The 55,875-nt window shown below is 38.7% G+C and carries 61 protein-coding genes and 1 tRNA gene (1 of these 62 only partly in view); 29 read left to right on the top strand and 33 right to left on the bottom strand.

Going from position 1 to position 55,875, the window contains the following annotated elements; translation table 11 throughout:
- The 5 genes from D2V08_RS13335 to D2V08_RS13315 all read right to left on the bottom strand — a co-directional run.
- A protein-coding gene (locus D2V08_RS13335; RefSeq protein WP_119608656.1) for an ester cyclase crosses the window boundary here: on the bottom strand, positions 1 to 176 show its start. Its footprint begins 241 nt before the window's first position; only the first 176 of its 417 coding nucleotides appear in the window; it begins with the start codon at positions 174 to 176; its stop codon lies beyond the left edge, outside the window.
- Positions 173 to 862 carry a DUF6624 domain-containing protein gene (locus D2V08_RS13330; protein ID WP_245980589.1) on the bottom strand — a complete coding sequence of 230 codons (690 nt, stop codon included), beginning with the start codon at positions 860 to 862 and terminating at the stop codon, positions 173 to 175. The genes D2V08_RS13335 and D2V08_RS13330 overlap by 4 nt, the downstream gene beginning before the upstream one ends.
- A gap of 19 nt (positions 863 to 881) precedes the next feature.
- Positions 882 to 1,952, bottom strand: coding sequence for a serine hydrolase domain-containing protein (locus D2V08_RS13325; RefSeq protein ID WP_119608655.1), 1,071 nt, complete (start codon positions 1,950 to 1,952; stop codon positions 882 to 884).
- A gap of 1 nt (position 1,953) precedes the next feature.
- A complete protein-coding gene (locus D2V08_RS13320) occupies positions 1,954 to 2,388 on the bottom strand; it encodes a MarR family winged helix-turn-helix transcriptional regulator (RefSeq protein WP_182835552.1) in 435 nt (144 codons plus the stop codon).
- Positions 2,389 to 2,575: 187 nt separating this feature from the next.
- Positions 2,576 to 2,649 (bottom strand) — tRNA-Arg (locus tag D2V08_RS13315).
- A 63-nt stretch (positions 2,650 to 2,712) separates the two neighbouring features.
- On the opposite strand from D2V08_RS13315, the gene D2V08_RS13310 reads away from it, so the two are divergent.
- A complete protein-coding gene (locus D2V08_RS13310; protein ID WP_119608653.1) occupies positions 2,713 to 3,225 on the top strand; it encodes an adenine phosphoribosyltransferase in 513 nt (170 codons plus the stop codon).
- Here the strand turns inward: D2V08_RS13310 and D2V08_RS13305 are convergent.
- The 3 genes from D2V08_RS13305 to D2V08_RS13295 form a co-directional block, all read right to left on the bottom strand.
- A complete protein-coding gene (locus tag D2V08_RS13305) occupies positions 3,222 to 3,365 on the bottom strand; it encodes an SsrA-binding protein (RefSeq protein WP_119608652.1) in 144 nt (47 codons plus the stop codon). The two genes, D2V08_RS13310 and D2V08_RS13305, sit on opposite strands and share 4 nt — an antisense overlap.
- A 523-nt stretch (positions 3,366 to 3,888) precedes the next feature.
- On the bottom strand, positions 3,889 to 5,661 hold the full coding sequence (locus D2V08_RS13300) for a M56 family metallopeptidase (protein WP_119608651.1): 1,773 nt from the start codon (positions 5,659 to 5,661) through the stop codon (positions 3,889 to 3,891).
- Positions 5,658 to 6,017, bottom strand: coding sequence for a BlaI/MecI/CopY family transcriptional regulator (locus D2V08_RS13295; RefSeq protein ID WP_119608650.1), 360 nt, complete (start codon positions 6,015 to 6,017; stop codon positions 5,658 to 5,660). Before D2V08_RS13295 ends, D2V08_RS13300 begins: the two co-directional genes overlap by 4 nt.
- A gap of 151 nt (positions 6,018 to 6,168) precedes the next feature.
- On the opposite strand from D2V08_RS13295, the gene D2V08_RS13290 reads away from it, so the two are divergent.
- Positions 6,169 to 7,107: a calcium/sodium antiporter gene (locus tag D2V08_RS13290; RefSeq protein ID WP_119608813.1), complete on the top strand. Its 939-nt coding sequence runs from the start codon at positions 6,169 to 6,171 to the stop codon at positions 7,105 to 7,107.
- A gap of 61 nt (positions 7,108 to 7,168) precedes the next feature.
- On the opposite strand, the gene D2V08_RS13285 is transcribed toward D2V08_RS13290, so the two are convergent.
- Positions 7,169 to 8,179: a glutamine synthetase beta-grasp domain-containing protein gene (locus D2V08_RS13285; RefSeq protein ID WP_119608649.1), complete on the bottom strand. Its 1,011-nt coding sequence runs from the start codon at positions 8,177 to 8,179 to the stop codon at positions 7,169 to 7,171.
- A gap of 211 nt (positions 8,180 to 8,390) precedes the next feature.
- On the opposite strand from D2V08_RS13285, the gene D2V08_RS13280 reads away from it, so the two are divergent.
- The 9 genes from D2V08_RS13280 (at position 8,391) to pyrF (ending at position 17,321) form a co-directional block, all read left to right on the top strand.
- Positions 8,391 to 10,577 (top strand): glutamine synthetase III family protein, encoded by a 2,187-nt coding sequence (locus tag D2V08_RS13280; protein WP_119608648.1) that lies wholly within the window; start codon positions 8,391 to 8,393, stop codon positions 10,575 to 10,577.
- Between the two features lie 78 nt (positions 10,578 to 10,655).
- Positions 10,656 to 11,834, top strand: coding sequence for an AIR synthase related protein (locus D2V08_RS13275; RefSeq protein ID WP_119608647.1), 1,179 nt, complete (start codon positions 10,656 to 10,658; stop codon positions 11,832 to 11,834).
- Between the two features lie 47 nt (positions 11,835 to 11,881).
- Positions 11,882 to 12,322: a QcrA and Rieske domain-containing protein gene (locus D2V08_RS13270; RefSeq protein WP_119608646.1), complete on the top strand. Its 441-nt coding sequence runs from the start codon at positions 11,882 to 11,884 to the stop codon at positions 12,320 to 12,322.
- Positions 12,323 to 12,340: 18 nt separating this feature from the next.
- On the top strand, positions 12,341 to 12,778 hold the full coding sequence (locus D2V08_RS13265) for a thioredoxin family protein (RefSeq protein ID WP_119608645.1): 438 nt from the start codon (positions 12,341 to 12,343) through the stop codon (positions 12,776 to 12,778).
- Positions 12,775 to 13,770, top strand: a complete 996-nt coding sequence (locus D2V08_RS13260; RefSeq protein WP_119608644.1) for an FAD:protein FMN transferase — start codon at positions 12,775 to 12,777, stop codon at positions 13,768 to 13,770. The genes D2V08_RS13265 and D2V08_RS13260 overlap by 4 nt, the downstream gene beginning before the upstream one ends.
- Before the next feature lie 12 nt (positions 13,771 to 13,782).
- The gene (locus D2V08_RS13255) at positions 13,783 to 13,992 is read left to right on the top strand and encodes a DUF4266 domain-containing protein (protein WP_119608643.1); all 210 of its coding nucleotides are present in this window, start codon (positions 13,783 to 13,785) and stop codon (positions 13,990 to 13,992) included.
- Positions 13,993 to 14,016: 24 nt separating this feature from the next.
- On the top strand, positions 14,017 to 15,312 hold the full coding sequence (locus tag D2V08_RS13250) for a DUF3570 domain-containing protein (RefSeq protein ID WP_119608642.1): 1,296 nt from the start codon (positions 14,017 to 14,019) through the stop codon (positions 15,310 to 15,312).
- A gap of 68 nt (positions 15,313 to 15,380) precedes the next feature.
- Positions 15,381 to 16,457: a peptide chain release factor 1 gene (gene prfA / locus D2V08_RS13245; RefSeq protein ID WP_119608641.1), complete on the top strand. Its 1,077-nt coding sequence runs from the start codon at positions 15,381 to 15,383 to the stop codon at positions 16,455 to 16,457.
- Positions 16,458 to 16,499: 42 nt separating this feature from the next.
- Positions 16,500 to 17,321, top strand: coding sequence for an orotidine-5'-phosphate decarboxylase (gene pyrF, locus D2V08_RS13240; protein ID WP_119608640.1), 822 nt, complete (start codon positions 16,500 to 16,502; stop codon positions 17,319 to 17,321).
- Positions 17,322 to 17,324: 3 nt separating this feature from the next.
- Here pyrF and D2V08_RS13235 read toward each other — a convergent pair whose 3' ends face one another.
- Entirely contained in the window at positions 17,325 to 17,519 is a 195-nt protein-coding gene (locus tag D2V08_RS13235) for a hypothetical protein (RefSeq protein ID WP_119608639.1), read from the bottom strand.
- A gap of 201 nt (positions 17,520 to 17,720) precedes the next feature.
- Between D2V08_RS13235 and D2V08_RS13230 the strand changes: the two genes are divergently transcribed.
- Entirely contained in the window at positions 17,721 to 18,245 is a 525-nt protein-coding gene (locus D2V08_RS13230) for a hypothetical protein (RefSeq protein ID WP_119608638.1), read from the top strand.
- Between the two features lie 184 nt (positions 18,246 to 18,429).
- Here the strand turns inward: D2V08_RS13230 and D2V08_RS13225 are convergent, their stop codons facing one another.
- The 3 genes from D2V08_RS13225 to purU form a co-directional block, all read right to left on the bottom strand.
- A complete protein-coding gene (locus D2V08_RS13225; RefSeq protein ID WP_119608637.1) occupies positions 18,430 to 19,134 on the bottom strand; it encodes a DUF4197 domain-containing protein in 705 nt (234 codons plus the stop codon).
- Positions 19,135 to 19,273: 139 nt separating this feature from the next.
- Positions 19,274 to 21,562, bottom strand: a complete 2,289-nt coding sequence (locus D2V08_RS13220; protein ID WP_119608636.1) for a glycoside hydrolase family 65 protein — start codon at positions 21,560 to 21,562, stop codon at positions 19,274 to 19,276.
- 62 nt (positions 21,563 to 21,624) lie between these two features.
- Entirely contained in the window at positions 21,625 to 22,473 is an 849-nt protein-coding gene (purU, locus tag D2V08_RS13215) for a formyltetrahydrofolate deformylase (RefSeq protein WP_119608635.1), read from the bottom strand.
- A 142-nt stretch (positions 22,474 to 22,615) separates the two neighbouring features.
- Here purU and D2V08_RS13210 point away from each other — a divergent pair, with 142 nt between their 5' ends.
- On the top strand, positions 22,616 to 26,074 hold the full coding sequence (locus D2V08_RS13210; protein ID WP_119608812.1) for a methylmalonyl-CoA mutase family protein: 3,459 nt from the start codon (positions 22,616 to 22,618) through the stop codon (positions 26,072 to 26,074).
- Between the two features lie 7 nt (positions 26,075 to 26,081).
- Here D2V08_RS13210 and D2V08_RS13205 read toward each other — a convergent pair whose 3' ends face one another.
- Positions 26,082 to 26,483, bottom strand: coding sequence for a hypothetical protein (locus D2V08_RS13205; RefSeq protein WP_119608634.1), 402 nt, complete (start codon positions 26,481 to 26,483; stop codon positions 26,082 to 26,084).
- A gap of 121 nt (positions 26,484 to 26,604) precedes the next feature.
- On the opposite strand from D2V08_RS13205, the gene D2V08_RS13200 reads away from it, so the two are divergent.
- The 3 genes from D2V08_RS13200 to D2V08_RS13190 all read left to right on the top strand — a co-directional run bounded on the left by D2V08_RS13200 (position 26,605) and on the right by D2V08_RS13190 (position 29,245).
- Positions 26,605 to 27,057, top strand: coding sequence for an Lrp/AsnC family transcriptional regulator (locus D2V08_RS13200; protein WP_119608633.1), 453 nt, complete (start codon positions 26,605 to 26,607; stop codon positions 27,055 to 27,057).
- 128 nt (positions 27,058 to 27,185) lie between these two features.
- A complete protein-coding gene (locus tag D2V08_RS13195; RefSeq protein ID WP_245980588.1) occupies positions 27,186 to 28,541 on the top strand; it encodes an alpha/beta hydrolase in 1,356 nt (451 codons plus the stop codon).
- 65 nt (positions 28,542 to 28,606) lie between these two features.
- Positions 28,607 to 29,245, top strand: coding sequence for a DUF1684 domain-containing protein (locus D2V08_RS13190; RefSeq protein WP_119608631.1), 639 nt, complete (start codon positions 28,607 to 28,609; stop codon positions 29,243 to 29,245).
- Between the two features lie 55 nt (positions 29,246 to 29,300).
- Here D2V08_RS13190 and D2V08_RS13185 read toward each other — a convergent pair whose 3' ends face one another.
- From D2V08_RS13185 to D2V08_RS17610, 5 genes are all read right to left on the bottom strand, one after another.
- A complete protein-coding gene (locus D2V08_RS13185; RefSeq protein ID WP_119608630.1) occupies positions 29,301 to 30,338 on the bottom strand; it encodes an outer membrane beta-barrel protein in 1,038 nt (345 codons plus the stop codon).
- Between the two features lie 148 nt (positions 30,339 to 30,486).
- On the bottom strand, positions 30,487 to 31,767 hold the full coding sequence (locus D2V08_RS13180) for an ammonium transporter (RefSeq protein ID WP_119608629.1): 1,281 nt from the start codon (positions 31,765 to 31,767) through the stop codon (positions 30,487 to 30,489).
- A 33-nt stretch (positions 31,768 to 31,800) separates the two neighbouring features.
- Positions 31,801 to 32,139, bottom strand: coding sequence for a P-II family nitrogen regulator (locus tag D2V08_RS13175; protein WP_119608628.1), 339 nt, complete (start codon positions 32,137 to 32,139; stop codon positions 31,801 to 31,803).
- A 272-nt stretch (positions 32,140 to 32,411) separates the two neighbouring features.
- Complete coding sequence (gene crcB, locus D2V08_RS13170) at positions 32,412 to 32,783, bottom strand: fluoride efflux transporter CrcB (RefSeq protein ID WP_119608627.1); 372 nt, start codon at positions 32,781 to 32,783, stop codon at positions 32,412 to 32,414.
- 313 nt (positions 32,784 to 33,096) lie between these two features.
- On the bottom strand, positions 33,097 to 33,285 hold the full coding sequence (locus tag D2V08_RS17610) for a hypothetical protein (RefSeq protein ID WP_119608625.1): 189 nt from the start codon (positions 33,283 to 33,285) through the stop codon (positions 33,097 to 33,099).
- Between the two features lie 39 nt (positions 33,286 to 33,324).
- On the opposite strand from D2V08_RS17610, the gene D2V08_RS13155 reads away from it, so the two are divergent.
- A complete protein-coding gene (locus D2V08_RS13155; RefSeq protein WP_119608624.1) occupies positions 33,325 to 33,711 on the top strand; it encodes a pyrophosphohydrolase domain-containing protein in 387 nt (128 codons plus the stop codon).
- A 34-nt stretch (positions 33,712 to 33,745) separates the two neighbouring features.
- On the opposite strand, the gene D2V08_RS13150 is transcribed toward D2V08_RS13155, so the two are convergent.
- Positions 33,746 to 34,813, bottom strand: coding sequence for a branched-chain amino acid aminotransferase (locus tag D2V08_RS13150; protein ID WP_182835551.1), 1,068 nt, complete (start codon positions 34,811 to 34,813; stop codon positions 33,746 to 33,748).
- Between the two features lie 106 nt (positions 34,814 to 34,919).
- On the opposite strand from D2V08_RS13150, the gene D2V08_RS13145 reads away from it, so the two are divergent.
- From D2V08_RS13145 to D2V08_RS13100, 10 genes are all read left to right on the top strand, one after another.
- Positions 34,920 to 35,396: a DUF4920 domain-containing protein gene (locus tag D2V08_RS13145; RefSeq protein ID WP_119608623.1), complete on the top strand. Its 477-nt coding sequence runs from the start codon at positions 34,920 to 34,922 to the stop codon at positions 35,394 to 35,396.
- Positions 35,393 to 36,055, top strand: a complete 663-nt coding sequence (mnmC2, locus tag D2V08_RS13140) for a tRNA (5-methylaminomethyl-2-thiouridine)(34)-methyltransferase MnmC2 (RefSeq protein ID WP_119608622.1) — start codon at positions 35,393 to 35,395, stop codon at positions 36,053 to 36,055. The genes D2V08_RS13145 and mnmC2 overlap by 4 nt, the downstream gene beginning before the upstream one ends.
- A 135-nt stretch (positions 36,056 to 36,190) precedes the next feature.
- Positions 36,191 to 37,135 (top strand): TIGR01777 family oxidoreductase, encoded by a 945-nt coding sequence (locus D2V08_RS13135; RefSeq protein ID WP_119608621.1) that lies wholly within the window; start codon positions 36,191 to 36,193, stop codon positions 37,133 to 37,135.
- A gap of 137 nt (positions 37,136 to 37,272) precedes the next feature.
- A complete protein-coding gene (locus D2V08_RS13130) occupies positions 37,273 to 37,848 on the top strand; it encodes a nucleotide exchange factor GrpE (protein WP_119608620.1) in 576 nt (191 codons plus the stop codon).
- Positions 37,849 to 37,854: 6 nt separating this feature from the next.
- Positions 37,855 to 38,976 (top strand): molecular chaperone DnaJ, encoded by a 1,122-nt coding sequence (gene dnaJ, locus D2V08_RS13125; RefSeq protein WP_119608619.1) that lies wholly within the window; start codon positions 37,855 to 37,857, stop codon positions 38,974 to 38,976.
- Between the two features lie 181 nt (positions 38,977 to 39,157).
- Complete coding sequence (locus D2V08_RS13120) at positions 39,158 to 40,096, top strand: ABC transporter ATP-binding protein (RefSeq protein ID WP_119608618.1); 939 nt, start codon at positions 39,158 to 39,160, stop codon at positions 40,094 to 40,096.
- The gene (locus D2V08_RS13115) at positions 40,086 to 41,426 is read left to right on the top strand and encodes an ABC transporter permease (protein ID WP_119608617.1); all 1,341 of its coding nucleotides are present in this window, start codon (positions 40,086 to 40,088) and stop codon (positions 41,424 to 41,426) included. Before D2V08_RS13120 ends, D2V08_RS13115 begins: the two co-directional genes overlap by 11 nt.
- A 6-nt stretch (positions 41,427 to 41,432) precedes the next feature.
- A complete protein-coding gene (locus D2V08_RS13110; RefSeq protein WP_119608616.1) occupies positions 41,433 to 42,320 on the top strand; it encodes a mechanosensitive ion channel family protein in 888 nt (295 codons plus the stop codon).
- Positions 42,321 to 42,428: 108 nt separating this feature from the next.
- On the top strand, positions 42,429 to 43,223 hold the full coding sequence (locus tag D2V08_RS13105; protein ID WP_245980587.1) for a DUF6268 family outer membrane beta-barrel protein: 795 nt from the start codon (positions 42,429 to 42,431) through the stop codon (positions 43,221 to 43,223).
- Between the two features lie 10 nt (positions 43,224 to 43,233).
- Positions 43,234 to 44,397, top strand: a complete 1,164-nt coding sequence (locus D2V08_RS13100) for a sigma-54-dependent transcriptional regulator (RefSeq protein ID WP_119608614.1) — start codon at positions 43,234 to 43,236, stop codon at positions 44,395 to 44,397.
- 1 nt (position 44,398) lies between these two features.
- Here the strand turns inward: D2V08_RS13100 and D2V08_RS13095 are convergent, their stop codons facing one another.
- Positions 44,399 to 45,109, bottom strand: coding sequence for a hypothetical protein (locus tag D2V08_RS13095; RefSeq protein WP_147374120.1), 711 nt, complete (start codon positions 45,107 to 45,109; stop codon positions 44,399 to 44,401).
- Positions 45,110 to 45,290: 181 nt separating this feature from the next.
- On the opposite strand from D2V08_RS13095, the gene D2V08_RS13090 reads away from it, so the two are divergent.
- Positions 45,291 to 46,175 carry a PPK2 family polyphosphate kinase gene (locus tag D2V08_RS13090; RefSeq protein WP_119608612.1) on the top strand — a complete coding sequence of 295 codons (885 nt, stop codon included), beginning with the start codon at positions 45,291 to 45,293 and terminating at the stop codon, positions 46,173 to 46,175.
- Positions 46,172 to 47,569, top strand: coding sequence for a M20/M25/M40 family metallo-hydrolase (locus D2V08_RS13085; protein WP_119608611.1), 1,398 nt, complete (start codon positions 46,172 to 46,174; stop codon positions 47,567 to 47,569). Before D2V08_RS13090 ends, D2V08_RS13085 begins: the two co-directional genes overlap by 4 nt.
- 21 nt (positions 47,570 to 47,590) lie before the next feature.
- On the opposite strand, the gene D2V08_RS13080 is transcribed toward D2V08_RS13085, so the two are convergent.
- The 12 genes from D2V08_RS13080 to D2V08_RS13035 all read right to left on the bottom strand — a co-directional run bounded on the left by D2V08_RS13080 (position 47,591) and on the right by D2V08_RS13035 (position 55,804).
- Entirely contained in the window at positions 47,591 to 48,154 is a 564-nt protein-coding gene (locus tag D2V08_RS13080) for a PepSY domain-containing protein (protein ID WP_119608610.1), read from the bottom strand.
- 145 nt (positions 48,155 to 48,299) lie between these two features.
- Positions 48,300 to 48,587, bottom strand: a complete 288-nt coding sequence (locus D2V08_RS13075; protein WP_119608609.1) for a hypothetical protein — start codon at positions 48,585 to 48,587, stop codon at positions 48,300 to 48,302.
- A 96-nt stretch (positions 48,588 to 48,683) separates the two neighbouring features.
- Complete coding sequence (locus D2V08_RS17895; RefSeq protein ID WP_369126650.1) at positions 48,684 to 48,935, bottom strand: DUF6624 domain-containing protein; 252 nt, start codon at positions 48,933 to 48,935, stop codon at positions 48,684 to 48,686.
- Positions 48,923 to 49,069 carry a hypothetical protein gene (locus tag D2V08_RS17375; protein ID WP_182835550.1) on the bottom strand — a complete coding sequence of 49 codons (147 nt, stop codon included), beginning with the start codon at positions 49,067 to 49,069 and terminating at the stop codon, positions 48,923 to 48,925. The genes D2V08_RS17895 and D2V08_RS17375 overlap by 13 nt, the downstream gene beginning before the upstream one ends.
- Before the next feature lie 9 nt (positions 49,070 to 49,078).
- The gene (locus D2V08_RS13070; RefSeq protein WP_119608608.1) at positions 49,079 to 49,702 is read right to left on the bottom strand and encodes a CatB-related O-acetyltransferase; all 624 of its coding nucleotides are present in this window, start codon (positions 49,700 to 49,702) and stop codon (positions 49,079 to 49,081) included.
- A 53-nt stretch (positions 49,703 to 49,755) separates the two neighbouring features.
- Positions 49,756 to 50,469: a VIT1/CCC1 transporter family protein gene (locus D2V08_RS13065; RefSeq protein WP_119608607.1), complete on the bottom strand. Its 714-nt coding sequence runs from the start codon at positions 50,467 to 50,469 to the stop codon at positions 49,756 to 49,758.
- 307 nt (positions 50,470 to 50,776) lie between these two features.
- Entirely contained in the window at positions 50,777 to 51,790 is a 1,014-nt protein-coding gene (locus D2V08_RS13060) for a hypothetical protein (protein ID WP_119608606.1), read from the bottom strand.
- 162 nt (positions 51,791 to 51,952) lie between these two features.
- The gene (locus D2V08_RS13055; protein WP_119608605.1) at positions 51,953 to 52,432 is read right to left on the bottom strand and encodes a hypothetical protein; all 480 of its coding nucleotides are present in this window, start codon (positions 52,430 to 52,432) and stop codon (positions 51,953 to 51,955) included.
- 22 nt (positions 52,433 to 52,454) lie between these two features.
- A complete protein-coding gene (locus tag D2V08_RS13050; RefSeq protein WP_119608604.1) occupies positions 52,455 to 53,267 on the bottom strand; it encodes a metallophosphoesterase in 813 nt (270 codons plus the stop codon).
- Positions 53,268 to 53,470: 203 nt separating this feature from the next.
- On the bottom strand, positions 53,471 to 53,971 hold the full coding sequence (locus D2V08_RS13045; protein WP_119608603.1) for a GNAT family N-acetyltransferase: 501 nt from the start codon (positions 53,969 to 53,971) through the stop codon (positions 53,471 to 53,473).
- A 40-nt stretch (positions 53,972 to 54,011) separates the two neighbouring features.
- Complete coding sequence (locus D2V08_RS13040) at positions 54,012 to 54,431, bottom strand: DUF3995 domain-containing protein (RefSeq protein WP_119608602.1); 420 nt, start codon at positions 54,429 to 54,431, stop codon at positions 54,012 to 54,014.
- Positions 54,432 to 54,790: 359 nt separating this feature from the next.
- Entirely contained in the window at positions 54,791 to 55,804 is a 1,014-nt protein-coding gene (locus D2V08_RS13035; protein WP_119608601.1) for a hypothetical protein, read from the bottom strand.
- Positions 55,805 to 55,875: the final 71 nt, after the last annotated feature.

Here is a 55,875-nt window from a genome sequence, read left to right as displayed (position 1 = left end):
GATCCTGATTGCATTCGATGTATAAACTCGGAATGAGACAGTGTTTTTCCCTCCCAAGGGTCAGTAGGGTCTAGGTGGATAGTATATTCTTCATGGAGATATTGTTCAACTTTATCTAGATTCTTTTTGTTCCAGATTTCCTCCATAAATTCTCTCAGAAAAAGGTCTTTGTTCATTGGTTTTTGGTGTTTTCGCTTTCAAATGCAACGGTCCTTTTTATTTGATTTTCTAGGTTCCATTCCAAAGGAAACCTTCTGTTTTTTAAATACTGGGCCATTGGTTCCAGTCCAATTTCAGCACGTCTTTTATCCACATTTTCAGGATCAACAATGGGCCAAACATCAAAGGTGTTTGTTTCGGGGTAGTACTTGATTTGCCCTCCATAAATTTGTAGTTCTCCACGATCCGTTGCAATTCGGTCCTCTGTTCGGGCCAATAACCATGGACTCAGTCGTTTGTTTTTAGTGGCTTGTCGCATTAACGGAAGGTATTTTAAGCGTGTTTCGGGACTACTGTGCTGCAAAACATTGCAAATTGTTATGTTGCCTTGCTCTCCAATCTCTTCCATGCTTGGCCAACCATCTTTTAATATTTCAGCTATTTTTTGTTCGTTAACACTATGGTTTTTTTTATAGATGGCTTGATATTTCTTGTACTCATCCGATTCGTCGCCATATTCTTGGAATGCCGAATCCCGCTTCCTGATCGGTACTTGTTCGGTTTGCCAAACCGTATCCAACATAGCAACAATGTCAATTGTATTTGGTTTTGCAGGTTGAACTTGATTTTTTTGCTCGTTTTTTCTAGCACAAGCCGTTACAATAATTGAGCAAAAGAAAACGGCTATTTTAAATCTCATCATTATAGATTTAGTGAGTTTGTTATTTAGCGTCATATATTTCAATAGCTTTTTTGATGACCTTCATTTGGGTTTGAATGGAGTTTCTTCTTCGGTAAACACTGTTGGTCTTAAAGGCTAAAATCACATCTATATTTGGATAAACAGTAATATTCTGCCCTAAGGCTCCTTGGGCGGAATAGGCATTCTTCAGTTTTGGATCGTTGGTGTTTTCTATGAGCCACCACATATAGCCATACCCCAAATCCAACCCATCTTCTTTAAGTAGGGGCACACTTTTTTGGGCTTCCGAATACGAAGTCCGTTGTTTTATTACTTCGTGTACCCAATATTCGGGAATTACTTGTACATCTTTCCATTTGCCATTACGCAGCATTAATAATCCGATACGGGCCATATCCCTAGTAGAAAACCACATGTGGTATGCGGGAAACTTGGAGATATTAGAATCACCACTTTTTTGTTGGAGTGTTCTGTCCCAATCTTGCATTTGTAAAGGTTTGGCCAATTGAGTTTCGATTTCGTCGTAGATATTATTTTGGGTCTCTTGCTCAAAAATGTGTCCGGCCACATTAAAATCCCAATTGTTGTACAACCAATGACTTCCCGGTGCAACCGAACCTCTTTCAGGAGCAAACCTTCGAAAATCACCGCCATTTGACCCTCTTAAGTATACCCCGGAACGAGCAGAGATCAAATCTTTAATGGTGGCCTTTTTTTCTTCGGGAAGGAGTTCCGTTACATCGGTAATACTTAACTCTTCCAACGTTTGGTCTAGATCGATGGTGCCATTTTCTACATATTTACCGTACAACATGGCAAGAATGCTTTTTCGGCAGGATGCTATGTAGCTGTTTTCATTAATGTTTCCATATTCCAATACAATCTGCCCTTTATGTACAAGAACCAAACCGGTAATGTTGGTGCTGTCTACAATATATCTTGTGAAATTGGACCTTTCAGCATCAGGCCAACCCATGGTTTCAGGATTTTCAGCTCTAGTCCAAGTTTCATCGGGAAAAGTTTGCGCTTTACTCTCGCAACTAGATAATAGGTAAGCCAAAGAGCAGATGATCCAAAGCGTTTTTCGCATTTCAATTTTTGTTTAAGTTGGATACTATTTTATTGAGTGTTTGCTTCAGTTGTGTAAGTTCTTCTTCGGATATTCCATCAAATGCTTTTTTTCTATTTTCGACGATTATCGGAGCTAATTTTTCCAGGACTTCCTTTCCTTTGGGTGTTAGTTCAATTTTGAATCTCCTACGATCATCTGGATTAATGGACCGCTGAAGGAATCCTTTTTGTACCATCAGGTCAATCATTCGTGTTAAGGATGCATTGTCCTTAAAAACCAATTCAGCAATTTCATTCTGATTTAACTCAGGATGGTCGTTTAGATACTGCAGAATCAACTTTTGATCTATGGTAATATCATCCACAACTTTTAAAAAATTCTTCCTGGAGAACTTTCTGTATGTTTTGATAGTACGTTCAATATGGTAGAAAACCGTTTTTGCCGGAATTTTCATATCAGTTATTTGATACAAATGTAATTGATATATCAAATAAAATAATATTGCCATACAAAATTGATTTTAAGCTTTCTTGGAGATTATAAAATTGCACTGTTGTCAATTAAAATCAATAGGCTTCTAAAAACAAAAACCCTTGCATGAATCATGCAAGGGTTTTGATTATTTTGGCATTGCTGCCCAGTGACCGCGGCAGGATTCAAACCTGCAACCTTCTGAGCCGTAATCAGATGCGCTATTCAGTTGCGCCACGCGGCCTTATTTAAGGGCTGCAAATATATTTCTTTTTAACTTTACCACAAAACCCTAGCATATAAAAAAATGGATTTTGCACCCTACATTCGTGATATTGAGGACTTCCCCAAGCCAGGCGTTGTTTTTAAAGACATTACCCCTTTATTAAAAGACCCAAAAGCCTTCCAAAAAGCAGGCGAAGCATTGTTGGGTTTAACTGCTAATATGAAAATTGATAAAGTTATTGGGGTAGATAGTAGGGGCTTTATTTTTGCCTCCATGTTGGCCGAAAAATTGGGCGCCGGTTTTATTACCGTTCGTAAATCTGGAAAGCTGCCCTTCCATACAATTTCTGAATCCTATGATTTGGAGTATGGCACAGGAACTCTTGAAATCCATTCGGATGCCATCGAAAAAGGAGACAAGGTTCTAATACACGATGATGTTTTGGCTACTGGAGGTACGGCTCAAGCAGTTTGTAAATTAGTAGAAAAACTGGGAGGCGAAGTGGTTCAATGTAACTTTTTGATTGAACTCACCTTTTTAAATGGTGCCGATAAAATTAATGGTTACGATAAGGGGGTACTTCTTCAGTACTAATCCAATGCTTTTTTAGTGACAAAATATCTCCAACCAATTATTACCAGTTGTAATTTGGATGCCTGAGAGAGGTCCAACCCTTTTTTGGTGTAAGAGGGGAGTAGGGCTTTGTTGATTTTTGCCAAAATCTTATAAAACATATCAATGTGTTGGTTATGGCAAATATAATTAAAGCAGTTTACACACTATTTTGGTTTGTATTACTGCCATAATCCTATCTACTTTTTAAATAAAAATTAGGGTTAGGAGTTGAACAAGAAGTGCGATGAAAAATTTTACGATTGCTATCATTATTTGACTGGTTTAAAGCTTAAAAAAACAATTATGCTACTGTTATATTTTCGAATATATAATGATAAAAGTCATGGTTCCAAGCGATTAGATAAAAATCTATGTAATTGCATACGAGATTGTATTCTTATAAACGGATGACGTCTACAACTGTAACTAGTTGCCTTGTAAAAAGTGACAATATGTAATGTTATATTGCATTAAATGTGATTAAATGTTAGAATTGTAGGGGCTTTTTGGGGTGTTTTTTGAAAACCTAGGGAAGTTTCGTTTAAAAAAGGGTCGATTTTGGAGTTTTCGTTTGGTAGCATAAAAAAAGAACCGCCTTTTTAGGCGGTTCTATGAACTATACAAAAAATGACTTTTCAGAAATTATTTATTGTTTTTGGTAGTTATTTCAACAACCCCATTTTTAGCTTTTTTTCCGTAGTTCTCCATGGCTTTATCACCTTTAAATACATTAATGCTTTCGATATTATTTGGAGAGATTTTTTTAACGTCCTTGGATTTTACTTTTTTACCGTCAACGATGTATAGCGGTTCACCCTTACCATCGTTATCTATAAAAAAGAAACCTGCATCATCGTCACTGCTGATGACCTCAATATCTTCATCATCATCCGAATCTTTGATGATCATCACATTCGTGCTTTTCTTTACTTCCACATCCTTATCGCCATCGGAGTCTATAATTGTCATAACATGTACCCCATCTTTTTTGCTCCCCCGTTTTTCAATCTTTACATGTTTGTTGTTATCCTCTCGCTTTATTATAAAAACACTTTCCTCTCCATCGTCGCTATCAAGTTGTATGTCCATGGTGTGAAGCTCATCTTCATCTACTACTTCCCCATTTATGGTTATTATCTTGGTTCCATCAACTTCTTTAACAATGATTTCTTTTTCATCGGACGTACTCCAGGTAACACCATCTTCATTCGTTTTATGCAAACGAAATTTCTTGTACTTGGCACTGCCAAAGGAAACCAAGTTGGCCTCATCATCATATAAAACCATTATAGGATCAATAGGGCCGTCAGAATTGGAGTTGTAATTGCCGCTAAAGGTTTCTCCCTTGGAGTTTTTGCCTCTTAGGTCGAGGGAGATTGAAATAATCTCTTTGTCATCATTTCTTACGGTGGTATAACTGAAATCAATATCGTCCTTGGCCAAATCTTTTTTGATTTTATCAAGCTCAGAATCTGATGTGTTTTTATCAATGGTCAGTTCAACTGTTTTGTCGTCCATTACACTTTCAACACTGTCGGAATCTTGGTATAGGTAGGTTTCTTCAATATTAAAACTTACAAGGAACAATCCCAACAAAGGAGCAACCATTAAGGTTTTTAGAACATTGATTTTTTTTGATTGATTTTGATTTAACATGACTATTCGTTTTTTGATTAATGAATTATAAAATGAATTGGCTAAACTATATTCTTGTTTGTCTACTGCTTGTTTGAGCATAAGATATTGGTAAGATTTCTTGTTTTCCGCTCCTGCTATGGCATAACGGTCGGCCAGATATTCCAAGTTTTGCTTTATGGCACTTTTGTACAACCACAATACCGGATTGAACCAGAAAAGAATTTTTAAAATTTCCAATAGTAAGATATCCAGGGTATGGTATTGGCGTGCGTGTACTTTTTCATGCTCCAAGACCGTCTGTAGCTCGTTGGGCTCAAAAAGTCTAGGATTGTAAAATATGTAGTTGAAAAAAGAAAAGGGAGATATCCGTTTTTCGGTGACCATATGCAAAAAGGGAGTTTCTCTTCGTATATGGGCAGTCTGGGATAACTTTTTCAATGCAATCAGTCTGATGATAAATTTGACCAACAAAAACACACACACTCCTATATATAAGGTGAAAAGTATATTCTCCAGCCTATAAATACTATTGTTGATGGTATTTGTGGTTGTTTGAATGGTATTTTCCCCTGTTTGAATAAGAACAGGCTTGGACACCATAATGGTTCTTTGGATTTTAATCAATGGAAATGTAAAAGCAAGTACCAATCCGGACAAAAGGAATAATCTGTTCTCGGTAAAAAGAGTGTCTTTTTTTAAAAAGATTTGATACACCGCCAAAAATCCTCCAGCGATAAGCGCAGATTGTAAAAAGTACATCAATATCGGTTCCATCATTTTTTCTTTTCGATTAAGTCAATGATTTCCTTTAGGTCCTTAACGGATATTTTTTCTTCCTCTGCAAAATGTGACACCAAGCTTTTGAACGAATCATTATAGTAATCGGCAATAGCGGAGTTCACATATTTCTTCCGGTACTCCTCTTTGCTCACTACAGGGAAATAACGGTGGGTGTTCCCAAACGCCTCATAATCCACAAATCCTTTTTCCTGTAAGTTTCTCACAATAGTGGATAAGGTGTTATAATGTGGTTTTTCACCCCGTATTTCCTCAAGTATTTCTTTTACAAAAGCCTTTTTCAGCTCCCAGAGGATTTTCATGATTTCCTCTTCCTTATTGGTTAATTTTTGCATGATGTTCTCATTATCTGCCCAAACATAATACTAATCTTATAGTTAAACAACTATTTTTATAGTTTGTTAACTATTTTTATAGTTTTTCTTTTTAAAAGAACCTTCTTTAGTGAGTAGATCTTCCATTATCTTTGCACGAAAATTTACTTTTTTGGGAAATCTACTTTTTATTGTTTTAGGATTGATTCTTCTTATCGCAGGAGGGAATTGGTTGTTGAAGTCAGCGGTGGCTTTATCCTTACGATTATTCATCCCAAAAATTGTTATTGGTATGACCGTGGTGTCTTTTGCCACCTCGGCCCCAGAGCTTATTGTAAGCATAAAAGCGGCATTGGATGGTTTTCCAGATCTTTCTTTAGGCAATGTGGTAGGGTCCAATATTGCCAACTTGGGACTGGTTTTGGCCATTACCGTAATTCTGGGCAGTATAGATGTTAGAAAGAGTTTTTACACTACCGACTGGCCAGTGATGATTGTGGCTTCCCTAATGTTCTGTGGCTTCATTTATTTTGATGGGGAACTTCAGCGATACGAAGGAATTATCCTTGTTTCATTTCTTTTCGTCTTTCTAGTGTATCTGCTAAGGTTTCAAAAAACCGCAGTTGTTGATGAAATGCCGGAAGATGACGTTCCGTTACCATTATATAAGATTGTACTCTTCTTGGGAATCGGGGGAATCGCACTTTGGGGTGGCTCGGAATTGCTTATTGACGGCGCGGTGGGTATGGCCTCCACATTTGGAGTTAGTGATCGTGTAATAGGGATTACGATTGTATCCGTAGGAACAAGTATACCTGAATTGGCAGCATCCGTTATAGCCGTGCTTAAAAAGGAGAAAGCGATTTCGTTGGGAAACTTGATTGGTTCCAATATTTTCAATTTGTTGGCTGTGTTGGGGATAACTTCTATAATCACACCAATAACCGTAATGGATGAAGGGTTGTTGTCCAAAGATATCTTCTGGATGCTCGGTATATCCTTTCTTATATTTCCTTTGGTGTTCTTTCCAAAGGGGTTACGATTGGGGTGGAGAGATGGATTGGTTCTTTTGGCATTTTATGCCACTTTTATATACATGACCATAAAATAAAAACCGCCCCAAATAGCGGGACGGTTTTCATCTATAATCAACAACTAATTTATATACGTGTTTATACGTCTGCGGATTTTACCGTTTTAACAATCACGGCCGCAACTTTGTATGGATCGGCGTTAGAAGCAGGTCTTCTGTCTTCCAACCATCCTTTCCAACCTTTCTCAACAGTCATAATTGGAATTCTTATGGAGGCACCCCTATCGGAAACACCATAGCTGAAATCTGTAATAGAAGCAGTTTCGTGCTTACCGGTCAACCTTTCATCGTTGTACTCACCGTAAACTGCGATGTGCTCTTTGGTTACAGGACGGAAAGCTTCACAAACTTTTTCGTAAACTTCTTTGGACCCGCAAGTTCTCAATAAAGTATTGGAGAAGTTTGCGTGCATACCGGAACCGTTCCAGTCACCTTTAACAGGTTTTGGGTGGTACTCAATGTAGTATCCGTAGCTCTCGGTCAATCTTTGCAGTAAGTAACGGGCAACCCAGATTTCATCACCTGCTTTTTTGGCACCTTTGGCAAACAATTGGAATTCCCATTGTCCGGCGGCAACTTCTTGGTTGATACCTTCGAAATTAAGTCCTGCATCCAAACATAGGTCGGCATGTTCTTCAACAAGGTCTCTTCCCCAAGTGTTTCTTCCGCCAACGGAACAGTAGTAAAGACCTTGTGGGCCTGGATAACCACCTACAGGGAATCCTAGTGGAAGACCCGTCGCAGTGTCCATAATAAAGTACTCTTGCTCAAATCCAAACCAGAAGTCGTGATCAGCATCGTCGATGGTAGCTCTGGAATTGCTCGCGTGTGGCGTTCCGTCAGCATTTAATACCTCGGTCATTACCAAATAACCATCTCTTCTTGCGGGATCTGGGTAAATGGCAACAGGCTTCAACAAGCAGTCAGAGGAACCTCCTTCGGCTTGTTTTGTAGATGAACCATCGAAAGACCACATTGGGCAATCTTCCAGTTTGCCACTAAAATCTTCTTCTATTCTAGTCTTACTTCTAATGTTGGCGGTTGGTTCATAACCATCCAACCATAGATACTCTAATTTAGATTTGCTCATAATTCTGGTAGTTAATCGTTCTCAATTTTATGATTAACAAAAATAGTTTTTTCATTTTATTATCAATGTTTTATGGGGTTAAAATCACAAACTTGTGCTTATTATTTATATTACCCCTGTTTTAATAAGGGTTGACTGAAAAAAAAGTAATTTTTGAAGTATATATTATTAAATTCTTAATTGTAGATTTGAAAACTAAAGATTGTTAAAAATGCCAAATACAAGATTTCAAGCCTTGGTCGAAAGCCGCAATAGGGAACATGCCAATATCAACGAAACAGGTAAACGATCTGACCTTTTTGGTAAGAACGTTTTTAATGAAGACAAGATGCATCAATTTCTTACTGAGGAAGCTCTTGACAAAGTAAAGTCCGCCATTTTTCAAGGCACTAAAATAGATCGGAAAATCGCCGACCAAGTGGCCGAGGGTATGAAAGCCTGGGCACTTTCTATGGGAGCAACCCATTATACCCATTGGTTTCAGCCATTAACCGGGGCAACCGCAGAAAAGCACGACGCTTTTTTTGATATTCTCCCTAATGGAAGAGCGATGGAGAAATTTGGAGGAGCGCAATTGGTTCAGCAAGAGCCCGATGCTTCTAGCTTTCCCAGCGGTGGAATCAGAAACACTTTTGAAGCAAGGGGATACACCGCCTGGGACCCTACTTCTCCGGCATTTGTTTATAAAACAACACTCTGTATACCTACCATATTTGTAGCTTACACGGGGGAAGCCTTGGATAATAAAGCTCCCCTTTTAAGAGCTTTGCATGCTGTGGACCAAGCTGCTACGTCGGTAGCACAATATTTTGATAAAAACGTAAGAAAAGTACATGCCACGCTTGGGTGGGAACAAGAGTATTTTTTGATTGATAAATCACTAGCCAACTCCCGTTTGGACCTATCCGTAACAGGGCGAACTTTGGTGGGGAGTTTTTCTGCCAAAGGTCAGCAGTTGGACGATCATTATTTTGGAGTGATTCCACCACGGGTTCTCGGCTTTATGAGTGAACTCGAAAAGGAATGTACCAAACTCGGTATTCCTGTCAAGACCCGTCATAATGAAGTAGCGCCGAACCAGTTTGAACTTGCCCCGGTTTTTGAGGAGGCCAACCTTTCCGTAGATCATAATTTATTATTGATGGATGTAATGGAGGAGATTGCCGATAGATACAATTTTTCGGTACTCTTTCATGAAAAGCCATTCTCTGGAATCAACGGGTCGGGTAAACACAACAATTGGTCTTTGGGTACCGATACCGGGGTGAACCTCCTGAGTCCTGGCAGTACGCCCATGAAGAATCTACAGTTTTTGACCTTTTTTGTGAATACCATCAAAGCGGTGGATACTTACGAAGAATTGTTAAGGGCCTCCATTGCCTCTGCCAGTAATGATCATCGATTGGGTGCCAATGAAGCACCACCACCCATCATTTCCATATTTATAGGTAAACAATTGAGCGATGTGCTCGATGAATTGGAAGGTGTTTCCAAAGGAAAATTATCTCCACAGGAAAAAACCGAGCTTAAACTCAACGTGGTAGGGAAGATTCCCGAGATATTGTTGGACAACACCGACAGAAACCGAACCTCACCGTTCGCTTTTACAGGGAACAAGTTTGAAATGCGAGGCGTTGGTGCCAAAATGAACTGCGCCAAGCCCATGACCATGCTCAATACCATTGTGGCCAAACAGCTTACCGACTTTAAAAAGGAAGTCGATGCCTTGATCGACAAGAAAAGTCTAAAAAAGGACGAGGCAGTTTTCAATGTGCTTAGGGAATACATCAAAACCTCGAAACGTATTCGTTTTGAAGGTGATGGTTATGGTGTTGAATGGCAGGAAGAAGCAAGGAGACGAAAACTGAGCTTCAATAAAAACACACCAGAAGCACTCCAAGTAATCACATCAAAGCAAAGTCTGGAGCTTTTTAAGCAGATGGATGTGATGAGCGAAGTGGAACTCAAAGCCCATAAAGAGGTAGAGATGGGCGCTTATATTTTCCATATTCAGATTGAAGGACGAGTATTGGGAGAAATGGTCTATAACCATATTATTCCTGCTGCTGTAAAATATCAAAATCTATTATTGGAAAACATTCATGGATTAAAAGAGGTCTATGGAGCCGCACATAAAAAAGTAGCGGATGGACAGTTGAACATTCTTGAACAAATAGGTGAGCATATCATTGAAATCAAAAAGCTTACGGATGAGATGGCGGATGCAAGAAGACGAGCCAATGGCATGTCCGTAGTAGATAAAAAAGCCCAGGCCTATTGCAATAATGTTAAGCCTTATTTTGATAAGATCAGGGAGCATTCCGATAAATTGGAAAAACTTATCGCCGATGAATTCTGGCCATTTACCAAATACAGGGAAATGTTGTTTTCTAAATAAAAAAACGTCCTAAAGGAAAAGACGGAAAGCATGTCAATAATTTGATGGCTTTCCGTTATTTTTGCCCAAACCATTCATATGTCGTCGGATACCAGTAAAAGATATGCCCAGCGGGGTGTTTCCGCCTCCAAAGAAGATGTGCACAACGCCATCAAGAATATTGATAAAGGCCTTTTCCCCAAGGCGTTCTGCAAAATTGTTCCCGATTATTTAACAGGTAGTGAGGAACATTGTTTGGTAATGCATGCCGATGGTGCAGGAACCAAATCCTCTTTGGCATACATGTACTGGAAGGAAACCGGGGATATTTCAGTTTGGAAAGGTATAGCTCAAGATGCACTTATTATGAATGTGGATGACTTGATCTGCGTGGGTGCAACTGACAATATTATGTTGTCTTCAACCATAGGGCGAAACAAAAACTTGATTCCTGGTGATGTAATTTCAGCTATCATCAATGGAACCGAGGAACTTATTTCCGATTTGGATAAGCATGGGATTACCATTCGTTCCACTGGAGGGGAAACTGCCGATGTGGGTGATTTGGTACGTACCATTATTGTTGATTCCACGGTAACCGCTCGAATGGAACGAAAAAATGTCATCGATAATTCCAATATCAAAGCTGGAGATGTAATTGTAGGTTTGGCGTCCTTCGGAAAGGCGAGTTACGAAACCGAATACAACGGAGGGATGGGCAGCAATGGATTGACTTCGGCCAGACATGATGTGTTCTCCAAATATCTCGCCGAAAAATACCCCGAAAGTTTTGATGCTTCCGTTCCTGAAGAATTGGTGTATTCCGGAAATACAAAATTGACAGATGAGGTACCTGATTCACCTCTCGATGCAGGAAAATTGGTGTTGTCTCCAACGAGAACCTACGCACCCATCATTAAAAAAGTATTGGAACAATATTCTTCCAACGAGATTCATGGTATGGTGCATTGTAGTGGTGGGGCGCAAACCAAGATTCTTCACTTCGTAGAAAACCTACACATTATCAAGGATAATATGTTTTCCATTCCGCCTTTGTTCAAATTGATTCAAGAGCAATCGGGAACGGATTGGAAGGAAATGTACCAAGTTTTTAATTGTGGCCATCGCATGGAGTTGTATGTAGATGAGCAAGTTGCGGATGAAATCATTGCTATTTCCAAAAGCTTCGAAGTAGATGCACAAATTATTGGTCGCGTAGAACCCTCGGAAAGCAAAAAACTGACCATTCAGAGCCAGTACGGCAAGTTTGAATACTAGCATACGATTTGTCTTGAAATAGCGTTCTTATTTATAAACCTCATGCTATGGAAAGAAAAGAGTTTCTACGAAGTTTGGGGGCAGGCGCAGCCTTTGCCCTCGCATTCCCCTGTTTACAAGGATGTTCTAAAGATGAAGTTGATGGTGATCTGGTAGAAGAACCTACAGGTGTCGATTTTACGATAGACCTTACTTCTTCGGAAGCCTCCAACCTTTCTGAAAATGGTGGATTTATATTGAAAAATTTAGTGGTGGTAGTTAAAAACCTTGAAGGGGAATATGTGGCTGCCAGCCAAGTTTGTAGCCATCAATCCTATGATCAGGTGCGTTTTGTAAATCAAGATGGGGGAATATTCTATTGTGATGTTCATGGCTCTCGTTTTGACCAGGACGGAACTCCTTTAAATCAAGTGGATGGTGCCGCTGCGAAAGCACTCAAGGTTTATAACACTGAACTTAATGGTTCCATTTTACGGGTGTATGAGTAGTTTTAAATCCCAAATCGTATGAAACAGTTATTCTATTTAATAATTTTTACCTTTTCTGGCATACTTCAGGCCCAACAATGGCAAGATAGTTTTGATGATGCCCTTACCAAGGCTGCTGATGAGGACAAACCCATTGTTTTGGTGTTTTCCGGTTCCGATTGGTGTGCGCCGTGTATCCGTTTAAAGCGTCACATTTTTGATGCCGAGGAATTCAGAACCTACGCTGTGGAACACTATGTAATGTATGATGCTGATTTTCCACGAAAAAAGAAAAACCAATTACCACAAGAAAAATTAAACGTAAATAAGTCGCTAGCCGAAAAATATAACCCAAAGGGTTATTTTCCGTTGGTGGTGGTAATGGACAAAAACCAAAATGTTTTGGGCACCACTGGTTTTGTAGCCCGAACCAGTCCCGAAAAATACATCAAGACATTAAATAAATTTCTGAAATGAAAACTTTGATTGCCTTAGCCTGCAGCTTTTGTTGTTTGTTGTCATTTGGGCAGTCTCGGCAAACGGATGTCACTGTAAAAAAAACCTTGAAATTGATGGGGACCCGGTTTGAGATTACTGTGGTAGCTCCAAACGAGGAAATAGGCTATATCAATATTGACGAAGCCGTTTCGGAAATTGAACGTATAGAGAAGATAATCTCGTCCTGGAATAAGGACTCCGAAACCTCATTGGTCAATAAAAATGCGGGAATTAAACCAGTCAAGGTAAGTCGAGAACTCTTCAATTTAATCGAGCGATCCATCAAAATATCAGAAATAACCGATGGCGCTTTTGATATCACTTATGCCTCCATGGATGAGATATGGAGATTTGATGGAACTATGGACAAAGTTCCTTCTGAAGAAAGCATTAGAAAATCCGTTTCCAAAGTCGGCTATAAAAAAATTCAGCTAGACCATGATAACCAGACCGTTTTCTTGCCCGAAAAGGGTATGTGTATTGGATTTGGCGCCATTGGTAAAGGTTATGCTGCCGATAGGGCCAAAGATCTTTTGGTTTCCAAAGATGTAAAAGGCGGAATCATTAACGCTTCGGGAGATCTTACTACTTGGGGAACCAAAGTAACGGGTGAAAAATGGTTGGTGGGTATTGCCAACCCTTTGAGCAAGGACAAAGTGTTTAGTTGGTTGCCAATAATAGAATCCTCTGTGGCTACATCGGGGAATTATGAAAAATATATTATTCTGGATGGGGAAAAGTATTCACATATAATAGACCCACGAACAGGGTATCCTACACGGGGGATAAACAGCGTGTCGATATTTGCCAAACAAGCAGAGTTATGCGATGCTATGGCCACGGCCGTATTTATCATGGGGCGAGATGTTGGTTTGCACATGATCAACCAGATTGATGGTTTGGAAGCAGTTGTTATCGACGCTGAAAACAAAGTTCATAAAAGTTCAGGAATCATGTTCGATACGAATTAGTACATTTAAAGTATGGGAAGACCACTTTTCTTATTGTTGCTTTTGATTTTTTCGAGTTCCTGCGTTGCCGTTCGCGAGTACGACAAGGTTTATGTGAATGATGATGAGATGCAGTTGAGCGCAAGACCATGTGAACGCTTCGAGACCAATTTTCATATTTATAGGGAGGCTTCCGCTGGTGCCAACGGGGGCAAAACAGGTGGTGGATGTGGATGTAATTAAAGAGATAAAAGCTATTCAAATCAGATGAATCAGACATCCAAATCAACAAAACTCATTTTTGTTTTAATATTGTTTTTGATGGTATCCGTGAGTTGGGCGCAACAAAATGATGCTTCATATAAGCGTCGGGTATTAGAGGCAAGCGAGGTGGATTTGCTTTTCAGTTATTATAGTCAAGATGGACAGAATGCTGCGGTGACTGGAGGTGAAGGTACCGAGGAACTGACTGATGCTACTTCAAGTATAGTTTTGCGAATGCCCATGAACGAAGATGATATTTTGACGGTGGATGTTGGATTGTCCGCCTATACTTCGGCATCCTCAAGCAATGTAAATCCTTTGGATGGTGGTCTCAATGTTACTCCTTTTGATGCCTCATCCGGAGAATCTCGAAAGGATTTGTTGGCCTATATCAACCCATCATATTCACACAGTTCAGATGACAGGAATGCTATTTGGAGTGCCAATGCTTATTTTTCATCGGAGTACGATTATTTTTCAATTGGTTTTGGAGGTAGCTATACCAAATTGTTCAACGAAAAGAATACGGAAATCACGCTAAGTGGGAAAGTATTTTTGGACAAATGGAATGCTGTTTATCCTATTGAACTTCGTGATGGTTTCTTTGATGACCGCATTACAGGAAATGGAACTTACAATCCTATTTTTTCAGAGTTTGAAAGCGAGAACAGGAACTCCTATGCACTGTCATTAAGCTTTTCCCAAATTTTGAGTCAAAAATTGCAAGGCGCCCTATTTATAGATGTGGTTTCCCAAAACGGGTTGTTGAGCACGCCGTTCCAACGGGTGTATTTCTCGGATTTTGAAGATTTTTATATTGATGATTTCCAATTGGCGGACAATGTGGAGCAATTGCCCGATAGTCGATTTAAGATACCCGTGGGTGGTCGTTTAAATTATTATTTGAACGATTTGGTAGTGCTACGTTCCTATTACCGTTTTTATTGGGACGATTGGGGCATTAGCTCCCACACCGCAAGTCTGGAAGCTCCATTCAAGTTGACCGATAAATTCACTTTGTATCCGACTTATCGATACTATACCCAAACTGCAGCAGATTATTTTTACCCAAAGGAACAGGCGTTGTCTACGGATGATTTTTATACTTCGGACTATGATTTGTCCAATTACAATGCCCATCAATATGGGATAGGGGTGCAGTACAAGGATATTTTTACGAGAGCCCAAGTCCTCAATTTTGGATTGAAGACCATCAACCTACGATTTAGCCAATATGATCGGAGTGATGGCCTCAATGCCTTCATCGTCACTCTTGGGACTACTTTTGTTGGTAACTGACCTCATTTAGTTGGAAAATAATCCAACTAAAAAATCGTAAATTCGCATTCCTATAGGAGGATTGATTTATGCTAGACAAACTCAACATCGTAAAACAGCGTTTTGACGAGGTTTCGGACCTTATCATACAGCCCGATATTATTTCGGACCAAAAGCGTTATGTAAAACTGAACAAGGAGTACAAAGACTTGAAGTTGCTCAGCGACAAACGCGACGAATACATTACCCTTACCAACAATATCCAAGAAGCCGAAGAAATTATTGCCGATGGAAGTGATGCGGAAATGTTGGAAATGGCCAAAATGCAATTGGATGAGGCCAAAAGTGCCTTGCCCAAGTTGGAAGAAGAAATTAAATACCTGTTGATTCCCAAAGATCCTGAAGATGAGAAGAACGTGGTGATGGAAATCAGGGCGGGAACTGGTGGAGATGAAGCCAGTATTTTTGCGGGAGATTTGTTCCGCATGTATACCAAATATTGCGAATCCAAAGGATGGAAGACCAACGTCATCGATTTAAGCGAGGGTACCAGTGGTGGATACAAGGAAATCCACTTTGAGGTGAATGGCGAAGATGTATACGGAACTCTTAAGTTTGAAGCAGGGGTGCACCGTGTGCAGCGTGTGCCACAGACCGAAACCCAAGGTAGGGTGCATACCAGTGCGGCTACCGTGATGGTGATTCCCGAAGCGGAAGAGTTTGATGTGCAGATTGACCCCAAGGATGTACGGATAGATTATTTCTGTTCTTCAGGGCCTGGTGGACAATCGGTGAACACAACCTATTCTGCGGTGCGTTTAACGCACGAACCTACAGGGATTGTGGCGCAATGTCAAGATGAAAAATCCCAACATAAGAACAAGGACAAAGCCTTTAAGGTACTTCGCTCCCGTTTATATGATATGGAATTGGCCAAAAAACAGGCCGAAGATGCTGCCAAACGTAATTCGCAGGTAAGCAGTGGTGACCGTTCGGCGAAAATCCGGACGTACAATTATCCACAGGGTAGGGTGACCGATCACCGAATTGGTCTAACACTTTATGATTTACAGAATATCATCAACGGCGATATCCAAAAAATTATTGATGAGTTGATGTTGGTGGAAAACACCGAGAAACTCAAAGAAGCTTCGGAAATATTTTAATCTGTTAATTCTCAGTTCAGTCACGGTCGAGAACCATTCAAAATGAAAATAGAAGATTTAATTTCCCAAATACATCAAAAAAAATCATTTCTCTGTGTTGGCCTCGACACAGATTTAGATAAAATTCCAAAACATCTTCTAAAAGACGAAGATCCCATTTTTTCTTTCAACAAGGCCATTATTGATGCTACACATCCCTTTTGTGTGGCCTACAAGCCCAATATTGCTTTTTATGAAGCCTATGGTCTGCAGGGATGGAAATCTTTGGACCGCACCATGGAATATTTAAATGTCAATCATCCAGAAATGTTCACGATTGCAGATGCCAAACGTGGAGATATCGGGAACACATCCACGAGATATGCCAAGGCATTTTTCGAGACCATGGATTTTGATTCCATCACTATCGCACCCTATATGGGCAAAGACTCTGTCGAACCCTTTTTGGAGTTCGAGGATAGGCATACCATTTTATTGGCACTAACATCTAATCAAGGTGCATTTGATTTTCAGACTAGAAATGTGGATGGTCAGGAATTGTATAAAGAGGTTTTATCCGTGTCCAAAACGTATAAAGGCGCTGAAAGATTAATGTATGTTGTTGGTGCGACTAAGGCTACGTATCTAGAAGATATCAGAAAAATTGTACCAGAAAACTTTTTATTGGTGCCAGGGGTAGGTGCGCAAGGCGGAAGTTTGCAAGAAGTTTGCAAATATGGAATTACCAAGGATGTAGGTTTGCTGGTAAATTCCTCACGAGGTATTTTATATGCATCAACAGGGTTGGATTTTGCAAATATCGCTGCGAAAAAGGCACAAGAAATCCAACAGGAAATGGCTGTTGAATTGGCAAAACTAGCCTAAAGCTTAGGCTAAGCTCTCCAATACCTTTTTTAGGCTCTGCGCTTTTCTTTTGAAGAATTCTCCCAATTGGCTATCCTTACCAGATACGCTGGCAGCTTTCTCCATAAAATGGTTGTGCATTACTTCCAAAACTGATGCTGCTTGGCTTACACTGGTGATCGGTGTGACTGACCCAACTTTACAATACTGATTATTCATAGCTCTCAAGATTTGTTAATAACAAAGATACGTTCAAAACAGGCTGATGGACTATGATAAATGTTGGTATACGTCTAAAAATCAGGTTATTTATCTAAAATTTAACGTAAAGTATCTCATATAGTGAATTTGCTTACATTCGGTTAGAATAAAATTAATGTACCTTTAATAAGAGTTGACCAACAGGTTAATGTTGTTTGTATGAGAAAGTTATTATTCATTTTCACATTGTTATTTCAAGTCGTATTGTGCGGGCAGAGTGCGAATAATTGCAATTGCTGCTCCGAAAACCACAGAGCTTTTGATTTTTGGATTGGGGAATGGGAAGTGGTCAATTCCCAAGGTGGTTCTCCTGCAGGTTCAAGTGTAATCCGAAGGGAAGAGGATGGTTGTGTGATTCGAGAAAACTGGACCAGTGCCAAAGCTGGGTATACAGGAACCAGTCTCAATTTCTACAATACCCAAACCAATGAATGGGAACAGTTGTGGATTGATAATGCTGGGGCTTCTCTGAAATTGAAAGGACATCGGGTTGGCAATCAAATGATTTTAACTTCGGATGAATTTACCAAAGCTGATGGCAAAAAATATAGGAACCGTATTACTTGGACCAAAAATGAAGATGGAACTGTTAGGCAACTTTGGGAGGTCCTAGGACAAGAGAATAATGTCTCCATTGCTTTTGATGGGGTTTATCAAAAAGTTGAGAAAACAAAAAACCGGTGAAGAACACCGGTTTTTAAACTAACTAACTCAAAAAAATGCTAACTCAGATAACTTTTACAAAATTCAAGCTTAACCTTCAGGTCAAGGTTAATTTAACTTTAGGATTTTGTTATAATTACTCTTAATTATTGAGCTTATAACGCATTATTTTTCAAGTTATTGCATTATTAATAAAAAATTGTGATTAATCTTGAAGAGCAAAGACCTTTTTTAACAAATCTGTTGTTCTTGACGAAACTTTTGTCCTAATTTCTTTTTCTTCCAAAGCAATCATCGTGTATACCCCTTCCAAAGCTTCATTGGTCGTATAATCGGTTAAATCAGGATTTACATCATTGGTCAAGGGTAAGTTGTTGTACCTCGTAATGATATTGCTCCAGATTTGGTCTGCTCCTACTTTTTGGAAGGAATTCTTGATAATCGGATTAAACTTATTGTACAATTGAGTCTTGGTAGCCTGTTGTAAATACTGGGTGGCTGCATTATCGTTTCCTAAAAGAATCTGTTTGGCATCGTTGAAAGTAATTCCTTTAACAGCATCAACAAAAATGGGAGTTGCTTCGCCTACGGCATCTTCGGCGGCACGATTGATTATTCTCAAACCTTCATCGGCCAAGCTAGATAAACCTATGTCCCGCAAAGTTTTGTCCACTTTTTGTAATTCTTCGGGAAGAAGGATTTTTACCAATTGGTTTTTGTAAAACCCATTTTCGCTGGTCAACTTGTTAACTTGTTTCTCAATGCCCATATTTAAGGCTTCGCGCAAACCTTGAGCTATTTGGTCATTTCCTATACCAGTAGGCCCTTGGGGCAATTGATTCACAACTTGTTGGAGTTCAGCACATCCTACTAGTTGAAATACTAAAATGCATAGCAGTAATCTTTTCATGGTTAAATTTTTAAGTGGATATGAAAATACTTTGAATGCCGCATAAATTGACCGTTTTTAGAACTTTTTAGATGAAATCATCTCAATTTGACAGCAATCCCTGGTATTTACTTTTTTTGGCGTAATTCAAATTTTACAACTAAGCGGATAAGGTAATAGGTTTATCGTCCACAACAATTTCCAAAGCTTCTCCCTCATCGATTTTAAATTCGGCTCCTTCTTGTGTAACCGTTACTTTTAGAACTCTATTTCTAAAATTAAGTTTGAAGGAATACATATCCCATTGCTCGGGAATTTGAGGAGTAAAACAAAGTTTTCCGTCTTTGACGCGCATACCACCAAAACCTTCTACAATACTCATCCAGGTACCTGCCATGGAGGTAATGTGGAGCCCTTCTTCCACTTCTTTGTTGTAATCATCCAAATCCAATCGTGAGGTTCTGAGATAGAAAGTGTACGCTTGTTCCATACGGCCCAATTTTGCTGCCTGTATCGCATGCACACAAGGTGAAAGTGAGGATTCGTGCACCGTGAAAGATTCATAGAAATCGAAATGCTTTTCTAATTCCTTGTTGGTAAAGTGGTCTTCGAAGAAATAAAAGCCTTGCAGGGTGTCCGCTTGCTTAATGTATGGTGATCGGAGAATACGGTCCCAGCTCCAATGTTGGTTAATGGGGCGTTCTTTTTTATCGAGGTCGGCCACACGAATCAAATCTTTGTCCAAGAATCCATCTTGTTGTAGATAAACCCCATGTTCTTCCGAATAGGGGAAGTACATATGGGTAGCTACTTTTTTCCATAAACCGGTTTCATCATTCCCCAATTGGGTTTTATCCAAAATCCTTTTATAGTCATTTGGATGTTCTTGCTGAACGTATTCCAATTGTTCCAACGTATATTCCAAACACCATTTGGCCAAGTAGTTGGTATACCAATTGTTGTTTACGTTGTTCTCGTACTCGTTCGGACCGGTTACTCCGAGCATTACGTATCTGTTGCGGTGTGCAGACCAATTTACTCGTTGTTGCCAAAATCGAGCTATTCCAATAAGTACTTCCAATCCCATTTCTGGTACGTAGCTATAGTCTTGGGTGTACCTTGAATAGTTGAAAATGGCATAGGCTATGGCCCCGTTTCTGTGGATTTCCTCAAAGGTAATCTCCCATTCGTTGTGGCATTCCTCGCCGTTCATGGTAACCATTGGGTAGAGTGCCGCACCATTTGTAAAACCTAATTTTTCGGCATTTTCAATCGCTTTTTCCAGATGATTGTAGCGGTACTTGAGCAGTTTTCGCGCTACTTCTTGGTTTTTGGTGGCCATATAAAATGGAAGACAATAGGCCTCGGTATCCCAATAAGTACTTCCACCATATTTTTCTCCTGTGAATCCTTTTGGTCCAATATTCAGTCGGGAATCGGTTCCTAAATAGGTCTGGTTCAATTGGAAGATGTTGAAACGAATACCTTGTTGTGCCTTTACATCACCTTGGATTGCTATATCGCTCATTTCCCAAATTCGTGCCCAAGCTTTTTTCTGCTCTTCCAAAAGGCCATCAAAGCCAAGAGAAGAAACTTGGTCTAGTGCTGTATGGGCCGCTTCGGTCAATTTATCGGCTTTATGGTTTCGGTCTACTGTATAACCACCATACTTAACCAAACTTACTTTCTCTCCTTTCTTTACTTTTTGAGAGAATTCAAAACCAATAGAAAGTTCTTCTTGGTTAAGCGAATGGGGAGTGTCTTTTATAGTATCTCCATAGACCAAATGGGCTTGCATAAAAGTGCACACATTAAAATTGGTCTTCATGGTGTGCGACTCTATGAAAGCTCTGTTTTTATCTGATTTAATGTTGGTGGTATTCCAAAATTTATCATCCCAGTTACTGTCTTCATTTGTAATTCCAGCATCAATGTATGGCTTAAAAAGTATCTCAGCATCAGCATTAAGGGGTGTAACTTGATAATGAATGGCCCCCACTTCATCATGAGACAGGTTCAAAAAACGTGTCGCAACAACTTCTATTTCAATATTGTTGGGCGTGGTAGCTATAAAGTTTCTTCGGTACCACCCTTCCTTCATATTAAGTTCTCTCTTAAAATTTTTGATGTTGGTACAAGTGGCCAAATCCAAAGGTTCACCGTTTATGCTTACATCGATACCGATCCAATTAGGAGCATTTAATACTTTGGCAAAGTATTCTGGGTATCCATTTTTCCACCATCCAACACGGGTTTTGTCTGGATAATAAACTCCGGCAATATAACTTCCTTGAAAAGTTGGCCCTGAATAGGATTCTTCAAAATTGGCGCGCTGTCCCATAGCTCCATTGCCTATACTAAAAAGGCTTTCGGAGGATTTCACGCGTTCCTTGTCGAAACCTTCTTCAATAATGCTCCATGGATTTGATTGTATATAGTCTTGATTCATCTCAGAATTGATATTTTATTAGTTTGTTTTTGCTTCTTGATTATAAGATACATAATCTTTAATCAGGAAAAAATCACCGTTTTATTATTGTAGACCATGGTTTTTCTTGAAACATGAAGCTTAACGGCACGCGAAAGCACAATACGCTCCAAATCCCTTCCCTTTGCAATAAAATCTTTAACAGAATGCGTATGGGAAACTGTGGTTACATCTTGTTCAATAATAGGCCCTGCGTCCAAATCTTCTGTAACATAGTGGCTCGTTGCACCGATAATTTTTACACCCCGTTCGAAAGCGGCATGGTAGGGTTTTGCTCCTGCAAATGCAGGTAAGAAAGAGTGATGAATGTTTATGATTTTCTGCGGGAATACATCAATCACCTTTGGTGATACTATCTGCATGTATCTCGCTAGCACAATGAAATCCACCCCGTACTTTTTCAAAAGATCGAGCTGCTTGTCCTCGGCCTCAGCTTTGGTTTCTTTGGTCACGGGAATATAGAAATAGGGAATATCAAACTGCTCTGCCACATATTCCAAATCCTTGTGATTGCTCAAAATAAAAGGAATATCCACCGAAAGTTCCCCAGAATTATACCTGCTCAATAAATCATATAAACAATGATTGTATTTGGAGACAAAAATGGCCATTTTTGGTCTGTACACATCGGTATAGGCATCCCACTCCATCCTAAACCCAGTTGCCAATTCTCTTCCAAAATCCTCTTTGAACTTGGTTAAATCCAATTCCTGTTCAAATTCACTCTTTAAACGCATAAAAAACACGCCTGCCTGTTTGTCCACATGCTGGTCAAGGTAGACCACGTTTCCTTTTTGCTGATGAATAAAGGTGGTCACAGAACGGATTATTCCGGATTGGTCAGGACAATTGATAAGAATAGTCAGTTTCATTGGACGCATTTAAGGGGGTAAAATTATGATATTCAAAAAAGGAAGCCCAAACTTTTATTATTTTTTGTATAATCTTAATCAAAATCAATTTTCAATTGCATTTTCCGTAAATTGCAGAGCAAAATTTCACCTTTTATTGCAGATGGAACAAATTAAACCCTACAAGCCTAAACATAAAATCAGAATCGTAACCGCAGCCTCTTTGTTTGATGGTCACGATGCAGCCATCAATATTATGAGAAGAATCATCCAAGCCACAGGGGTTGAGGTGATTCATTTGGGTCACGATAGGAGTGTTGCCGAAGTTGTTGATTGCGCCATTCAAGAAGATGCCAATGCCATTGCAATGACCTCTTACCAAGGGGGGCACAATGAGTATTTTAGGTATATGTTCGATTTATTGAAAGAAAGAGGTGCGGGACACATCAAAATTTTTGGTGGAGGTGGCGGAGTTATCCTTCCGGAAGAAATAAAAGAGCTGATGGATTATGGCATAGAAAGAATCTACTCCCCGGACGATGGTCGGGAAATGGGACTTCAGGGCATGATCAATGATTTGGTGGAGCGTTGTGATACTGCTGTTCCGGATTTAGAATTTCCCAAAGGAAAATCTTTGGAAAATGAATTAGAAAAGAAGCATCCTAATACTTTGGCTCGTTTGATTTCTTTAGCGGAGAACCGTCATGAGGAGTTTGAAAAGTTTCTACCGATAGTAGAAAAAGAACAAGGCAGTGTTCCCGTTTTGGGAATTACAGGTACAGGCGGAGCAGGGAAATCCAGTTTAGTGGATGAATTGGTTCGACGCTTTTTGATTGACTTTCCCGATAAAAATATTGGGATTATTTCTGTAGATCCTTCCAAACGAAAAACGGGAGGAGCACTTTTGGGTGACAGAATCCGAATGAACGCTATCAATAATGAAAGGGTATATATGCGTTCCTTGGCTACGCGTCAGTCCAATTTGGCCTTGTCCAAATATGTGTCCGAGGCTGTTCAAGTGCTGAAGGCTGCCAAATACGACCTGATTATCCTGGAAACCTCTGGAATTGGGCAGTCCGATACCGAAATATTGGAGCATAGCGATGTTTCACTTTATGTGATGACGCCCGAATTTGGTGCGGCAACACAGTTGGAGAAGATTGATATGCTCGACTTTGCGGATATTGTGGCCATCAATAAGTTCGATAAAAGGGGTGCGCTCGATGCCATTCGCGATGTGAAAAAACAATATGCCCGAAACCATGGATTGTGGCATACCAGTGAAGATGAACTGCCCATTTTTGGAACCATTGCTTCTCAGTTTAATGATCCCGGGATGAACAGTCTTTATAAAATGGTGATGGACATCTTGGTGGAAAAAGCAAATTCCACGTTGAACTCTACTATTGAGGTAACACAGGAAATGGCTGAAAAAATCTATGTGATTCCACCAGCACGCACTCGATATTTATCCGAAATAGCCGAAAGCAATAGAGGTTATGATGCGAAGGCGAAGGAAGAATCCAAAATAGCGCAAAAGCTATATGGTGTCTTTTTGACAGTGGCCTCTATCTTGGAAATGGACCAAGAAAAAGCAGAGGAGCTTTTTTTGGATAAATCTGGATTGAACGAAGAGGAAATCGAATCTCATATCAAAAATAAGGAGTCCAAGGAATTGGTTAATCTACTCATCAAGGAGTTTGATAGGATAAAGATGCACTTGAACCCACATCATTGGGAGGCCATTTTAAAATGGAAAGAAAAAGTAAATCGCTACAAAGCCGAAATCTATTCCTTTAAAGTTCGAGACAAAGAAGTCAAGATAAAAACGCATACCGAGTCACTTTCGCACAGTCAAATTCCAAAAGTGGCCTTACCCAAATACAAAGCTTGGGGCGACATTCTACAATGGATTTTACAGGAAAATGTACCAGGGGAATTTCCATATACTTCAGGTCTGTATCCATTTAAAAGAGAAGGGGAGGACCCCACCCGAATGTTTGCAGGTGAAGGAGGTCCTGAACGGACAAACCGACGCTTTCACTATGTGAGTATGGACATGCCCGCGAAGCGCTTATCCACCGCTTTTGATTCGGTGACTTTGTACGGAAACGACCCAGACCATCGCCCAGATATTTATGGAAAAATAGGTAATGCTGGGGTCTCCATTTGTTGCTTGGATGATGCTAAAAAACTGTACTCGGGATTTGACCTTAGCAGTCCAATGACTTCTGTGAGTATGACCATTAATGGTCCCGCACCGATGCTTTTAGCCTTTTTTATGAATGCCGCCATAGATCAGAACTGTGAGAAGTACATCAAAGAAAATGACTTGGAGAAAGAGGTCGAGCGCAAAATCAAAACCATTTTTAAAGATAAAGGAATAGCGCGACCCGATTATTATGGGGAACTTCCTGAAGGGAACGATGGTTTAGGACTTATGCTTTTGGGTGTTACGGGAGACCAAGTACTGCCAGAATCGGTTTATGAGGAGATAAGGGTTAAAACTTTAAACCAGGTTCGTGGTACGGTACAGGCTGATATTTTAAAAGAAGACCAAGCACAAAACACCTGTATTTTTTCAACTGAGTTTGCCCTGAGGTTGATGGGCGATGTACAGGAATATTTTATTGAACAACAGGTTCGTAATTTCTATTCCGTTTCTATTTCGGGCTATCATATTGCCGAGGCAGGTGCTAACCCGATTACTCAATTGGCGTTTACATTATCCAACGGATTCACTTATGTGGAATACTATTTGAGCCGCGGAATGGATATCAACAAGTTTGGTCCCAACCTTTCATTCTTCTTTTCCAATGGTGTGGACCCAGAGTATGCCGTTATTGGACGCGTGGCTCGACGTATTTGGTCCAAAGCCTTAAAAGAAAAGTATGGTGCCAACCCAAGAGCTCAGATGTTGAAATATCATATCCAGACTTCAGGAAGAAGCTTGCATGCTCAGGAAATTGATTTTAACGATATCCGTACCACCCTTCAGGCATTGTATGCGATTTATGATAATTGCAACTCTTTGCATACCAATGCCTATGATGAAGCTATTACTACGCCAACCGAGGAATCTGTTCGCAGGGCGATGGCCATTCAGTTGATTATCAACAAAGAATTGGGATTGGCCAAAAATGAAAATCCGATACAAGGGTCATTTATTATTGAAGAGCTTACAGACTTAGTAGAAGAGGCCGTTTTGATGGAGTTTGATAGAATCACCGAGCGTGGCGGCGTGCTCGGCGCCATGGAAACAATGTATCAGCGTTCCAAAATCCAAGAAGAAAGCCTTCATTATGAAACCTTGAAGCATTCGGGCGAATATCCTATAATTGGGGTAAATACCTTCTTGAGTTCCAAGGGTTCACCTACCATTTTGCCTGCGGAGGTAATCCGGGCCACGGAAACTGAAAAGGAAAATCAAATAAAAACCTTACAGAACCTTCATAAAAGAGAAGCTAGCGAAGCTGAAAAACAGTTGAGTGAATTACAAGAGGTGGCAATCAAGAACGAGAATATTTTTGAGAAATTGATGGAAGCTTCAAAATACTGTTCATTAGGCCAAATTACCGAAGCTCTCTTTCAAGTAGGTGGGCAATACCGAAGAAATATGTAAAAATGGGTTAGTCGTTCTTATTGATCAAGGACTTTCTCCATTTCTTAAAGGAAACCCGGAATATTCGAATCTCCTTGCGAAGGAGGTTCAGGTATTCCTTTTCTTTAACACCGTCCCGTTCCAAGCCATTACAGTAAGCCAAAATGTTACGGGTCATTATATTTACATAAGAGAGACTTCTCATTCTTGAAGAATAGCAATTACTAAGGGCGGCTTGTTCCACTTCTTTGGTAATCAAATCGGCATCTGCCATAAGGGATTTGGAAATATCATCCCGGAAAGAATCAATTTTACGTAATGATAGTATTTCCCTGTTTTGGGTAAAATAAGCCGCAACAGCTTCGCTCATGTCGCGTAGCGCCAAAGATTTACGATAAACACCTAAGGAGTTAAGAGAATTTCTCTCCATTTCTAACAGCAATTTTGACTCATAAAATTACGCACGAATTAAATTTTTTTACTTTTGTTATTAAAGCGATTATTTGATTTAGCTTTTAAAAGCAAAAAAATATTGGTAAATTACTTTTGATATGAAGATAGATGACCTGAATTGGCAAATATTAAATCATCTGCAACAAAATGCGAGGGAGTCCTTTGCCAATATTGGAAGGAAAATTGGGTTGACACCACCCGCCGTGGCGGAACGCGTTAAAAAGATGGAGGACCTTGGGGTCATAGAACGTTACTGTGCTAGTATTTCCTATGTGGAGGTAGGATATCAGTTAAAAGCCATTATTATGTTACGTGCCTTTATGGGGAAGCTGAAACCATTTTTGGATAAGGTCAAAACTTTTCAGGAAGTGGTGAATTGTTACCGGATTACGGGTAATGAAAATATTATAATGGAGGTTGTTCTTCGGGACCAATCCCATTTGGAAAAATTTATCGATGAACTTATTGTTTATGGGGAATGTAGGACCCATATCGTGCTTTCCAAAGTTGTTGGCAATGCGCCAATCAAAAAAAACAAGGCAGGTAAATAGTTATTGGAATAATTTGATGATTCCGAAACCAACTTTGGCTAGATTTTTGATTAAATTGAATTATGAGAAAAACATGTTTGTTACCGCTTCTGACTATTTTTTGCACACTTTCTGTCTTTTCGCAACAAATGGTTTTAAAAAAGGGAGAGATCATTGAAAATCTTTCGGTAAATGATTCAACCGAAAATACCTATTCCATTTATATTCCAAAGAAATTTTCCATGGACAAAAAGTGGCCTTTGCTCATGATTTTTGATACTGAGGGAAAGGAGAAAAGTGCTCTTTCCATGTTTGTAATAGCGGCTGAAAATGAAGGCTATGTTTTAGCTGCGCCAAAATTGACAGATAGTGTTTCCTTGAGTAAGAATATGGTCTTGACCAGCCAGATAATCCAAAAGGTGACTGGTTTGTTGCCGATTCATGCCGATAGAATTTATGCCGCTGGCGAGGACACGGGAGGTCAATTCGCGAGCTTGGTGCCTATTCTCATTAAAGGGGTCAATGGAGCTATGTCAATAGGTGCTTCTTTGGCCAATAGAGAACTTATTAACATAAAGGAGTCTTTTCATTTTGTGGGTATCGTGAATAAGGAGAACTATAATTACCCCTTTATGCTAACAGACGCCAAACTTTTAGACCGATATAAATTCCCTAATCAGGTTTTGCTCTATGATGGGAATGGCGAATGGCCAGGAGTTTCGTACATAGAAAAGGGGATGCAGCTCTTTACTTTGGATGCGATGGGGAGACAATGGATTCCAAAGGATTCCACCTTTATAGAAAAAGCATATCAAGAGGACCTGGCGAAAGTGAATCAACTAAAAAGTATTGGTGATTTGTTGTGGGCCGAGCAATACTTAACTCAAATGATGTCTATGTATGGGGCTTTGAAGAATATGGATTCTCTTAGGTCGGTCCAGAGGGATCTCAGAAGGGGCAAAGCATACAAAGTATTGAAAAGGGCGGAAAATGCTGCTTTTTTACAGGAGTCCATGCTTAAAGAGGATTACCAATATTATATGGAAGAGGATGTTTACACCTATAATTTTAATAATTTGGGTTGGTGGAACCATCAAATGGGGGTTATAGATAAATTTATTTCCAGTTCAAAACCTTTTGAAAAGCAAATGGGTCATCGATTAAAGGGGTTTGTAAACGTCTTGGCAGAGGATAACATAAAAATTGTATTATCAGAAGAAGTGGTTGATGAAGATGCTCTTGCATTTTTATATATGCTGAAAACTATTTTAGAGCCAGACAATTACGAGTTTTATTTGCAAACCATTTCCCTGAGTGCTAAAAATGATGATTTTGGAACCTCGTTATTCTATTTGGAAGAAGTATTGAAAAAAGGTTTCAAGGACAAGGAAAAACTTTATAGTCTTGAAAATACTGCGTTGTTCCGTATTACACCTGAATTTAACGAGCTGGTTTCAAAATATTTGGATGATGCACGGTACGATATCAAGTTGGATGAAAATTAGTCCTAACACTTCATTGGGTTTACTTATTTAGTTTAAGCTGTATTTTTGTATAAATATCATTGTGAATGAGATATGCAATCTTACTTTCTGTAATTTTTTTAACGTCCTGTGGACAAGGTAAAAAGTATCATGACAAAGAAAAAACGGTAGCAGTAGAATCCGATTTGGTCGCAGATATTCTGAATTACCAGAAAGAGCAAAATGAAAGTTTCAAGGATCCTGATTCATCTCCTCTGCCTGATAAGTACCGCAAAGACTTTGAGGGGCTTGATTTTTTTAACCCCGATACTTCGTATATCGTAAAAGCACGTTTTGAAAGAACCCCAAATGCAGAACCGTTTTTTATGCCTACTACTACGGATAGGGAAAGTCAAGAAGTTGTTTACGGAATTGCATATTTTACCTTGAACGGTACCAAGCATCAATTGGAAGTGTACCAAAGTTTGGAGTTGTTGGAGGATGAAGAATATGAGGATTATTTGTTTTTGCCTTTTTTGGACAATACCAATGGAGAAGAAACGTATGGTGGCGGTCGGTATATAGATTTAAGCATCCCGGTAGGTGATACTTTGGTGATTGACTTTAACAAAGCATACAATCCTTATTGTGTTTATAACAAAAAGTACTCCTGCCCTCTAGTGCCAAGGCAAAATTATTTGAGAACTATGGTGAGAGCAGGAGTGAAAAATTTTAACAAGGATTAAAAAAAAGCCTTAATCCTAATGGAATAAGGCTTTTTTCGTACCATATCTACATCGCTTAGAAAGAGTAAATAGCGGCAATCAAGAATGAAGATTGATTGCTGGTAAAAGCTCCATCACCGTCGTTATAGGGCTCTATGTCATTCCCCCAAGTATCCAAACGAACCTCTGGTTTAATGATAAGATTGTCTTTGGTAAAGCTTCCAGTCAACGTCAGTCCAAGAACAGGAGAGTCATCTTCAACAGCATCATCGGTAAATGTCATGTATTCACCACGAAGTCCAATTGCAAAATTATCAGATGTGGTCAGTTGTGGGTAAATTGCCGCACCATAGAAACCAGTTCCAGTCTCCGAGTTGTCGTTATATGCTGCATTTATTCCAAAGAAAAAATCCTCGGTTACATCAAAGCCACCGGTATAATCAATTTCAAAACCAAGACCACCACTCTTTCCGCTATCGTAGTAAAGGTTTAAGAATTGATCGTAAAACCCTAGCTGACCACCTAAAGAATACTCACCAGAGTCACTGATGTCGTTGGTATCCCAAGGATTCATTACTGCAAGCATTAAGCTTACATCATCAGATAAAGCAAAATCTGCTTTTAAGCCCAAATGCGAAAATGGTCCATTTGAAAATAAGTAAGAAACACTATAGTTGAAATTTGCTTGTGGAGCGATTACTTCATACCCCAAAAAGGTATTGAAACGACCCATAGTCAATGTAGTGCTTTCGGAAACATTCCAGTAAACATATGCTTGGTTGATAATACCATTAAGTACGTCGTTATTAAAAGTAGCTTCGGTACCTCTTGGTCCAAAAACCAAATCGACCACAACACCTGTATCCCCCATATCGTAAGTACCTATCAAATTGGCCATACCTAATGCAAAACCTGTTTGATTTGCAAATGATGTAAAGGAGGCTGTTGTGGCTTCGCCTCCATCTTTTGTGGTAGTTCTGTAATAAGCATCAACAGAACCACTCAAAGTGAACTTTGATTCTTCTTCCTCCTGCGCAGAGACAGAGAAAGTTACCATTGAAATCATGGCGATAGCCAAAAATTTTACGAAATTTGTATTTATAATCGTTTTCATATCATAATCGTTTAAAGATTGTCCTTTTAGCTAAGGACAGTTAGTTGTATAAATGTGAGTTTGATTGAAAAGGTTATTAGACGGAGCGTTTGGCAGAACGCTCCGTTCCTTTTTTGCAATCTTGTTGTGAGTTTGAAAGACTTGTTTTTTATTTATCTTGAGAAATGTGTTCTGGGTAGGCTTCCACACCATGTTCGTGCATATCCAAACCTTCAACTTCCTCTTTTTCGGATACTCTCAATCCAATAGTTTTCTTCAATATGAAAAGCACTATAAAGGATGCTACAGCTGCCCAAACAATGTAGGCCAATGATCCATAGGTCTGTACCCAAAGTAGTTTTCCGCTACCACCGTAGAATAATCCACCGTCCAGTGCAAAAAGGCCGATAAGTACAGTTCCTAGGAATCCGCAAACTCCGTGAACGGAAATGGCACCTACTGGGTCGTCAATTTTAAGTTTTTTATCGATAAATTCAATGGACACCACCACTACGATACCGCATAGTAGACCAATGGCTAGGGCTCCCCAAGCGTTTACGGAACCACATCCGGCGGTAATACCTACCAAACCGGCCAAAGCACCATTCAAAGTCATTGAAATATCTGCTTTACCATATCTGGCCCAAGTAAAGAATAGGGCTCCAATAGCACCGATGGCGGCAGCAAGGTTCGTGTTAATGATAACGCTTGTAGCTCCGATGGTATCGTCACCACCCCAAGCCAATTGGGAACCACCGTTAAATCCGAACCATCCCAACCAAAGGATGAATACACCCAATGCTCCAAAAGCCATGTTGTGACCAGGGATTGCCTGAGCTTTTCCGTCTACGTATTTACCAATTCTTGGTCCTACCAAAATGGCAGCTACCAACGCAGCGGCGCCTCCTACGGCATGTACTACGGAAGAACCGGCAAAATCAACAAATCCTGCGGTGTTCAACCAAGCATCGTCATCAAATGGCCAATACCAGCTACCCGAAATTGGGTAAATCAACGTGGTAAGGATAGCAGAAAAAATCAAATAGGTTGAAAATTTGGTTCTACCTGCAATTGCTCCAGATACAATGGTTGCAGCTGTGGCGCAGAATACGGTTTGGAAAAACAGGTTGTACCAATCATCTGCACTAAAAAAGAAGTATCCTTGGTCCGATGGACTTGATCTAAAAAATCCTCCACCAACTAGGTCGCTTCCGTACATGATTGCATAACCCACTGCCCAGAACATGACCGAACCTACGGCCAAATCCATTACGTTTTTCATAATAATATTACCAGTGTTCTTGCTTCGGGTAAAACCTATTTCCAGTAATGTGAACCCTGCCTGCATAAAAAAGACCAAAATGGCCGCAAGGGTAATCCACAATGCACCCATGTCGCCAGTAATGGCTTCCACGGCTTTATCTATCGCTTCTTGTTCTTGAATAATCATAATCTAAGTTTTTAAGTTTTTTGGCTATTAATGTTAGTTGATTCCGGCGCTTCCGCTTTCCTTGGTCCTGATCCTGTAGGCCTCGATCATATCAGAGACGAAAATTTTTCCATCACCAACATTGCCTGTACTGGCTGTGTCCAATAATACATTCACGGTTTTTTCCAGAAAGTCATCGCTAACTACGATAACCAAATACCTTCGCTGTATATCGCTTGTGCTATACGATATGCCACGATAAACATGTCCTTGTTTCTCATTTCCAACTCCGGTTACATCCCAGTAACTAAAGAAGTTGACCTCAATTTGATGCAGCGCTTTTTTGACCTCATCAAATTTGGATTTTCTAATAATTGCCTCGACTTTTTTCATAATTAAGTAGTTAATTGATGAGTCAAATATATAGGAATTCAATCGAGACTATAAAAAATAGGAGGGTAGTTGGAGTATTTTTATGGGTATAAGAAAAATACCCCTACAATTTTAGGGGTATTTAATTTTATATTAAGTTTTGTTGGGTATTTGTTGATTTAATATTAAGATTGAATGATTTTTGGTCAATTTTTCTCAATATAAAGTGTAAAAAACAATGCAAATGTTTAGTTTTTAACAAATTTTAACTATAAAAACGCAATTTGTAACTATTAAATGTGTTTGGCGATCCACAATCCTAAAATAACGGCAAGAACACCGATGCCAATACTGGAAAGCATGTAAATGGCTAAATTGAGTAAATCACCATTCTTTAAAAAAGAGTGCTTCTCAAAAGCAAATGCAGAAAATGTAGTAAACCCACCGCAAAATCCTGTGGCAAGAAAGAGTGTGTTATTGTAGGAAAGTATATTGCCTTTTGCGGAAAGGCCTAAAAAAAGACCAATTAAAAGGCAACCAACCATGTTGACAAAAAAAGTGCCTAAGAAAAAATTTTGGAAAAGGGGGTTAAGTGGTTTGGAGATCATAAAGCGTAGAACGCTTCCCAATCCTCCGCCCAAAAAAACAAGAAAGGCCTGTTTCATGCCTTAAAGGTACAAACTAAACCGCTTCTTTGTATTCGGTTTTTACAACCTCTCGGGGGAAAAATTTGGTAGTTGAAGTTTCGGAAATCCGTCGAATAGGTTTTGTAAATCTTTCCTTTGCTCCATTAACACTGAAAATCAATAGAATGGCATTGATAGCAAGCAAAATAAAAAGAACACTAAAGAATACAGTCATCTAGGTTAGGTGCTAAATTAATGTTAAACAAAAGTACGGTTTTTCCTATAAGAACGAAATCTAGACCTTACTATTGTTGTGAAAAGAGTGATTTTTGTGGTAACCACAATTTAATCGTTAATTTTTGAGGAAGTGTTTAATTAGAAATAGAATAATTATAAAAGTTATGAAGGAAATCAATATCCAAATAACACCTTTATAATTCTTTTTGTGTAGTTTTTTATCTTTTCGATAGGAAAACGAGATAATAACCACAAAGGCAATGAAGAATAAGGCTGCAAAAATTATCTGTCCTGTACTGAACATATTTCATATTTTTATGCAAAGCTAAATCAAATAAGTGTAATGGAACGTAAAATAAAAGCTGTGGAGCTCTTCCACAATTCTTTTGGTCTAGGAGTATCAAAAAAGCCAAAGGCGAATCTTGGAAAAGATAAAAACAATCTTCGTTTTAATTTGATGGATGAGGAGAACCGGGAGTATTTGGAAGCAGCCAATAATGATGATTTAGTGGAGGTCGCGGATGCCCTTGGAGATATGCTTTATATTTTGTGCGGAACCATACTTGAACACGGTATGCAATATAAGATTGAAGAAGTTTTTGAAGAAATTCAGCGTAGCAATATGAGTAAATTGGGCGCTGATGGAAAACCCATTTACCGTGAAGATGGAAAAGTGCTAAAGGGACCAAATTATTTTAAACCGGACATACAAACTATTATAGATAAATAAAAAAAGGCGCCATTTGGCACCTTTTATGTTTTTGCTAGATGACCTGGTGCCGCCATCCAAATTTATCCTCTGCTCGGTTGTATTGAATATCCGTGATTCTTTGCTTTAATAAAGAAGCATAGCTTTCTTCCAAATCTGGCAGGTCGTAATCCTTCCCATGGTATCCAAAACCTGAAATCGGAGAAACCACTGCAGCGGTTCCTGCTCCAAACATTTCTTTTAGAGAACCATTTTCTGCGGCTTCTACCAATTCGTGAACCGATATTTTGCGTACTTCGGTTTCGATGCCTTCATCTTTGGCAATATCCAAAATACTTTTTCTAGTAATTCCATCCAATATACGGTCGCTTGTAGGCGCTGTCATTAAAGTATCGTTGATTCGAACAAATACATTCATGGCGCCGGCCTCTTCAATAAATTCGTGGGTATTGTCGTCCGTCCAGATTACTTGTTGGTATCCCTTTTCAGCTGCTAATTGCGTTGGGTAAAATTGTCCGGCGTAATTACCACCTGCTTTTGCATAACCAACACCGCCATTTGCAGCTCTGGAATAAGTTTCTTCTATCAATACTTTTACCTTTCCGGAAAAATATGCCCCGGAAGGTGCGCAGGCAATTATGAATTTATATTCATCAGCAGGAGAAGCATGAAAACCGTTTCCTGAGGCAAATACAAAAGGTCTTATGTATAAGGAACTGCCGGGGTTTTGAGGAATCCAATCACTTTCCAATTGAATAAGTGTATTGAGACCATCCATAAAGTAGGATTCTGGTATTTCAGGAATGGCCAATCTTTGGGCAGACTTGTTCAATCTTTTAAAATTTTCCAAGGGCCTAAAGAGCCATACTTTTCCGTTTTCGTCCTTATATGCCTTCATTCCTTCAAAAATGGATTGTCCATAATGAAATATTTTTGCTGAAGGATCTAAGGTGATAGGTTGGTAGGGAACCACTTTTGGAGATTTCCATTCTCCATCCTTATAGTCGCAGACCAGCATGTGGTCGGAATAAACACTTCCGAAGGAAAGATTGTCAAAATCCACATCTTCGATTTTGGAGGATTTAGCTTTCTCCACAGCTATTTTGTTAGCCATTGTTTCCATATCACTTACATTTACAGTGTTAAAATTAGCTATTTATTGTTAGTTTTGGATGTTTCGTCAACCTAAATGTTATACTTAATCTACAATCATTTAAATGTTATCAAAAATGAGAATTTTTAACACTTTTACTGCTGTTTTTTTACTGGGTATTCTACTTGTTTCCTGCAAACAGGAAACCATTCAAGGCGATTATTTTGGAGAAGAATTTGAAGTTTCTGGAAAAGCTTCAAAAACATCCGCTCCTTTTGACCAAATTTCAGGCAAGGATTCCTTACAGACCCAAATTGTGGGTGAAATCAAGGAAGTTTGCCAGTCCAAAGGTTGTTGGATGAAGGTGCAATTGGAATCCAACGACGAGGTTTTTGTTCGTTTTAAGGATTATGGTTTTTTTGTTCCCAAAGATGCTGCAGGTAAAAAAGTGGTGATGAACGGTGCTGCTTTCTTGGAAGAAATGTCGGTTGATGACCAAAGGCATTATGCCGAGGATGAAGGAGCTTCCGAAGATGAATTGGCCCAAATTACCGCTCCGAAAAAAACCTTAAGGTTCGAAGCGGACGGGGTTTTGATCGCCAGTCAACCTTGAAGCGAAGAATAATTACAACTGGTGATGGTTCCAAAACCATCCAAATAGAGGATTGGGACGAACAGTACCATTCCAAACACGGTGCTGTCCAGGAAGCCTATCATGTTTTTATTGAACATGGTTTGAGACTGTTTCAAAATAAAAAAATAAATCTTTTGGAAATAGGTTTCGGAACCGGCTTAAATGCATTTATCACTTTATTGGAAGCCCCCAAGCAACAATTAAGCATTGATTATGTGGGTATTGAAGCGTTTCCGGTTTCTAAGGAAGAAGTGGAGGCGTTGGATTATTGCCAACAATTGGATGCCAGTAATAATAGAGAAGCTTTTCAAAGAATGCATGGCTCCCCTTGGGAAGAAACTACATCAATTACCCCTGATTTTTCACTTTTGAAACAAAAAAAGGACTTTAAGGAGATTGAAGAAGAAAACTTGTTCAACCTCATTTATTTTGATGCATTTGGGGCACGAGTCCAACCAGAGCTTTGGACCGAGGAGATATTTTTAAAGATGTACCATGCTTTAAAAAAAGGTGGTATCCTAGTCACGTATGCAGCAAAAGGCAGTGTGCGCAGGGCTATGCAAGCGGTTGGATTTACAGTGGAACGATTGCCCGGCCCGCCTGGTAAACGGGAAATGCTTAGGGCCATAAAAAGCTAGGAATTGCTAAACTTCTGTTAAGGTTCAGTTCTTTTGCGGTCATAAATTGTTTTAAAGTTTAAACAAATATGTTAAACCTAAATTAAGGTCTGATCAACAGTCGATTAAACCTATAAATTTGTATAAAATGATAGTATGAAGGTGTTGATAACAGGAGCTACGGGATTAGTTGGGCAGGCCATAGTGAAGGTGCTGCATCAAAAGGGTATACCTGTAAATTATTTGACCACGAGCAAAGAAAAGATTACTTCCACAGAAAATTTTCAAGGTTTTTATTGGAACCCTTCTAAAGAGGAGATAGACTTGGATTGTTTTGATAATGTTCAGGCTGTTATAAATTTGGCTGGAACCAATATCGCAAAACGCTGGACACCGGACCATAGAAGAAAAGTGCTTTCGAGTCGAATCAATAGCTTGCGAACCTTGAAAAAAGGATTGGAACAATCCAAAAACAAGGAGGTTGAATGTCTTGTTTCTGCATCTGCCATAGGAATATACCCGAATTCCATTAGTGAATATTATGACGAAAACGAGACAAAAGTCGATGATGGTTTCTTGGGTGAAGTAGTTCAAAAATGGGAAGCCGAAGCTAATACTTTTGAAAAATTGAACATTGATGTAGCTAAAATTAGAATTGGATTGGTGTTGTCCAAAGATGGAGGAGCTTTACCAAAAATGGCTATGCCGATTAAAAATTTTGTTGGTGCTCCCCTAGGTAGTGGGGAACAATGGCAATCTTGGATTCATATTGATGATTTGGCGCAAATGTTTGTTTTTGCGGTAGAAAACAATCTTAAGGGCGTCTATAATGGTGTAGCCTCAAACCCAGTAACCAATACCAAGATGACCAAGGAACTTGCAAAAATTTTGGAAAGGCCTTTATGGTTGCCCAATGTGCCAGCTTTTCTTCTAAAAACTTTTTTGGGTAAAATGTCCACTCTTGTTTTAGCAAGCCAACGGGTGAGTAGTAAAAAAATTGAAGAAGAAGGTTTTTCTTTTCAATATGTAAATATTTGCCAAGCTTTAAAAAGTTTATTTGCTCCGCAGGAAAATGGAGTCCCAGCATCTGTTGAAGCATAGGAATTGGATTTTTCATGACGTTTTTTATCAATAAAGACCGCTTAGGCGGCTTTTTTTATGTTTTGCGGTGACATTTTGACATTTTAATACAATTGGCAGTACTTTTGCCATTTCAAATCGGAATAAAACATTAGAACATGAGCAATAAAAGTAAGGTTGAGGAAATGGAAGATGAGCCTAACAAAGGGCAAACAGAAGAGAGTACTGAGCTGAACGATGATAATATAGAGGCTAACGAAGCAAAAGAAAGCAGGGAAGATATCTCAGAAGAGGAGAAGCTTCGTGAAGATTTAGCAAAGGAAAAAGAAAAGTTTCTTAGGCTCTTTGCCGAGTTTGAAAACTATAAGCGCAGGACTTCAAAAGAACGTATGGATTTGTTCAAAACTGCAGGACAAGAAGTCATGGTGGCCTTGTTGCCAATCATGGACGATTTTGATCGCGCTCTAAAAGAGCTTTCCAAATCAGAGGATAAGGAAATGTTCAAGGGAGTTGAACTCATCAGTAATAAATTTAAGGAAACCTTGAAGAACAAAGGTTTGGAACAAGTTGAGGCCAATCCAGGTGATACGTTTGATGCTGAAGTGCACGATGCCATTACCCAGATACCTGCGCCGGACAAAAAAATGAAAGGGAAAATTATTGATGTGGTGGAAAAAGGATTCAAACTTGGAGACCGCATCATAAGACATCCAAAAGTTGTTGTTGGAAACTAAAACTGTATGAAGGAGGATTATTACGAAATATTAGGAGTCTCCAAAGGAGCTTCAGCCGCAGAAATAAAAAAGGCCTATAGAAAAAAGGCCATCGAATTCCACCCGGATAAAAACCCCGGTGATGCCAAGGCAGAGGAGATGTTCAAAAAATCTGCCGAAGCTTATGAGGTGTTGGGAAATCCAGACAAGAAAGCAAAATACGACCAATTTGGTCACGCAGCTTTCGATGGAAGTGGTGGTTTTGGCGGCGGAGGTATGAACATGGATGATATCTTCAGTCAATTTGGTGATATTTTTGGTGGCGCCTTTGGCGGCGGCGGTGGATTCAGTGGATTTGGCGGATTTGGTGGCGGACAGCGCAGAGCCAAAGGAAGCAATCTTCGTATCCGTGTTAAGCTAACGCTGGAAGAAGTAGCGAATGGGGTTGAAAAGAAGGTTAAGGTAAGACGTAAGCTGCAAGCCGATGGAGTTACCTATAAAACTTGCCCTACATGTAACGGCACCGGACAAATCACAAAAATAACCAATACCATTTTGGGTAGGATGCAGACTGCAACTACCTGTACAACTTGTGGAGGTGCTGGACAGGCCATTGATAAAAAACCTGCTGGTGCCGATGCCCAAGGGCTTAAGGTAGAGGAGGAGACCGTGTCCATAAAAATACCACCAGGTGTAGAAGATGGTATGCAGCTAAAAGTAACAGGCAAGGGTAATGATGCTCCTGGAAATGGTATTGCAGGCGATTTGCTAGTGGCCATTGAAACCCTTGAGCATGATACCTTGAAGCGTGAAGGGGATAATTTACATTATGATTTGTACATAAGTATGCCCGAAGCTGTTTTGGGCAGTTCCAAAGAAATTGATGCCATTGGCGGAAAAGTCCGTATAAAACTGGAACCAGGTCTTCAGTCTGGAAAGATTTTGAGACTTCGAGGTAAAGGAATCAATAGCCTTAACGGTTATGGTGCAGGGGATTTATTGGTGCATGTGAATGTATGGACACCAAAGAATATAAATAAGGAGCAGAAGGAATTTTTTGAGCGTATGCAGGACGATGAGAACTTTATTCCACGTCCCGAAAAATCGGATAAATCCTTTTTTGAGAAGGTAAAAGACATGTTCTCTTAAGAATTAAAACCTTCTGTTTAAATAAAAAACGTATATTTGAAACTGATGTTGGGTGACCGATATCTAATTTTCTTTTTCATAGCAATTTTTTTCCCATCCTTGATTTTTTTAAGGGTGGGTTTTTGTTTTTATAGGAAATGCAGGTATTCTGCAAATACATATCTTTGAAAAAATAATTTACATGGATCATATCCTTGTTGCCAAAAATGTGACCAAAACTTATGGGGACTTCACAGCACTGAGCAACATATCACTTCAAATTCCAAAGAATTGCATATACGGACTTTTGGGTCCCAATGGAGCAGGTAAAACCTCATTTATCAGAATCATCAACCAAATTACCCACCAAGACTCTGGCGAAATTTTCCTCAATGGAGAGCCTTTGGCTCCGAAGCATATTGCCTCAATAGGATATTTACCGGAGGAAAGGGGGCTGTACAAAAGTATGAAGGTGGGTGAGCAAGCATTGTATTTGGCACAATTGAAGGGATTGTCCAAAACCGAAGCCAAAACACGACTCAAATACTGGTTTGATCGCCTTGATATTGGTGATTGGTGGGATAAGAAAATCCAAGAGCTCTCTAAAGGAATGGCACAGAAGATTCAATTTATCGTTACCGTGCTGCACGAACCAAGATTGCTGATTTTTGATGAGCCATTCAGTGGTTTTGATCCTATAAATGCCAACATCATCAAGGACGAGATTCTTCAGTTGAAGGAAAATGGGACATCTATTATTTTTTCCACCCACCGTATGGAGTCTGTTGAAGAACTTTGTGAGTATATAGCCTTGATCCATAAGTCGGAAAAAATACTGGATGGTAAATTATCAGAAATCAAAAAAGCATATAAGAACAATATTTTTAATGTCGGGCTTCAAGTAGAGGAAGATGCTCAGGGCTTAATACAATCCTTAAAGCAAAAGTTCAATATTCTTTCTTCGGAAATGGATGAGATGGAACATCAACTACATTTTAAAGTACAGTTGCCAACATCGCACACGGGTGATATTTTAGAAGAACTTTCTAAAATGGCAAACATCAACAGGTTCGAGGAAACCATACCTTCGGCCAATGATATTTTTATACAAACCGTAAATAGCAAGGACAATGGCGAGTAAACTTGGGTTGATCATAAAACGGGAATATTTGGCCAAGGTGCGCAACCGCTCCTTTATTGTTATGACTATTTTAAGTCCACTTTTGATTGTGGGCATGATTGTACTTATTGCCTATTTGGCCAAGGTGAATGATGATGAGACAAGGGTTGTTTCGGTTTTAAATGAAAGTGCCTTCTTTCAAACAGAGTTCAATCCGTCCAAGAATATATCCTATGTACACCTTGACGATTTAACTCTAGAGCAAGCTAAAGATTCAACCGATTCTTTAGAGTATTATGGATTGCTCTACATCCCAAATGGAACAACGGTGGAAGAGGTGGCGAATGCTACTTACCTTTTTACAAAGGACAACCCAAACACCTCGGTGACCCAAAAACTTGAGAGTTTATTCCAAAAAAAATTACGACAGGATCGTTTGCAGAAGTTAGGGGTGTCTCCGCAACAATTTTCCAATATTGAAAAACCTTTTGAAATCAATCTTTCAACTTTTAAAGGAGAAAAAAGTATGAAAGGTGTCAACGAAATTAAAGCTATCATTGGTGGAGGGTTTGGATATGCTATTATGATGTTCATTATAATTTATGGTGGCTTTGTAATGCGTAGTGTTATCGAGGAAAAAACCAGTAGAATTATAGAGGTGATCATATCGTCGGTGAAACCATTTCAATTGATGCTCGGAAAAATTATTGGCAACTCCTTGGCGGGAATCACGCAATTTTCCATTTGGATCGTTTCTGCATCTGCACTAATGTTTTTGGCAGTTTTGATTTTTGGAATAGACCTGACCACACTTTCTACCGATTCTGCTATGCCCCCGGGCCCAATGGGAGGGATGTCCCAATTGGGAACTATGGACAGTGAAATGATGATGTATGCAAAAGAGATTTATGATATACCTTGGGTTTTGCTTATTGTTTCTTTCTTCATTTATTTTATTCTCGGATATCTTATTTATAGTTCTATTTACGCAGCAATTGGAGCTGCAGTTGATAATGAGACCGATACACAGCAATTTATTTTCCCTATTATCTTACCTTTAATGTTGGCTATATATGTGGGATTCTTTTCCGTATTTAGTAATCCGCATGGTCCCATTGCAGTTGGGTTCTCACTATTTCCATTGACATCGCCGATTGTTATGTTGATGCGATTGCCAGGAGGAATTGGTGAAGGTGGAGTACCTTTATGGCAATTTTTGTCGTCTGTTTTCTTTTTGATCATCACCTTTTTTGGTATTGTATCATTGGCGGCCAAAATTTATAGGACAGGTATCTTAATGTACGGTAAAAAGCCTACCTACAAAGAATTGATAAAATGGTTGCGATATTAGAATAGTATGCAAGAAGAGGCAGAGGATATAAAGGAAATTATAAAAGAAGATGTTTGGGGGTCCATAAAGGATTTTTTAGATCTTGGGTTCCATATTGGCCAAGGTGAAAAATCAATTCATCTTACCATCGGGTTATTGTTGCTTTTAACTTTTACCCTTATAGCTACAAAGTTTGTGCTTAAATGGTTGAGGCACCTTCTTACTCGAAAAATGCAACAGGAGGACAAACAGAAGTTTTCCAGTGTGTTTAAGTTTACGAATTACGTTATATACCTGGTTGCTTTACTGGTTACCTTAAGTGCGGCAGGGGTGGACATTACATTGGTTATTACCGCTTCCGCAGCCCTTTTTGTTGGTTTAGGTTTGGCATTGCAGGAGTTGTTCAAGGATGTTCTTGGGGGAATTTTTATTATTGTTGACAAATCACTCCAGGTTGGCGATGTAGTAGAGGTTGATGGTAAAGTAGGTAAGGTTTTCGAAATTAAGCTTCGTACCACTCGGGCCATAACCCGCGATGATAAAGTTCTTATCCTTCCCAATCATAAGTTTATAAGTGACATTGTTTATAATTACACCCAAAACCATAGGACAACTCGGGAAAAGGTAAGTGTTGGCGTTGCATATGGTAGTGATGTTGACTTGGTGACCAAGATTTTACAAGATGTAGCGGCCCATCAGCGACAAGTGCTCAAGAATCCAAAACCATTTGTGCTGTTTGAAGATTTTGGGGACTCTGCCTTGATTTTTTCCATTTATTTTTTCACCAACGACACTTTTAGGGATCCTAGGATAAAAAGTGAAATGCGTTATAAGATCAATGCCCAGTTTAAGGAGAACAACGTTAGTATACCGTTCCCACAACGCGATATACATATTATTCAGCCAAAACAATAGAAAGATATAAAAACTTCAGTTCACCATATTGCAATCTGGAAGTGGTTCACTTTCGTTGTAATACTTTGCAGCCCTAATCTATGGGCTCAGAGCACCGATATTTTTAGAGTGGAATATCTCAATATCCCTGAAAACGATACTGGTATAAAAACGCAGCGGTATAAGACGCTTTTGAATCTGCCTATAAAACTTAATGAAAAGCAGGACTATCTCATTACCGGAGTGGAATATAACCGGTTTGATATGGGGTATTCTGCAAATTTACCGTTTGATAAAAGCGAACTGATTCGGTTTCATATAATCGATTTAAACGTAGGGCTTATTACCAAATGGAACGAAAATTGGAACTTGGTGACCATCCTTACTCCACGAATGGCATCTAACTTTGTAAGTGGCTCGGTTACCGATGACTTTTTCATGAATGCCACTGCCACCCTATGGAAAGAGCGTCCCGATGCGGACAAACCGTATCGGATTGTGTTGGGATTAACCTATAATAGTACAACTGGATTACCAGTGCCGTTACCTTTGGTAAATTATTACAGAAAGTTTCATCCTAATTGGTCATTTACATTTGGGATACCAAAATCTAGTTTGAGGTATTACATTACCGAAAAGCATTCCTTGGAAATGGCACTATTATTGGATGGATACTTTATAAATCTTCAAAACGATATTCTATTGGAAGATGGTCAAGTGGCTTCAAAGATATCATTGACATCCTTATTGGGTACTTTGGTATATCAATACAATATCTCTAAACGGATGTCGCTTTTTGCGATGGTGGGTAGAACCGTAGTCCAAGAGGGAATATTAAGAAATGATGAACAGGGGAAGGTTTATTTGTTGAATGATGAGTCAAATCTTTATATTAGAACAGGTTTCAAAATTGGAATTTTTTAAAAAGTAGCATATGTCTAAAATTTTGGTAATAGAGGATGAATCGGCAATTAGAAGAGTATTGGTGAAAATATTGGCTGAAGAGAACGATAGCTATAATGTTGCTGAGGCCGAGGATGGACGTGCAGGAATCGATCAAATTAAAAAAGAAGATTTTGACCTTGTACTCTGTGATATCAAAATGCCTAAAATGGATGGTGTCGAAGTTTTGGAGGCTGCCAAAAAAATAAAACCAGAAATCCCCTTTATTATGATTTCCGGCCATGGTGATTTGGACACTGCTGTCAATACTATGAGGTTAGGGGCATATGATTATATTTCCAAGCCACCGGATTTAAATCGATTGCTCACCACCGTTCGTAATGCTTTGGACCGAAAGGAGCTAGCCGTTGAGAACAAAGTACTCAAGAAAAAAATCTCCAAGAATTATGAAATGATTGGGGAAAGCAAGGAAATCGGAGCCATAAAAGATATGATCGAAAAAGTGGCACCTACAGATGCCAGAGTGTTAATAACCGGTTCCAATGGTACAGGTAAAGAGCTTGTGGCCCACTGGGTGCATCAAAAAAGCCCACGTTCATCATCTCCGTTTGTTGAGGTAAATTGCGCCGCGATTCCATCAGAGTTAATAGAAAGTGAATTGTTTGGACACGTAAAAGGTGCGTTTACATCGGCCGTAAAAGATAGAGCAGGTAAGTTTGAGGCTGCCAATAAAGGAACCATATTTTTGGACGAGATAGGGGATATGAGCTTGTCCGCCCAAGCCAAAGTTTTGCGTGCCCTTCAGGAGAACAAAATTAGCCGGGTCGGCTCCGATAAGGATATAAAGGTGGATGTTCGAGTGCTTGCCGCGACCAACAAGGATTTAAAAAAGGAAATAGAAGAAGGTAAATTCCGGGAAGACCTTTACCATCGTTTAGCTGTAATTTTAATAAAGGTTCCTGCGCTCAATGATAGACGTGATGATATTCCTTTACTGATAGAACATTTCTCAAAAAAAATCGCATCGGAACAAGGAACCGGACAAAAAAGTTTTTCCAAAAAAGCTATTGAATTGCTCAAAAGCTACGATTGGACAGGAAATGTTCGTGAGCTCCGAAACGTGGTGGAGCGTTTGATCATATTGGGTGGCAAGGAAGTATCTGAAGAGGATGTGAAGCTATTTGCCGTTAAGTAGGCTAATTGCAATCCTTTAGATTCTGAAGTGCTTCTTCGGTAAGGGTTTTTACACGTTGGTGATATTCCTTTTTATGTTGTGAAAGTTCGGTATTCAACAATATCAAACGAGATTCTTCATAAATATTTGTGATAAACCGACGTGCATCTTTGCAGTCTACATCGGAAACTACTTTTTCCAATGAAGATTCAAAACCCAATAAGCATTGGTGTACCTGCTTTTTAACGGTGGAACCATGGGTCAATAACATACCATCCTTAAAGTCCACGACATCTGTTGTGTTCAGAACCAAAACGTTACTCCCATATTCGCTGGATGTTTGCTGTTCAAATTCTTTAAGAACATTAATGCCTATAATTGTTGTCTCCAATGCTTTATGCAGATTTATTTTGGATTTTTTAAAAGCACTGGATGTCGTGGCCGATTTTAAGTGTAAAAGTGTATTTTCCAAACTTTCAATTGCACCCTCGCAACCACAGTCCAAAAAATTCTCCCTAGTCTTCTCAATACCATTCAATGCCTTGTAAGCATGATATTTGGACATGTTTAAATCCTCGGCCAGGACAGCATCTTGAATTTTACTCTTAATATATTCTAAATTTGAACTTGCATATTGGCAAGCATTGGCTGGAGTTGTAAACGAAGTCATCAGCAATAGGCCAATCAAGCCAATAGCGAAGACTATTAGTAGGATAATCTGTCTGCTTTTCATAACGCTTTTTAGATTTGGGACGCTGCGTCACTGATTTCCATAAAGTTACATTTTCACCGTTTCGCCGGACAAATAGATCGATTAAATAACCATCTTTGGGTACAAGCGGTCAAAGTATCGATGAAATACACTTTTAAAATCCTAGTTGAAGTAGTAATCAAAAAGAATTATATTCATTCCCATGAAAAAAGTCAAAACAGAAGAATATAGGGTAACAGGTAATGTCCAGCTTTCCGAATTAAGTACCCATGAGGACTTTGGTGTATCTAACAAAGAGCTGAAAAAGGAACTTAAAAATATCCGGAAGGACTTGGGGGAATTCCAAGATACGCTCTATGCCCATGGAAAGTACGGAGTATTGGTTTGTTTACAAGGAATTGATACCGCAGGAAAGGATAGTTTAATCCGGGAAGTTTTTAAAGATTTTAATGTTAGGGGAGTGGTGGTGCATAGTTTCAAGGTACCATCGACCAAGGAAAAAAAACACGACTACCTTTGGCGTCATTACATTGCTTTGCCCGAAAGAGGAAAGTTTTCAGTGTTCAATAGAACACATTATGAAAACGTTTTGGTTACCAAAGTACATCCTGAATATATTTTGGCAGAAAATATTCCTCAAGTAGAAAGTGTATATGATATTGATGATGAGTTTTGGGAAAAACGATACCAACAAATCAATGATTTTGAAAAACACATTGCCGAGAACGGCACCATAATATTTAAGTTTTTCTTACATCTTTCCAAGGAAGAACAGCGACAGCGTTTACTTCGGAGAATTCGGTTAAAGCAGAAGAATTGGAAGTTTTCTCCAGGAGACTTGGAGGAAAGAAAGCTTTGGCATAAATACGAAGCCGGTTACGAAGAAGCTCTGAAAAAGACCTCCAAAGACCACGCACCCTGGTTTGTGATTCCAGCAGACAACAAAAATGCAGCAAGGGTCATCGTGGCATCCATAATGATGGAAGCGTTAAAAAAGTACAAAGATATCGAGGAACCTGAGTTGGACGACGAAATAAAAGCTAATTTAGAAACCTTTAAACAAGAACTGGAAAAAGAAACCACATGAGAACCTTCCTACTTTTGGCCTTTTTGTTGGTCAGTACCCCTTTTTTTGCTCAGACCGAGGATGAAAAACAGATTAAAGCGATTTATGATGAAGCCTTAACTAATGGCAAAGCCTATGATTGGCTTAATTATCTATCTAATCAAATTGGGGGACGTCTCTCAGGATCCGTGCAAGCTCAACAAGCCGTTGAGTATACTAAGGCACAACTGGACTCATTGGGATTGGACAAGGTTTGGCTTCAGCCAGTTATGGTGCCAAAGTGGGTTAGGGGTATCCCGGAATTTGCCTATTTTGAGACCAAACCCGGGCTAACAACCAATGTGCCTATCTGTGCTCTTGGGGGGTCTGTGGCAACTCCGGATGGTGGATTAAAGGCCAGTGTTATTGAAGTTAAAGGGATTGAAGACCTTGAAAAATTGGGAAGGGATAAAATTGCAGGTAAAATTGTTTTTTACAACCGACCCATGGACCCAACATTGATCAATACTTTTTCAGCATACTCAGGCTGTGTGGACCAGCGTTATTCAGGTGCTGCCGAAGCGGCAAAATATGGCGCCTTGGGTGTTATTGTACGTTCCATGAACCTTCGTTTGGATGATTATCCCCATACTGGTTCCATGGGATATGGCGATACACCGGTAAACCAACGGATACCAGCCGCTGCCATCAGTACTAATGGAGCTGAACTGCTGAGTACTACCCTTAAATTAAATCCTGATGCCAAGTTTTACTTCAAACAAAACTGCAAACAGTTGGAAGATGTTCAATCCTATAACGTGATTGGCGAAATAACTGGAAGTACCTATCCCAACGAGATTATGGTTGTCGGAGGTCATTTGGATTCTTGGGATTTGGGAGATGGTTCCCATGATGATGGAGCTGGTTGTGTGCAGAGCATGGATGTTTTAAGGTTGCTTAAAGAAACAGGATATAAGCCAAAACGCACTTTGCGAGTGGTTCTGTTTATGAATGAAGAAAACGGAATGAGAGGAGGTAATAAGTATGCCGAGGTCGCTAGAAATAAGAATGAAGAGCATGTATTTGCTTTGGAAAGTGATTCAGGAGGATTTACCCCTCGCGGTTTCTCTATTGATGCTAGTACAGAAAATGTAAAACAGATTCAAGGATGGCGTGATTTATTTGAGCCTTATTTGATTCATATGTTTTATGAAGGTGGAAGTGGAGCCGATATTGGTCCATTGAAAGAAGATGGAATGGTATTGGCCGGATTGCGACCTGATACACAGCGTTATTTTGACCATCACCATGCTGAAAACGATACTTTTGAGCATGTGAACAAAAGGGAATTGGAGCTGGGAGCGGCCACTATGGCAAGTTTGGTCTATCTTATTGATAAATATGGAACCATCCCGACCAAAAAAATTAAGGGTTAAATAAAGCGCACCAAAATAAAATTAAGCCTTGCTAGCTTTTCTCATTCGCTTAGGACCATACCAAAGCCAAAATCCTGTAATGGTAAAAATCAAAAGGGAAACACCCATTACCGTGGTATAGACTAGTTTAATATAGCCATCCGTTCCAAAATAATCATCGACGATAGAACCATCGTGGACATTTTCCAGAAAATCCGATTTTCTTTGGCCAATGGAAAGAACATTACCAGTTGCACCATCCAGTTGGACTTCATAAAAGGAATCTACAAAAATAAACTTCATGGAACCTTTCTCTTTTCTTAGGTCGATTCGGTCAATCTCGAGGGAAAGTTCAGGAGATACTTTATTGTGCAGGGTGTTACAGGCAATCGAATGAAGACTATCAATAGGAAGCCACTCTTTTAACTCTGCTGTGGTTCCTTGCTGTGTTTTTGGGAGAATATATCCGTTAGAGTTCTTTTTCCAGCCCAGGATGAGACCGGATACAGATATGAAAAAGAAAAATATAAATAATAATGCCCCTGTGGTTCTGTGTACTTTTCGAAATATACGTAATACTTTGGCCTGCTTCTTCCTTTTGCCCATTCCTGCCTGTTAAAAAACCTAAAGATCATTAAAATTTATGGAAGGGTACTAGGCATTTACTCTTGAATTTTAAGAGCATGTTCGTATTTAACATAAATTTTAGAATATGAAAGATGGTCAGTTATCGGAACTTACCAAACCTTGATCAACTTCCTGCTAAAGCAGTTCCGAAAACACCAACGGCCAATTCTGCCCAAACAAGAAGAAACGAAATCACTATGGCTACGATCGCAATAATTTTATTATTGAAAGATTTTGCTTTTCGAGCTACAAAATCAATAGCGAAACCCAGGGCCAATAATAATCCTCCGGCTACCAAAAAATCGAATAAAGACCAATTTACTTCAGATGAGAATTGCATGGCCGTAAATGGAATTGAAAGCAATACCAAAACTAATGATAGGATTATAAGGTACCTTTTACTAATTGACATAGAAATGGACTTTAATCTACACTAAATTAAAATATAAAAGGTTTCATTTAACAGGATTAGTGAAAAAATCCACAAAATTTTACTTCGGTAAACTGCCTATTCTGTTTTATAGAGTTTGGGTCCGTTGATTCCTTTTTCCAAAAATATAGCTTTATTTATCTCAAAATGCATTTCGGACATTTGGTTGAGATACTCTTTCAAAGGTGGTAGACCAATCTTTTTTCTTCTTTGATTTACATTGATACTATCCTCCAGAGTTTTTGGAAAAGCTTGACAAACTTCCCAATTGTAATCTACTTGGGTACCATAAACCTGTGGTTGACCCTTATTTAATCTTACTGGTCTAATTCGGCCATCCGTTTCAATTCGTCGGCCAATTCTTGGTTGAATACCACTTTTTTTTCGGTTCGGTTCACTTCAGGACTTTTGTTTTTGCAGCCCATAACAAAGCAAAGAATGAATGTGGTGTAAGCAATTCTCATATTATAATATTAATCGATAAGATTATGAATTGCATTATCGGTCAAGTGCCCAACATTGGCCGTTATTTTTTCAATATCCCAGTTCCACCAAGCTAATTCCAAAAGCTTGGTAATGGTTTCATCCGGAAAACGTTTTTTGATTTCCTTTGCGGGATTGCCCCCTACAATGGAATAGGGCTCTACATCTTTTATAACGGTGGAGTTGGTTGCAATAATAGCGCCGTCCCCAATAGTTACCCCTGCCATAATGGTAGCGTTGTAGCCAATCCAAACATCGTTACCTATGGTAATGTTACCTTTTTGGGGATAGGTTTTTCCCTCCATTGCTTTTTCCCAGCCGTTTCCAAATATGGAGAACGGGTAGGTAGACAAGCTATCGGTCAGGTGGTTGGCACCGTTCATTATAAATTTAACGTCGGAGGCAATCATACAGAACTTACCGATGATCAGTTTGTCGCCTACAAAATCAAAAAGGTATTTTACGTTCTTTTCAAAATTTTCTACGTTCTCAAAATCATCATAGTATGTATAATCCCCAACAATGATGTTGGGGTTTTTGACGATGTTTTTAAGGAAACAGAGTCTGTTATAATGTTCCAGCGGGAATTTTTCGTCTTTATTAGGTCCTGTCATTTAATTTAAAATTTTATTGCTTCAAATTACCCACAACATTTTTTGGAAAGATGTTACACATTAACTCCGAAAAGATAACCCACGAATGCAGATAATCCCATTGCAATTGTTCCCCAAATGGTTATTCGGATAATAGCTTTTCCAATACTTGAGCCACCTGTCTTTGCAGATGTTGCACCTAAAATAATTAGAAAAAGTATGGTAAATCCATAGAGCCAATATTCCATTCCTTTTACTGGGATAAAAAGCACAACCAATAATGGTAGTAGTCCACCTACGGTAAATGCTGCTCCGGATGCCAAGGCCGCTTGAATCGGGTTTGCTTTACTCATTTCATTGATGCCCAGCTCGTCTCGCATGTGGGTCCCCAATGCATCGGCAGCGGTTAATTCCTTGGCTACCTGTATGGCAGTTTCATGTTTTAGCCCTCTTTGCTCATAGATTTGCGTTAGAATATCTAATTCTTCTTCAGGCATTTCTTCCAGTTCTTTTTTTTCCCGTTCAATATCGGCCTTTTCAATATCGGTTTGAGAACTGACGGAAACATACTCACCGGCGGCCATTGATAATGCTCCTGCCACCAGTCCTGCCACAGTTGCCAGAACTATGGGTTCTTTTGTTGTACTTGCAGCGGCTACACCAATTGCAAGACTCGAAATAGAAATAATACCATCGTTGGCACCAAGAACGGCCGCTCTTAACCAATTGCTCCGATGGATATAATGGGGATCTAAGTAATTTTCTATTGTGACTTTTTCCTTTTCCATTCGTTCTTTTGATTTAAAGTTAGGTAGCCAAAATTTACCAAAATTTAAGCAGTCAATACATATTTGCTATGGTCAATTTAATTGCATTTCAATCTTTTGGTTCGGCAAAGTTGCCGTTTATGATAAACTTTAATCATGGATGACGCGTTTTAACTTGCTATTTTATTCTACATCCAACCAAAGCTTTGGTTTTATCCTATGTTTCAATACGTCAAATCCAAGATCAAAACTTGTTTCAAAATGCTGGGAAACTCAACTCTACTAATGTTCAGCATAATGTACAGCTCTGATGGCCGTAAGACCATAGTTATCGTGTAATAATTTTACTGTCTACATTGATATTTTTTGTTAGCGTTTTTTCGTAGGTGGGCAAATGGAGATAGAGGTTTATGATTTTGGTGTTGAATTTTATTAAGCACATGTACTCTTGATCCTCAAAAGCCTTTCTGTTTTTATTAAAGAACAATTTATATTCGTTAAACGGCATATCCTTGATTTTATCATCAAAAAACTGTGATGGAAGAACCGTTTTACTGGATGGTGACGAGTAGGATAAAGAACTAACTTCAGCATTACTGTTTATTTCTAACAAATTTAAATTCATTTCCATTTCATCTTTGGCAGCGACGATATGAAAATTATTGTTTGTTAAATTACTGTACTCCAATTTTTGCAAAAGCTCTTTATCGCCTTTCAATACAATATAGTTCTCTTTATACTCAAGAATTTTTATTGTTCTATCTTCGATTCTAATCAACGAATCTCCTTTTTCTTTGTTTATCCTGTAATTTTTATACCCTGTCAAAAATTTAAACTGCAAGTCGATATACCCTTTGATCGAGCCAAATCCGAGGTTTTGAAGATAAAACATCTGATAGCTTATATTGGAGCCGCCACCTCTGGAACGTCCCAGGGAATCCATTAAAACAATCTTTTTGTTATTGGAATCTGTAAGATTATATTCGATAATTTTTGTTTTATTTCTTGGGAGTTTTTCATCCATATTTATTTTAAACGATAGGTCCATAACCTGCTGCTTTTTACTTCTTATTCCAGGAAAAGAAGATTCCAGTATGGATAACTCACATTCTATACTATCTAAGTTCTGTGCGGGGTTATTTTGACTGAATTCATCGAAATATTCAACTTTGTTCAATGTGTCTATCTCATATTTCTCAAAATATTTGTCCATGGGAAATATTGCACGATTTACTTTATAGATCATAGGTAATTGCATTTCAAGCAATTCTTCATCGGTAAATTGTTGGGAGAAGGACAGTGTAGGGACGACAAAAAAGATTAATAGTAGTTTATAATTCATACGATTATTTAATGATTACAACAGAAGGTCTTGGTTATGGTTTTGTTCTAGGGGACCTCCTAAGCCCTAACAATGGTTTTTGTGATGTTTCATTATAACTGAAGATAATGAATTTCAATTAGGAATTAAACCGATGAATTATATATCCTCTATGTCTTTTTTTTATTCAGCTTGTTTATAATTCAGGCCAGTTTTTATTCCACTTATTATCAGTAGAATTATCAATAAAAGTTGAATGGTCAATAAAACATAGTAAGCATTCCATCCATTTCCATTGCTTCCTTCAATTCCGCCACGAAAAACCTCATATTCGGCTGTAGTTGGGATTGCTCGAATAGAATTGACCAACGAAATCAGAAAGGTGAAAATCAAAATCAGAGTTAAGTCCGAAATCATAAAAATTAGATTTGCGGTCAAGTTTTTAAAATTCCGCTTCAACATTCGGATAAGGTAAACGCCAAAGAAAACTAGCGTTGTAAGTAGCACAATCAGATGAATATTCGCAATTACGTAATAAGTATCGTGAACATTAATGTCGGTTACAGATTCCAATGTAAGTCCATCAATTCCAAAAATCCAGAGTATTATGATCAGAATAAAACAAATAGTTCCGAGTATCCAAAATGTTTCTTTTTTCTTCAAATTTTTAATAAGTATTCAGTTTTTATATTTCCATTTCTACCATTTCCGCTCTTGCTCCAAATCGGATGGGTAAAATACTTGTTCCAATTCCTTTTGATATGTACATTTTCGGTTCGGATTCTTTAGACCAACCTTTTAAATATTTTCCACTTCCTTGAGGTTTAAAAGGAACAATTCCTAAAAAGGTAATCTGTCCTCCGTGAGTATGCCCAGAAAGTACTAAATCAATATTTAAATTTCCTTTTTGTTTTGTGATTATATCTCTGTGTTCAGGACAATGTGATAAAACTATATTGGTTTCAGTTTCTTCTAGATTTTCAATTGCTTTTCCAAAGTCGGCGTTTCCACCAACAAAATCGTCAATTCCAATTATTGAGATTTCTCGATTTCTAATTGAAATTGTCCTATTCTCGTTTATCAGTAATTCACAATTATTTTTAGAATAAATACTTTTAAGTTCTATGAGATTCACATTTCCCCAATATTCCCAATTTCCGGTTATCGCATATTTTTTAATCGAATTATCAATTAACTCAAGGAATTCATTCAGAGGTTTTATTTTTTCTGTTTTATCAACAGAATCTCCAGTTATAAATATTAAGTCGGGTTTTATTGCGTTGATTTTTTTTGCAATGGATTTGTGAAAATATCTTAATTGGTCAAAATGTAAATCCGAAATTTGAATGATTCTTATTTTGTTTTTTTCCGATTTTGAGATGTCAAAGTAATTCCAGTCAATCACATATTTCTCAAACCAAAGTGAGTCCAAAAGAACTAATCCAATTGAGGTTAAAATTCCTTTTTTAATAAATTTCCTTCTGGTTAAGTTTGTCATTTCTCAAATTCTGGCAACGGTTTAGCACAGACTTTAGCAATTCCGAGATTAGTTTTAGTTTGCCCTGAGCGTAGTCGAAAGATAGTCGAATCCGTCGACTTGAGGGTGGCGACTGATGTACTCCTTAAAAAATCGACATTAGTGAATAAATTGCGGTTATACATTGTTAGCCACGGTATTCAATTCTAACTGCTTTGACATTGCTATAAATTCAAAGTTTTCCTTTCCGATTTGAATTCGTGATTTCCAATTTCCATAAATCCGTTTTTTATGTAGAAATTAATCGCCCGTTCATTGCTATCAAGTACTGAAAGCCATATTTTACTAAAACCTTTTTCTTTCGCTTTCTTAAGAAGTCGGCTTTGCAATTCAAATCCGATTTTCATTGATAAAAAGTCTTTTAGTACATAGATTTTTTGCAGTTGGCAAATATTTTCATCCGCAATAAATTCTGATTTGGAATTCAATTTAAGTTTTGCATAACCAACAGGTAATCGGTTTGCAAAAGCTATCCAGAAAACATTATTTGGTTTCGAAATTCCGTTTTCAATTTTTTCAATTGAAAATGTTGAATTATAATAATTCAATAAATCTTGCTTGTCTCTAAAAAAGTGGCCGAAAGTTTCAGTAAATGTAATTCTTCCAAGAAGAGCAATAAATTGAGCATCTTCCTTATTCGCTAATCTGATTTCTATATTGTTCATTTTCCATTACGTTCTTTCTACATTGTTAGCACCAGTTTTTTTATTTTATAAGTTGAATTATTATTCCCAATATCCCGATTATCAGACACAAAGGCGAAAAGAGTTTTGTGTCCAGTTTTGCAAAGTCCGTTTTTCTCACGCTTTTAAAAAATCCGACATATTTAAATTCGCCAACTGCTCGTAAAAGGAATATTATTGGAATTATCCAACTTCCATATTTTATAATCCATTCAGGTAAATTGTATTCAATAAGTCCAGACTTAAGCACATAAAAAAATCCGAAAGCTATTAATCCAATTCCAACTATTGCACTATCAATTTTTTTCGGATTCAATACTCTTTCTCCATTTTCTTTAGTCGGTAGGGATTCCACAAATCCGAATTTTCCTCCGATTACCCAATTGAAATGAATCATTCCAAGTCCAATTAGGATTAAACTTAATAAAATTGATAAAATCATAATTTCAGTTAGGTATTTTTAAATTGGTGCCAACGGCCACGCGGCTATGGCGAGTAGTGTTGCGAGCTTGCTCGCAAAAGCTACGGGGAGCCATTGGACGCTGATTCGCTATAGCCGCATGTTGGGAAAAGGTGCAATTTTTCTTTCTGCGGGGCGAAGGCCATTGTTTTTTAAATGTGGAATAAATATAGCGAATAAGCTGTCTTACTGCGTGGCCGTTGGGAAAAAATAGCTCGGGGGGTTGTGCCGCTTGCGGTACTGGCCGAGCGGCCGAAGGCATTTTTCCCAACGGTAAGTATATGAAGCGTAGCATCCCGAAGGGTGCTATGATTTCATATACAGTGTTGTAGGTATGTTATTTATTTTAATTTCCACCACGGTTTCTTTTTTATAGGTTCACCTGAGTCTAGATAATATTTCCTGAAGCTACCTCCTTGAACTTCTCTTGTGTCAAGGTTAATTGAAAAGTCAACCCATTCATCTGCATCATTCATTGGGTCATAAGATTTGCCAATTAGAATTCTGTTTTCAATTTTTAAATCATCAATACCGTCAAATGATATTCTTGGTGATTCCCAAATTCTTCCATTTTCATTGACAAAATCGACACAGATATCATCCGATATTATCAAAGTTTGACCATAAATGATTAAATTTTTGTACCCCCCACCGAATACTTTAATGGGTTTTTGAGATTTAGGATTCATTAAATATGCTTCTCCACCTGCAACAACTAAAACTCTATCTTCCGAGAATTCATATGTGAAATTCAAATCTGTAAGTCCTAATTGAAAGTTCGCTACCCACGTTTTAATTCCATCATTAAATTCAATGACAAATCCTTCATTATAAAAGGGTTCTTCAGATTCAGAAATTGGAATATACATATCTCCATATACAGGAAGTGAATCTAATTTTTTGTGTGCGTTTGGTGGCAGAATTCCCAATTGCCATTCTTCTTCAGTAATGAAAGAATACCACTCTAATTCAATTGATGCATAATTGAACTTCCATTCAATCCAGTTGCTCTCTGAATTACGAGTAAACATTCCATCCAATTTAATTTCCTGTTTTAATTCGTCAATTTCTGTATTTGCTATTTCATTCCAACAGTCGGTTAAATCACTTGGTATTTTTTCGATTTCGTATTCTTTTCCTTCTTGTTTGTAAACTCGAAATTCCTCTTTATTAATTCCTTGTATTTTGAATCTACATTTCCCAAGAACAATCCCATTTTCATATCCTTGTTCCAAATAATCAGCTAAATAGCCCCAATCAAAAGTTGCAATGGTCAAATCACCAGCCCTCTCAAGATTTTCTAAGTGAGAATCATGAAGACTTAAGCGACTTATATTTGTTTCAATTGAGTTCATTTTAATTACCTACAACGGCCACGCGGCTATGGCGAGTAGTGTTGCGAGCTTGCTCGCATTAGCTACGGGGA

This window comes from Flagellimonas lutimaris (genome assembly GCF_003581615.1).
In the GTDB taxonomy this organism is placed as follows: domain Bacteria; phylum Bacteroidota; class Bacteroidia; order Flavobacteriales; family Flavobacteriaceae; genus Flagellimonas; species Flagellimonas lutimaris.
The sequence above is the reverse complement of the archived record's forward strand: the minus strand, read 5'-3'. Positions and strand labels throughout refer to the sequence as shown.

What these genes read in the sequence shown, in the direction of transcription:
- D2V08_RS13110 (WP_119608616.1), top strand. Translation starts at nt 41,433, where the DNA reads ATGCAAGAAGAGGCAGAGGATATAAAGGAAATTATAAAAGAAGATGTT.
- D2V08_RS13310 (WP_119608653.1), top strand. Translation starts at nt 2,713, where the DNA reads ATGGATTTTGCACCCTACATTCGTGATATTGAGGACTTCCCCAAGCCA.
- D2V08_RS13100 (WP_119608614.1), top strand. Translation starts at nt 43,234, where the DNA reads ATGTCTAAAATTTTGGTAATAGAGGATGAATCGGCAATTAGAAGAGTA.
- D2V08_RS17610 (WP_119608625.1), bottom strand. Translation starts at nt 33,285, where the DNA reads ATGTTCAGTACAGGACAGATAATTTTTGCAGCCTTATTCTTCATTGCC.
- D2V08_RS13065 (WP_119608607.1), bottom strand. Translation starts at nt 50,469, where the DNA reads ATGGAAAAGGAAAAAGTCACAATAGAAAATTACTTAGATCCCCATTAT.
- D2V08_RS13190 (WP_119608631.1), top strand. Translation starts at nt 28,607, where the DNA reads ATGAGATATGCAATCTTACTTTCTGTAATTTTTTTAACGTCCTGTGGA.
- D2V08_RS13235 (WP_119608639.1), bottom strand. Translation starts at nt 17,519, where the DNA reads ATGAATAATCAGTATTGTAAAGTTGGGTCAGTCACACCGATCACCAGT.
- pyrF (WP_119608640.1), top strand. Translation starts at nt 16,500, where the DNA reads ATGAAAATAGAAGATTTAATTTCCCAAATACATCAAAAAAAATCATTT.
- D2V08_RS13265 (WP_119608645.1), top strand. Translation starts at nt 12,341, where the DNA reads ATGAAACAGTTATTCTATTTAATAATTTTTACCTTTTCTGGCATACTT.
- D2V08_RS13130 (WP_119608620.1), top strand. Translation starts at nt 37,273, where the DNA reads ATGAGCAATAAAAGTAAGGTTGAGGAAATGGAAGATGAGCCTAACAAA.
- D2V08_RS13085 (WP_119608611.1), top strand. Translation starts at nt 46,172, where the DNA reads ATGAGAACCTTCCTACTTTTGGCCTTTTTGTTGGTCAGTACCCCTTTT.
- D2V08_RS13300 (WP_119608651.1), bottom strand. Translation starts at nt 5,661, where the DNA reads ATGATGGAACCGATATTGATGTACTTTTTACAATCTGCGCTTATCGCT.
- D2V08_RS13295 (WP_119608650.1), bottom strand. Translation starts at nt 6,017, where the DNA reads ATGCAAAAATTAACCAATAAGGAAGAGGAAATCATGAAAATCCTCTGG.
- dnaJ (WP_119608619.1), top strand. Translation starts at nt 37,855, where the DNA reads ATGAAGGAGGATTATTACGAAATATTAGGAGTCTCCAAAGGAGCTTCA.
- D2V08_RS13135 (WP_119608621.1), top strand. Translation starts at nt 36,191, where the DNA reads ATGAAGGTGTTGATAACAGGAGCTACGGGATTAGTTGGGCAGGCCATA.
- D2V08_RS13275 (WP_119608647.1), top strand. Translation starts at nt 10,656, where the DNA reads ATGTCGTCGGATACCAGTAAAAGATATGCCCAGCGGGGTGTTTCCGCC.
- D2V08_RS13040 (WP_119608602.1), bottom strand. Translation starts at nt 54,431, where the DNA reads ATGATTTTATCAATTTTATTAAGTTTAATCCTAATTGGACTTGGAATG.
- crcB (WP_119608627.1), bottom strand. Translation starts at nt 32,783, where the DNA reads ATGAAACAGGCCTTTCTTGTTTTTTTGGGCGGAGGATTGGGAAGCGTT.
- D2V08_RS13305 (WP_119608652.1), bottom strand. Translation starts at nt 3,365, where the DNA reads ATGTTTTATAAGATTTTGGCAAAAATCAACAAAGCCCTACTCCCCTCT.
- D2V08_RS13185 (WP_119608630.1), bottom strand. Translation starts at nt 30,338, where the DNA reads ATGAAAACGATTATAAATACAAATTTCGTAAAATTTTTGGCTATCGCC.
- D2V08_RS13200 (WP_119608633.1), top strand. Translation starts at nt 26,605, where the DNA reads ATGAAGATAGATGACCTGAATTGGCAAATATTAAATCATCTGCAACAA.
- D2V08_RS13330 (WP_245980589.1), bottom strand. Translation starts at nt 862, where the DNA reads ATGATGAGATTTAAAATAGCCGTTTTCTTTTGCTCAATTATTGTAACG.
- D2V08_RS13320 (WP_182835552.1), bottom strand. Translation starts at nt 2,388, where the DNA reads ATGAAAATTCCGGCAAAAACGGTTTTCTACCATATTGAACGTACTATC.
- D2V08_RS13250 (WP_119608642.1), top strand. Translation starts at nt 14,017, where the DNA reads ATGAATCAGACATCCAAATCAACAAAACTCATTTTTGTTTTAATATTG.
- D2V08_RS13285 (WP_119608649.1), bottom strand. Translation starts at nt 8,179, where the DNA reads ATGAGCAAATCTAAATTAGAGTATCTATGGTTGGATGGTTATGAACCA.
- D2V08_RS13035 (WP_119608601.1), bottom strand. Translation starts at nt 55,804, where the DNA reads ATGAACTCAATTGAAACAAATATAAGTCGCTTAAGTCTTCATGATTCT.
- D2V08_RS13080 (WP_119608610.1), bottom strand. Translation starts at nt 48,154, where the DNA reads ATGGGCAAAAGGAAGAAGCAGGCCAAAGTATTACGTATATTTCGAAAA.
- D2V08_RS13070 (WP_119608608.1), bottom strand. Translation starts at nt 49,702, where the DNA reads ATGACAGGACCTAATAAAGACGAAAAATTCCCGCTGGAACATTATAAC.
- D2V08_RS13145 (WP_119608623.1), top strand. Translation starts at nt 34,920, where the DNA reads ATGAGAATTTTTAACACTTTTACTGCTGTTTTTTTACTGGGTATTCTA.
- D2V08_RS13280 (WP_119608648.1), top strand. Translation starts at nt 8,391, where the DNA reads ATGCCAAATACAAGATTTCAAGCCTTGGTCGAAAGCCGCAATAGGGAA.
- D2V08_RS13050 (WP_119608604.1), bottom strand. Translation starts at nt 53,267, where the DNA reads ATGACAAACTTAACCAGAAGGAAATTTATTAAAAAAGGAATTTTAACC.
- D2V08_RS13075 (WP_119608609.1), bottom strand. Translation starts at nt 48,587, where the DNA reads ATGTCAATTAGTAAAAGGTACCTTATAATCCTATCATTAGTTTTGGTA.
- D2V08_RS13175 (WP_119608628.1), bottom strand. Translation starts at nt 32,139, where the DNA reads ATGAAAAAAGTCGAGGCAATTATTAGAAAATCCAAATTTGATGAGGTC.
- D2V08_RS13095 (WP_147374120.1), bottom strand. Translation starts at nt 45,109, where the DNA reads ATGAAAAGCAGACAGATTATCCTACTAATAGTCTTCGCTATTGGCTTG.
- D2V08_RS13225 (WP_119608637.1), bottom strand. Translation starts at nt 19,134, where the DNA reads ATGAAAAGATTACTGCTATGCATTTTAGTATTTCAACTAGTAGGATGT.
- D2V08_RS13195 (WP_245980588.1), top strand. Translation starts at nt 27,186, where the DNA reads ATGGTTTTAAAAAAGGGAGAGATCATTGAAAATCTTTCGGTAAATGAT.
- D2V08_RS13205 (WP_119608634.1), bottom strand. Translation starts at nt 26,483, where the DNA reads ATGGAGAGAAATTCTCTTAACTCCTTAGGTGTTTATCGTAAATCTTTG.
- D2V08_RS13090 (WP_119608612.1), top strand. Translation starts at nt 45,291, where the DNA reads ATGAAAAAAGTCAAAACAGAAGAATATAGGGTAACAGGTAATGTCCAG.
- D2V08_RS13270 (WP_119608646.1), top strand. Translation starts at nt 11,882, where the DNA reads ATGGAAAGAAAAGAGTTTCTACGAAGTTTGGGGGCAGGCGCAGCCTTT.
- D2V08_RS13325 (WP_119608655.1), bottom strand. Translation starts at nt 1,952, where the DNA reads ATGCGAAAAACGCTTTGGATCATCTGCTCTTTGGCTTACCTATTATCT.
- D2V08_RS13155 (WP_119608624.1), top strand. Translation starts at nt 33,325, where the DNA reads ATGGAACGTAAAATAAAAGCTGTGGAGCTCTTCCACAATTCTTTTGGT.
- prfA (WP_119608641.1), top strand. Translation starts at nt 15,381, where the DNA reads ATGCTAGACAAACTCAACATCGTAAAACAGCGTTTTGACGAGGTTTCG.
- D2V08_RS13120 (WP_119608618.1), top strand. Translation starts at nt 39,158, where the DNA reads ATGGATCATATCCTTGTTGCCAAAAATGTGACCAAAACTTATGGGGAC.
- D2V08_RS13255 (WP_119608643.1), top strand. Translation starts at nt 13,783, where the DNA reads ATGGGAAGACCACTTTTCTTATTGTTGCTTTTGATTTTTTCGAGTTCC.
- D2V08_RS13115 (WP_119608617.1), top strand. Translation starts at nt 40,086, where the DNA reads ATGGCGAGTAAACTTGGGTTGATCATAAAACGGGAATATTTGGCCAAG.
- D2V08_RS13220 (WP_119608636.1), bottom strand. Translation starts at nt 21,562, where the DNA reads ATGAATCAAGACTATATACAATCAAATCCATGGAGCATTATTGAAGAA.
- D2V08_RS13260 (WP_119608644.1), top strand. Translation starts at nt 12,775, where the DNA reads ATGAAAACTTTGATTGCCTTAGCCTGCAGCTTTTGTTGTTTGTTGTCA.
- D2V08_RS13045 (WP_119608603.1), bottom strand. Translation starts at nt 53,971, where the DNA reads ATGAACAATATAGAAATCAGATTAGCGAATAAGGAAGATGCTCAATTT.
- purU (WP_119608635.1), bottom strand. Translation starts at nt 22,473, where the DNA reads ATGAAACTGACTATTCTTATCAATTGTCCTGACCAATCCGGAATAATC.
- D2V08_RS17375 (WP_182835550.1), bottom strand. Translation starts at nt 49,069, where the DNA reads ATGAGAATTGCTTACACCACATTCATTCTTTGCTTTGTTATGGGCTGC.
- D2V08_RS13180 (WP_119608629.1), bottom strand. Translation starts at nt 31,767, where the DNA reads ATGATTATTCAAGAACAAGAAGCGATAGATAAAGCCGTGGAAGCCATT.
- D2V08_RS13210 (WP_119608812.1), top strand. Translation starts at nt 22,616, where the DNA reads ATGGAACAAATTAAACCCTACAAGCCTAAACATAAAATCAGAATCGTA.
- D2V08_RS13230 (WP_119608638.1), top strand. Translation starts at nt 17,721, where the DNA reads ATGAGAAAGTTATTATTCATTTTCACATTGTTATTTCAAGTCGTATTG.
- D2V08_RS13060 (WP_119608606.1), bottom strand. Translation starts at nt 51,790, where the DNA reads ATGAATTATAAACTACTATTAATCTTTTTTGTCGTCCCTACACTGTCC.
- D2V08_RS13150 (WP_182835551.1), bottom strand. Translation starts at nt 34,813, where the DNA reads ATGGAAACAATGGCTAACAAAATAGCTGTGGAGAAAGCTAAATCCTCC.